This window comes from Massilia sp. W12, from assembly GCF_037300705.1.
Classification (GTDB): Bacteria; Pseudomonadota; Gammaproteobacteria; order Burkholderiales; family Burkholderiaceae_D; genus JACPVY01.
On record NZ_CP147776.1, the window covers coordinates 2,764,449 to 2,822,119 of the forward strand.

Annotated in this window: 23 protein-coding genes and 1 tRNA gene (2 of these 24 cut by a window edge); 13 read left to right on the plus strand and 11 right to left on the minus strand. The window is 57.3% G+C overall.

Going from position 1 to position 57,671, the window contains the following annotated elements:
• Positions 1 to 1,955, minus strand: partial view of a chromosome segregation protein SMC gene (gene smc, locus V8J88_RS11220; RefSeq protein ID WP_338849614.1) — the 5' portion only. The gene continues 1,570 nt to the left of window position 1, outside the view; 1,955 of the gene's 3,525 nt are visible here — the first part of the coding sequence; the start codon lies at positions 1,953 to 1,955; its stop codon lies beyond the left edge, outside the window.
• A gap of 272 nt (positions 1,956 to 2,227) precedes the next feature.
• Between smc and dapD the strand changes: the two genes are divergently transcribed.
• The 8 genes from dapD (at position 2,228) to V8J88_RS11260 (ending at position 10,183) form a co-directional block, all read left to right on the plus strand.
• The gene (gene dapD, locus V8J88_RS11225) at positions 2,228 to 3,067 is read left to right on the plus strand and encodes a 2,3,4,5-tetrahydropyridine-2,6-dicarboxylate N-succinyltransferase (protein ID WP_338849616.1); all 840 of its coding nucleotides are present in this window, start codon (positions 2,228 to 2,230) and stop codon (positions 3,065 to 3,067) included.
• A gap of 80 nt (positions 3,068 to 3,147) precedes the next feature.
• Positions 3,148 to 4,290, plus strand: coding sequence for a PilT/PilU family type 4a pilus ATPase (locus tag V8J88_RS11230; RefSeq protein ID WP_338849618.1), 1,143 nt, complete (start codon positions 3,148 to 3,150; stop codon positions 4,288 to 4,290).
• Positions 4,291 to 4,295: 5 nt separating this feature from the next.
• Positions 4,296 to 4,658, plus strand: a complete 363-nt coding sequence (locus tag V8J88_RS11235) for an ArsC family reductase (RefSeq protein WP_338849620.1) — start codon at positions 4,296 to 4,298, stop codon at positions 4,656 to 4,658.
• Between the two features lie 32 nt (positions 4,659 to 4,690).
• On the plus strand, positions 4,691 to 5,818 hold the full coding sequence (gene dapE, locus V8J88_RS11240; protein WP_338849622.1) for a succinyl-diaminopimelate desuccinylase: 1,128 nt from the start codon (positions 4,691 to 4,693) through the stop codon (positions 5,816 to 5,818).
• Positions 5,819 to 5,842: 24 nt separating this feature from the next.
• Positions 5,843 to 6,751, plus strand: coding sequence for a 50S ribosomal protein L3 N(5)-glutamine methyltransferase (gene prmB / locus V8J88_RS11245; RefSeq protein ID WP_338849624.1), 909 nt, complete (start codon positions 5,843 to 5,845; stop codon positions 6,749 to 6,751).
• Positions 6,752 to 6,760: 9 nt separating this feature from the next.
• Entirely contained in the window at positions 6,761 to 8,698 is a 1,938-nt protein-coding gene (locus tag V8J88_RS11250; protein WP_338849626.1) for an ATP-binding cassette domain-containing protein, read from the plus strand.
• Positions 8,699 to 8,708: 10 nt separating this feature from the next.
• Entirely contained in the window at positions 8,709 to 9,089 is a 381-nt protein-coding gene (locus V8J88_RS11255; protein ID WP_338849627.1) for an MAPEG family protein, read from the plus strand.
• Positions 9,086 to 10,183 carry a CaiB/BaiF CoA-transferase family protein gene (locus tag V8J88_RS11260; protein ID WP_338849628.1) on the plus strand — a complete coding sequence of 366 codons (1,098 nt, stop codon included), beginning with the start codon at positions 9,086 to 9,088 and terminating at the stop codon, positions 10,181 to 10,183. Before V8J88_RS11255 ends, V8J88_RS11260 begins: the two co-directional genes overlap by 4 nt.
• Positions 10,184 to 10,288: 105 nt before the next feature.
• On the opposite strand, the gene V8J88_RS11265 is transcribed toward V8J88_RS11260, so the two are convergent.
• Positions 10,289 to 12,031, minus strand: a complete 1,743-nt coding sequence (locus tag V8J88_RS11265) for a FapA family protein (protein WP_338849629.1) — start codon at positions 12,029 to 12,031, stop codon at positions 10,289 to 10,291.
• Positions 12,032 to 12,349: 318 nt separating this feature from the next.
• Positions 12,350 to 12,580 (minus strand): hypothetical protein, encoded by a 231-nt coding sequence (locus V8J88_RS11270; protein ID WP_338849630.1) that lies wholly within the window; start codon positions 12,578 to 12,580, stop codon positions 12,350 to 12,352.
• 401 nt (positions 12,581 to 12,981) lie between these two features.
• Between V8J88_RS11270 and ompR the strand changes: the two genes are divergently transcribed.
• Genes ompR through V8J88_RS11290 form a run of 4 tightly spaced genes read left to right on the plus strand, consistent with a single transcriptional unit; the run spans position 12,982 to position 17,029 of the window.
• Complete coding sequence (gene ompR, locus V8J88_RS11275) at positions 12,982 to 13,734, plus strand: two-component system response regulator OmpR (RefSeq protein WP_338849631.1); 753 nt, start codon at positions 12,982 to 12,984, stop codon at positions 13,732 to 13,734.
• 12 nt (positions 13,735 to 13,746) lie between these two features.
• Complete coding sequence (locus V8J88_RS11280; RefSeq protein ID WP_338849632.1) at positions 13,747 to 15,204, plus strand: ATP-binding protein; 1,458 nt, start codon at positions 13,747 to 13,749, stop codon at positions 15,202 to 15,204.
• A complete protein-coding gene (locus V8J88_RS11285) occupies positions 15,201 to 15,827 on the plus strand; it encodes a DUF2799 domain-containing protein (protein ID WP_338849633.1) in 627 nt (208 codons plus the stop codon). Before V8J88_RS11280 ends, V8J88_RS11285 begins: the two co-directional genes overlap by 4 nt.
• Positions 15,828 to 15,862: 35 nt before the next feature.
• On the plus strand, positions 15,863 to 17,029 hold the full coding sequence (locus V8J88_RS11290) for an iron-containing alcohol dehydrogenase (protein ID WP_338849634.1): 1,167 nt from the start codon (positions 15,863 to 15,865) through the stop codon (positions 17,027 to 17,029).
• Positions 17,030 to 17,047: 18 nt separating this feature from the next.
• Here V8J88_RS11290 and ispF read toward each other — a convergent pair whose 3' ends face one another.
• Positions 17,048 to 18,250, minus strand: coding sequence for a 2-C-methyl-D-erythritol 2,4-cyclodiphosphate synthase (gene ispF / locus V8J88_RS11295; RefSeq protein ID WP_338849635.1), 1,203 nt, complete (start codon positions 18,248 to 18,250; stop codon positions 17,048 to 17,050).
• Positions 18,251 to 18,279: 29 nt separating this feature from the next.
• Here ispF and V8J88_RS11300 point away from each other — a divergent pair, with 29 nt between their 5' ends.
• A complete protein-coding gene (locus V8J88_RS11300; protein ID WP_338849636.1) occupies positions 18,280 to 18,999 on the plus strand; it encodes a response regulator in 720 nt (239 codons plus the stop codon).
• Between the two features lie 295 nt (positions 19,000 to 19,294).
• Here V8J88_RS11300 and V8J88_RS11305 read toward each other — a convergent pair whose 3' ends face one another.
• The 7 genes from V8J88_RS11305 to V8J88_RS11335 all read right to left on the minus strand — a co-directional run.
• Positions 19,295 to 19,672 (minus strand): Hpt domain-containing protein, encoded by a 378-nt coding sequence (locus tag V8J88_RS11305; RefSeq protein ID WP_338849637.1) that lies wholly within the window; start codon positions 19,670 to 19,672, stop codon positions 19,295 to 19,297.
• 28 nt (positions 19,673 to 19,700) lie between these two features.
• The gene (locus tag V8J88_RS11310) at positions 19,701 to 23,264 is read right to left on the minus strand and encodes a PAS domain S-box protein (RefSeq protein ID WP_338849638.1); all 3,564 of its coding nucleotides are present in this window, start codon (positions 23,262 to 23,264) and stop codon (positions 19,701 to 19,703) included.
• A 4-nt stretch (positions 23,265 to 23,268) separates the two neighbouring features.
• Positions 23,269 to 24,417, minus strand: coding sequence for an FIST N-terminal domain-containing protein (locus V8J88_RS11315; RefSeq protein ID WP_338849639.1), 1,149 nt, complete (start codon positions 24,415 to 24,417; stop codon positions 23,269 to 23,271).
• A gap of 383 nt (positions 24,418 to 24,800) precedes the next feature.
• A tRNA-Ser gene (locus V8J88_RS11320) sits at positions 24,801 to 24,891 on the minus strand.
• Positions 24,892 to 24,998: 107 nt separating this feature from the next.
• Positions 24,999 to 25,376 carry a VOC family protein gene (locus V8J88_RS11325; protein ID WP_338849640.1) on the minus strand — a complete coding sequence of 126 codons (378 nt, stop codon included), beginning with the start codon at positions 25,374 to 25,376 and terminating at the stop codon, positions 24,999 to 25,001.
• Between the two features lie 75 nt (positions 25,377 to 25,451).
• A complete protein-coding gene (gene serS / locus V8J88_RS11330; RefSeq protein WP_338849641.1) occupies positions 25,452 to 26,741 on the minus strand; it encodes a serine--tRNA ligase in 1,290 nt (429 codons plus the stop codon).
• A gap of 219 nt (positions 26,742 to 26,960) precedes the next feature.
• On the minus strand, positions 26,961 to 57,671 hold the 3' portion of the coding sequence (locus V8J88_RS11335; RefSeq protein ID WP_338849642.1) for an Ig-like domain-containing protein. 13,884 nt of this gene lie beyond the right edge of the window; the window shows 30,711 of its 44,595 coding nt (coding positions 13,885-44,595); its start codon lies off the right edge, out of view — the gene reads right to left on this strand; the stop codon is at positions 26,961 to 26,963.

Sequence of the window (57,671 nt, forward strand, 5' to 3'; positions counted from 1 at the left end):
GCGGCATGAAAGCGCACGCTGTGACGTCCGACCAAATGCCCGGATTGGCAGATGAAAGCGCCGCCGGGCGGCAATTCATGACGCCGGGCGAAGGCGTCTTCCACATGCTGGGCCACATAAATCCCGGCCAGCCAGTCTTCCAGCAGGGAGCGCAGCGCCGGATCATTGAGTTTCAGCAAGGCGGCAAACGGCTGCACCGCCAGCTGCGGCGCGGCGTCCGGCCCTGGCGTTGGCGGGCTGTAGAGCGCCAGCCGGGCCGGCGGCGCATCGCGCCAAAAACCCTTGACCCAATCCAGGTTCGAGACTTCCAAGGCCCCGGCGCGCTCGCGCAGCACGGCTTCCAGCGCGGTTTCCCAGCCGGCTTCGATATGCAACTGCTGCCACAGGCGCGGCAAGTGGTCCAGCCCATGTTTTTGCAACCAGGGTTGCACCTTGCCCGTGCTTTGCACTTTTTCCTGCAACTGGCGCAGGGCGGCAAGGCGCGCTTCGAGCTGCGCCAGGGTGGCTTGTTCCTGCTGCGCCAGCTGCTGCGCAGCCTTGCGCTCGTCTTCGGCTTGCGGCTGCTGGATCTGGCCTTCTTCGAGTTGCTGGCTGATTTCTTCCAGCACCATCTCGCGCTCGGCCTGTTGTTCGCGCAAAAACTGTAAATGCCCGGCGTCCGGCGCTTGCAAGCCGCCTTTTTCCTGCTGCAAACGTTCACGCCGCGCCGTCAGGCTTGAGAGAATTGCGGCCGCATTGCGCTGATGCGCCGCTTGCAATTCCAGCTGCTGTTGCACTTGCATGATTTTGCCGCGCGACTCTGTACTCTTGAGCTGCGCCTGGCGCCAGTCAAATTCAATATTCGGCAAGCGGTCGTTATGCTGTTGCGCGCTTTCTTGCGCAATCTGCGCCTTCATACCCAATTCTTCCAGCGCGATTCTGGCTTCTTCGAGTTCGCTTTGCTGGTGCTGTAATTGCTGCTGCCATTGCTCGCGCTGGGCTTTGACGCTGTTGATCTGGTTTTGCAGGCGCTGACGCGATTCGAGCACAAACTTGATTTGCGCTTCCAGGCTGCCGATTTCGGCATTGGTCTGATACAAATGCCCTTGCGCCTGATGCAAGCGGTCGCCAATTGCATAATGCGCCTGGCGCATCTGCTCTAAATCCAGCTCGGTCGAACGCAGGCGCGCGGTTTGTTCTTCCAAACCGTTTTGCGCCAATTCGATTTCGCGGAAGACGCGCGCCTGCTCGGCGGCGGCTTCATTTTTACGCAACAGCCAGAGCAGTTTTTGCTTTTCCTCGCCTTCAGCCTGCAGGGAGCGGAATTTATTCGCCACCACCGCCTGCGCTTCGAGTTTTTCCAGATTGGCGTTGAGTTCGCGCAAGATGTCTTCCACCCGCACCAGGTTTTCGCGCGTATCGTGCAAGCGGTTTTCAGTTTCGCGCCGCCGCTCTTTGTATTTCGAGACGCCCGCCGCCTCTTCCAGAAACACGCGCAATTCTTCCGGGCGCGATTCGATAATGCGCGAAATCATGCCCTGGCCAATGATGGCGTAAGCGCGCGGGCCAAGCCCGGTGCCTAAGAAAATGTCTTGAATATCGCGCCGGCGCACCGGCTGGTTATTGATGTAGTAACTGGATGTGCCATCGCGCGTGAGGGTGCGTTTGACAGCGATTTCCGCATACTGGCCCCATTGCCCGGAAGCGCGCCCAAGGCTGTTGTCAAACACCAGCTCGACCGAGGCGCGGCCAGCCGGTTTGCGGTGCGTGCTGCCATTGAAAATCACGTCTTGCATCGACTCGCCGCGCAATTCTGAAGCCTTGGACTCCCCCAACACCCAGCGCACGGCATCGATGATATTGCTCTTGCCGCAGCCATTCGGGCCGACCACGCCCACCAATTGTCCAGGCACAGCGAAGGATGCCAGATCGACAAAAGATTTAAAGCCCGACAGTTTGATCGAAGTTAAGCGCACAGTGTTTTTGCTCTTGGGTTTGCCGCCAGCGGCAAGGTGAACAGTTTGTCAAAGGCTGGCAATGATAGCACTCACAGCCGGCGCGCGCGCTTGGCGTATGCGACAAAGCATGGAAATATTATAATTTGAAACACATTAATACTTAAAAACATTCCGGATTGCAATTAATGCAAGCCGATGACATCTGTATTCCTCGTCATTCGCGTGCTGCGCATATAATGTTGCCGCTGCTGATGCATTGCAGCATTGATCAACCATACCGGACAGATGTCATGACTGAACAATTGCAAAACCTGATCGAAGCCGCCTGGGAACAAAGAGCTGAATTTTCACCGGGCAATGCGCCTGCTGATGTTAAGCAGGCGGTGCAGCAAGCCTTGGCTGCGCTGGACGATGGCAGTATGCGCGTGGCGCAAAAAATCGATGGCCAGTGGCAGGTGAATCAGTGGCTGAAAAAAGCGGTTTTGCTGTCTTTCCGCCTGGAAGGCAATGCGCCCATGCCCTGCGGTCAGGGTGACGCCAGCGTGATGCAGTTTTATGACAAAGTGCCGACCAAATTCGCCAACTACACCGAGCAGGATTTTGTGCGCGGCGGTTTTCGCGTCGTGCCGCCGGCTGTCGCGCGGCGCGGCTCCTTTATCGGCAAAAACGTGGTCTTGATGCCCTCATATGTGAATATCGGCGCATATGTCGATGAAGGCACGATGGTCGATACCTGGGCCACCGTCGGCTCTTGCGCGCAAATCGGCAAAAACGTGCATCTGTCCGGCGGCGTCGGCATCGGCGGCGTGCTGGAGCCGATGCAAGCCAATCCCACCATTATCGAAGACAATTGCTTCATCGGCGCGCGCTCGGAAATCGTGGAAGGCGTGATTGTGGAAGAGAATTCGGTGATCTCGATGGGCGTGTATATCAGCCAATCGACCCGCATTTATGACCGCGAAACCGGTGAAATCAGCTATGGCCGCATTCCGGCAGGTTCGGTGGTGGTGTCCGGCTCGCTGCCGGCAGCCGATGGCAAACACAGCCTGTATTGCGCCGTGATTGTGAAAAAAGTCGATGCCAAAACCCGCGCCAAGACTGAAATCAATGCCCTTTTGCGCGCAGACTGAGCAATAATGCAAACAGTGCAGGCGCAAGCCACTTTGCGCCTGGTTTTATGCAGATATTTCAGCTCTGTCCGGGAGACTTTATGACAATGGATCGCCTGTTTACCTTGATGAAGGAAAAAGACGCATCTGACATGTTTTTTGCAGTCAATGCGCCTGTACACCTGAAAATCAATGGCAACCTGATTCCCATCAACCAGCAAAGACTGGATCACGACAATATCGCCTCCCTGTTGAGTGAGGTGCTCAGTAAAGAGCAGATGGATGAATTGCTGCGTGATAACGAATTGAACATGGGCATACCGGTGGCCAATATTGGCCGCTTCCGCCTGTCTGCTTTCCGCCAGCGCGGCAGCATATCCGCCGTATTCCGCTTTGTGCCGGGCACGATTCCGCGTCTGGGCGATCTCGGTCTGCCGCCGGTGTTAGCCGATTTGATCATGGAAAAGCGCGGTTTGATTTTGCTGGTCGGGGCCACCGGCTCCGGCAAATCGACCACCATCGCTTCGATGCTGGACCACCGCAATGAATTGCGCTCCGGCCACATCCTGACCCTGGAAGATCCGATCGAATACCTGTTCCGCAATAAAAAATCGATCGTCAACCAGCGTGAAATCGGCACCGACACCGTGAATTTATACACCGCGCTGCGCAATTCCATGCGTCAGGCCCCGGATTGTATTTTGATCGGCGAAATCCGCGACAAGGAAACCATGGCGGCCGCCATGGCCTATGCGCAATCCGGCCATCTGGTATTGGCCACGCTGCACGCCAACAACAGCTATAACGCCTTAAACCGCATCATCAGCTTCTATCCGATTGAAAACCGGCCTGCGCTGCTGCAGGATTTATCGACCACGATCAAAGCCATCGTTTCCCAGCGCCTGGTGCGCTCGATCAATGGCGGGCCGCGCACGCCGGCGGTCGAAATCATGGTCAACACGCGCCATATTTCCGAGCTGATCGAAAAAGGCGAAATCGGCCAGATCAAAGAAGCGATGGACAAGAGCCTCTCGCCCGGTTCGCAATCGTTTGAAATGGCGCTCTTGCAATTGGTGCGCGATAACAAAGTCAGCCAGGATGAAGCGCTGGCGAATGCTGACTCGGCCACCAATTTGCTGTGGATGTTGAATAACACCTCGGAAAACAAACCGGGCCAGGTGGAAGTCAAAGCGCCGGAAGAACCTGCGGCCACTTCTTACACTGAATTCACTTTAAATCTGTAATCTGTATGAGCAAGCTGTTTTTATATGGCATTCCGAATTGCGACACGGTGAAAAAAGCCCGCGTCTGGCTGCAAGAACAGGGCCGCGAATTCACCTTTGTCGATTTCAAAAAAATCCCGCCCGACGCCGCCCTGCTGCACAGCTGGCTGGCGCAAGCCGCACATGAGCAACTGATCAATCGCAAAGGCACGACCTGGCGCGGCTTGTCGGACGATGAAAAAAACGCGGTGTGCGACGCCGCCAGCGCCGCCAGTCTGATGCAGCACAAACCGTCTGTGATCAAGCGCCCGGTGTTGATCGATGACGGCAAATTATTAGCGCTGGGCTTTTCCGCGCAACAGTATGCAGAGCTGTTCTCTGCAAAATAACCATCCACTCAGAAAGAAAGCAAGACAAGCCAATGAGCGCTACCCTGGCCCTGACCGAAGAATTGATCCGCCTGCCATCCGTCACGCCGCACGATAAAGGTTGTCAGCAACGCATTGCCGAATTACTCACCGAACTTGGCTTTGCCTGTGAAAACATGCCCTCTGCGGATGTGGAAAACCTGTGGGCGCGGCGCGGCGCCAGCGGTCCGCTGTTGGTGTTTGCCGGCCACACCGATGTGGTGCCGACCGGCCCCGTCAAACAGTGGCATTCCGATCCTTTTACGCCGGAAATCCGGGATGGCAAGTTGTATGGGCGCGGCGCGGCGGATATGAAAGCCTCACTGGCGGCGATGGTGGTGGCGGTGCGCGAATTTATCAGCGCCCATCCGGATCATCGCGGCTCCATCGCGTTTTTACTCACCAGCGATGAGGAAGGGCCGGCGGTTGACGGCACGGTGGTGGTGTGCCGCAAGCTCAAAGAACGCGGCGAGCAATTGGATTATTGCATCGTCGGCGAACCGACTTCAGCGAAAGAGCTGGGCGATATGATCAAAAACGGGCGGCGCGGCTCGCTCTCCGGCCACTTGATCATCAAAGGCGTGCAAGGCCATATCGCCTACCCGCAATTGGCGAAAAACCCGATCCACCTGGCCGCCCCGGCGCTGGCTGAGCTGGCCGCCACCGTATGGGATGAGGGCAATGAGTATTATCTGCCGACCTCATGGCAGATTTCCAACATCCATTCCGGCACTGGCGCCACGAATGTGATTCCGGGTGAATTGACGCTGGATTTCAATTTCCGCTATTCCACCGCCAGCACCGCGCAAAGCCTGCGCGAGCGCCTCGAAGCGGTGTTGCACAAACACGATTTGCAATTCCATATTGACTGGGTGCAAAGCGGCCTGCCCTTCTTGACCCCGCGCGGCACGCTGTCAGATGCGCTGTCGGATGCGATTGAAGCGGAAACCGGCTTGCGGCCTGAGCTCTCGACCACCGGCGGCACCTCGGATGGGCGCTTTATTGCGCAAATCTGTCCGCAGGTGATCGAATGCGGCCCGCCTAACGCCAGCATCCATAAAATTGACGAACATGTCGAAGTGCGCCATTTGGACGCCTTGAAAAATATTTATCGCCGCACGATGGAAAATCTGTTGCTGTGAACTCTTATGACACCGGAAAAGAATATGAATCCTGATTTGAATCTTTTACAAACCGTACGCGATCTGCTGCGCTACGGCGTGACCCGTTTTAACCATGCCAAGCTGTTTTTCGGGCATGGCAGCAGCAATGCCTTCGATGAGGCAGCGTATCTGATTTTGCACACCTTGCAATTGCCGCTGGACCGCCTCGAACCTTTTCTGGACGCCCGCCTGTTGCCGGAAGAAGTGACGCAGGTGCTGCAAGTAATCGAGCGGCGCGCCACCGACCGGGTGCCGGCGGCCTACATCACCAATGAAGGCTGGCTGGGCAATTACCGCTTTTATGTGGATGAGCGGGTGATTGTGCCGCGCTCCTTCATCGCCGAATTGATCCCGGATCTGTTTTCGCCCTGGGTGGAGGCGGAAAATGTGACGCGCGCGCTGGATGTCTGCACCGGCTCCGGCTGCCTGGCGATTATGCTGGCCGACGCCTTCCCGCAAGCGCAGGTGGATGCGCTGGACTTATCGCATGCCGCTTTGCAAGTGGCTTCGCGCAATGTCGAAGAATACGAGCTGGCCGAGCGCGTCAAACTGTATGAATCGGATCTGTACGCCGGCCTGCCCGCCGGCCTGCGCTATGACTTGATTATTTCCAATCCGCCGTATGTCAACAGCCAGTCGATGCAAAAGCTGCCCAAGGAATACATGGCCGAACCGGAAATGGCCTTGGCCGGCGGCGAAGACGGCATGGATCTGGTGCGCCGCATTATCAGCGGCGCGGCGCAATTGCTGGAAGACGATGGCGTGCTGGTGGTGGAAATCGGCAATGAACGGGAAAACGCCGAGCGCGCCTTCCCGCGCGCCGAATTCACCTGGCTGTCCACCAGCGCCGGCGACGATATGGTGTTTTTGCTGACCGCAGACCAAGTGCGCGAACTGCATCAATCGCTGTAAGGACGCCGGATGATACGCATTTCCCGGCTGCACTTGATGCGCGGCAGCAAACCGTTGTTTGAAAGCGCAGACCTGACCATTCATCCGGGCGAGCGGGTCGGTTTGATCGGCGCCAATGGCGCCGGCAAATCCACCCTGTTCGCCATGCTCAAACGTGAATTGCATGCGGATGGCGGCGATTTCGATATGCCCGCCTCCTGGCGTATTGCGCATGTGGCGCAAAGCACGCCGGCGCTGCAAACCAGTGCGCTCGACTACGCCATGGATGGCGATGTGCATTTGCGCAGTCTGCAGCGGCGCTTGAATGCGCTGGAAACCTTAAGCCAGGCCGAGCAGCAAGCGCACGGCCTGGAACTGGCCAATTTGCACACGCAGCTGGCCGACGCCGACGCCTACACCGCACAATCACGCGCGGAACAGCTTTTGCTGGGCCTGGGCTTTTCCATGCAGCAAATGGGGCAGCCGGTGGCCAGCTTTTCCGGCGGCTGGCGGATGCGCCTGAATCTGGCGCAAGCCTTGATGTGCCCCTCTGATTTGCTGCTGCTGGACGAACCGACCAACCACTTGGATCTGGACGCGATTTTGTGGCTGGAAGACTGGCTCGGACGCTATCCCGGCACCTTGCTGGTGATCTCGCATGACCGCGATTTCCTCGACGGCGTAGCGCAAGTCACGGTGCATATTCACGAACGGAAATTGCGCCGCTACAGCGGCAATTACAGCGCCTTCGAGCGCCAGCGCGCCGCACAATTGGAGCTGGCCGCCGCGCAATATGAAAAGCAGCAACGCCAGCGCGCGCATTTACAGTCTTTCATCGACCGCTTCAAAGCCAAGGCCACCAAGGCCAAGCAGGCGCAAAGCCGGGTCAAAGCCTTGGCCCGCATGGAAGAGCTGGCGCCGCTGCATGCGGCGGCGGAATTTTCATTTGAATTCCGCGAACCCGACAACGCCCCCAACCCGCTTCTGCGCATGGAAACCGTGCAAGCCGGCTACCGCAGCGAAAGCGGCGATACGCCTATCGTCTCGCGCATTGATTTTGCGCTGCAGCTGGGCATGCGCATCGGTTTGCTGGGTGTCAACGGGGCGGGCAAATCGACCTTGATCAAAACCATTGCCGGCGAAATCGCACCGCTCTCGGGCCAGCTGACGCTGGGCAAGGGCTTGACGGTCGGCTATTTTGCGCAGCACCAATTGGAAATGCTGCGTGAAGATGACAGCCCTTTGCAGCATCTGGTGCGGATTGCGCCGCAGGCGCGCGAACAGGATTTGCGCAATTTCCTGGGCAGTTTTTTGTTCCAGGGTGAAATGGCGACCTCGCCTGTCAAACCGTTTTCCGGCGGCGAAAAAGCGCGCCTGGCGCTGGCCCTGATCGTCTGGCAAAAGCCGAATTTGCTCTTGCTTGACGAACCGACCAACCATTTGGATCTGGAAACCCGTGAAGCGCTGACGATGGCCTTGGCGCAGTTTGACGGCACCCTGATTCTGGTCTCGCATGACCGCCATTTGCTGCGCGCCTGTACTGATCAATTCATGATTGTGGCGGAACACCGTTTGCAGGAATTCGATGGCGATTTGGATGATTATCGCGACTGGCTGTTCAAAACCCGCCTGGCCAAAGCCGCCGCCCAGCAAGTCGAAAAAGAAGGAGGGGCCGACCGGCGCGAGCAAAAACGCCTGGAGGCTGAGCAGCGCCAGCGTTTATCAGTGCTGAAAAAACCGATTGAGAATAAGCTCAAGAAGATCGAAACCGCGATGACCCGCGCGCAAGAACAAAAAGCGCCGCTGGATGCGGAATTGGCCGGCAGTGAAATTTATGATCCGGCGCGCAAAGAGCGTTTGAAGCAGATTCTGGCGCAACAGGCGCAGCTGGCGCGCGAATTGGAAACGCTGGAAATGGAGTGGCTGGAGCAGCAACAAGCACTGGAAGACCTGTTACAACAACCTTGAGGGGAAGAGTATGCCGTTTGCCTGCTGGGCGATTCTGATCGCCGGATTGCTGCCGGTCTGCACTGTGGCCTTGGCCAAAGCGCAGCGCTGCTATGACAACCATGACCCGCGCACTTGGCTGGAGCGCCAGCAAGGCTGGCGGCGGCGCGCGGATTTCGCCCAGCGCAACCATTTTGAAGCCTTTCCCTTTTTTGCCGCTGCAGTCCTGGTGGCGCTGATGTATAAGCTCGATGGCGCGCGCATTGACCAGCTTGCCGCCGTCTTTCTGGCCGCCCGGATTGCCTACACCGTCTGTTATTTATTCGATTGGGCGCTGCTCCGTTCGCTGTTCTGGTTTGTCGGCTACGGCTGCATCATCGCCCTGTTTGTCATGACAGGAGGCGCCGCATGAGCGCCGAACAGCATCCTGCCGACTTGCCTTTGCAGGGCGTGCGGGTGTTGGATTTATCGCGCCTGTTGCCGGGGCCGTTCGCCGCCATGCGCTTAGCGCAGCTGGGCGCGGATGTTTTGAAAATCGAAGAGCCTGGAATTGGCGACTATGCGCGCGGCATCGGCCCGGTGCGGCAACAGGTGTCGCAATTTTTTGTCGGCGTGAATCATGGCAAGCGCTTTGCGCGTCTGGATTTCAAACGCGAAGAAGACAAGGCTGCTTTTTTGCGTATGGTGCGCGATGCGGATGTGGTGCTGGAGAGCTTCCGCCCGGGCGTCATGGAGCGTCTGCAACTGGGTTGGACGATGTTGCGCAGCATTAACCCCAAGCTGGTGATGTGTTCGCTTTCCGGCTATGGCAGCAGCGGCCCGCTGGCGCTGATGGCAGGACATGACTTGAATTACATCGCCATGTCCGGCATGTTGCAGCAAAACGTCAACGCCGATGGCGCGCCGGCCATTCCGAATTTGCAAATCGGCGACTTATTAGGCGGCGCACAGCAGGCGGTGCAAGGGATTCTGGCGGCATTGCTGGCGGTCAAAATGGGGCAAGCCGGGCGCCTGGTGGAAGTGGCGATGGCCGATGGCGTCTTGGCGCACAATGTGATGTCGCTGATTGCAGTGAATGCCGGCCTGGACGCGCCACCCGCCGGGGCTGATCTGCTGTCCGGCGGCGTGCCCTGCTACAACCTGTACCGCTGCAGTGACGGACGTTATATGGCGGTGGGGGCGCTGGAGTTGAAATTCTGGCAGATTTTATGCACCGTGCTGGAGCGCCCCGACCTGGGGGCCAAACATTGGATGTGCGGCCAGACCGTGGGCGGGGCTGAAAGCCGCCAAGTGCGTCAGGAACTGCAAACAATTTTCGCGCGCCACAGCATGGCGCATTGGCAAGCCCTGTTTGCGGATAAGGATTGCTGTGTCACGCCGGTGCTGACCATCAGCGAGGCATTACACCACCCGCAATTCGCGCAACGCCACGTGGTGACGCAGCAAGAGCATGAGAGCGAAGGCGTGTACTGGCAGACCGGCAGCGGCTTGCGCTTTCATTACTGAGCATCCGGGATAGTATTTCCGGTTTGCGCTTCATCGAATGGGGGCAGGCCCGGTTTTGCTTATTGCAAACCGCTTCCTTCGTGGATTCGCCGGCGGCGCATATCCTCAACCAAAGCGGGCCGGGCCGCGTTGCACTTTTTCCGGCTCTTTCTTTTCTTCTTTTTTCTTGGGCACGTAGCCGGTCACCAATTGCCCGTCCACTAAGCCCAGCGTGGCGCTGCCCATATCATCCTTGGCGACCCAAACCTGTTTGCCGATTCTGGCTTCCGCACCATAAAACACGGCCCGGTTGGCCTCGATATGGGCATCCTCATCCACTTGCAAGCCTTCATTGAGTTGCGCCAGTTCTTGATTCAGAACGGCCAGCTCTTCCTGCAATAACTGGCCGGTGGAAATAATCTTGGCCATTACCGCCGGATCCGCCTTCTTGGGATTGGCTTTATAAAATTTCAGCAGCTTGATCAATTTATCCAGCTCTTCATTCTTCTTATTGATCAGGGCCTGCTTTTGCACAATCGCCTTGCCGGCATAGGGATCGAGCCCGACCTGCAAGCGGGTTTTAACGCCGGATGGCGCACCCATCACATTTGCCTTGATCATATGTCTGGCCTGGCTGCTGCCGCCAATGATCTGGCTGTTTTTGGAGCCGGGATTGCCTACCACGATATCGTTTAAAGCAATCAATTCACATTGCCGCACACTGCGCTCGATATAAATCGAATCGCCCGCTTCGATATGCGCGCATTCAATAAACAGCGCTTGCAATGAACCTTTGCAAATCACGCGCGCAGTATCGGCCGGCAGACTGCTGGCGCCCGGGCTTAAATCCGCATGGCCGATGATGCCGCCGGACACCGCGACATTGCCGCCGGCTTCAATTTGCGCCGCCTCCAGCGTACCCTGGATAATGACATCGCCGCTCACCTTGATCTGCATGCCGGCAATCACATCGCCATGCACATGCAAAGTGCCGTCAAAATTGATATTGCCGACGGACAAATCGACTTGCGGCACATCAATCACCGGGTTGACCATCATGCCGTAGCCGGTTGGCACAGGCTGGCCCTCGATCTGGGCAATCAGTAAATCGGGATCTTCAGGATGCGGCGCGGCGCCGGGATAATCATGGCCGAAATGCAAGTCCGGCAACGCTTGCGGAAACGCCACGCCGCCTTTGATATCAATTCCGTTGACGCCCGGGATCGGCGGCACACGGCGCAATAGTTTGTCGCCCGGCTGGACAATCAATAAGTGGGATAAATCGCGGAATTTGACGACCGCATTTTCATCGATATGGGAGAGCTGCTCGCGTTTTTCATCCAGCAGATTGATGAACTGGGTAGGCACGCCCTCCTTGGCCACATCGCCTTCCGCCACCACCACGTCTTCACATTCGCCCAGCGCCACGGCGTCAGCAATCGCCTGGTGCTTGACGCCATATGTGACCCCCAATTGACGCAGCACCGCATCGACATCCTGGCTGGTCACCGCCACCCCGCCTTCGGGCGGAATAATGGTCAGATACGCTTGCATCAAATCTGCTGACAGACGCAGGCGGCACTCGCCATCGCGCCGCTTTGCAATCACCCAGATTAAAATCTGCTTGGTCTTTTGCGCATGCGCCAGAAAATCATTGACGGCGGAGTCAATCAGCTTAAAGCCATCCAGACCGGCATCCTGCAATGCATTGCGCAACATCACCTGAGTCAGACTTTGATTGGCGGCAGGGTCATAATGCGCCTGCAATTCGCCGCTTTCCTCATTGACCAGAAACCACAATGCAATCTGATGCGCATTCGCGTCAGATTCCTGGTCTGTCAGCGGCAAATCATTTTCCACCAAAGCCATACCTCCCCCGGCATCAATCAAGCCCGCGCACTGTGAGTCAGCACACGACACTCATTGCATCATATACGCAATTAACGGCAGCGCGGCAGTGCGCTGCATACGGATATGCCACAAAGCAACAAAAAAACGCCTGCGCGCCAATGCTGCAGCGTACTGACAGCAATCTTGTGCAATCGATAACAGGCGCTAAGCGCCCTGCTTCATCCGGCATGGCGCACGTTGCAAGCATGCAACAACGCAAGTAATCTTTGAAGGTCGGGGGGAAATCAGACGGCGTGAAAAATGCGGCGCAGGAAGCATTCCTGCGCCGCATTCAAATCAATCTTTGGGGGAAGGTTGCGGGCTGATGTTGTATAAATCCTGCCCGGCCTGGTTGATATGGCTGCGCAGCATTTTGCGCTCATCCGGGGTCAGTCTGGCCCCGGCGCGCTTGCCGGGATCTGTCACCGATTCGCGAATATTGGCCAGATATGCACGTCTGCGCTCTTCTTGCAAACGGGCTTCCGCCTCACGCAAATTCATCCGCTCCATGCGCTGATCCTGTCGCATGATGCGCTCGCCATCCTGGTTGGCATTAGCTGGCTGAGCAATGGCGGCGCTGCTCACGCCCCCCATCAAAAACAGTACCGCACAAAACGAGTCGAACAATGATGAATCTGTCTTTCTGCTCTCCAAGTTCATGATAATCTTCTCTCGAAACAACGTTTCCGGCTGATACGGAATCCAGTGGGAGCCGCATCCGGCTTGTGCAAGATGATAACGACGGTTTGCTGGAATTCCTGTTTTTATTATCTTACAACCGTCAGCTTTGCGGGCTTTACGCCTCACTGAGTTGAAGTGTAAAACCCTTGCCTGACTGCGGTAAGACCTATTGGGTAAAGTGTGTAACACATTGTAATGACTTCGTCCGATCCGTTTTCGATCGCCCGATTAAACGTTAACATAACACCATGAACACTTCCAATTCTACGACAACTCCCTCTACTCATCAGGCCAAAATTCTGGTCGTTGATGATGACGTCAGATTGCGCGATCTGTTGCGCCGATATCTGAGTGAACAAGGCTTCAATGTGGTCACCGCTGAGAATGCTGTGGCGATGAACAAGCTGTGGATCCGCGAACGTTACGACCTGCTCGTCCTTGATTTGATGCTGCCAGGCGAAGACGGCTTATCGATCTGCCGCCGGCTGCGCGGCGCAGGCGACCAAACCCCGATCATCATGCTCACCGCCAAAGGCGAAGATGTGGATCGCATCGTCGGCCTGGAAATGGGCGCCGATGACTATCTGCCCAAGCCCTTCAATCCGCGTGAGCTGGTGGCCCGCATCAGCGCTGTGTTGCGCCGCAAAGGGCCGGATGAAATTCCGGGCGCGCCTTCCGAAACGCCGCAAACCTTCACCTTTGGCGATTTCGTGCTCGATCTCTCCACCCGCACCTTAAAGAAAAACGGCGAGACAATCCCGCTCACCACCGGCGAATTCTCGGTGCTGAAAGTGTTTGCGCGCCATGCCCGCCAACCGCTGTCGCGCGAAAAATTGATGGAATTGGCGCGTGGCCGCGAATATGAAGTCTTTGACCGCAGCCTGGACGTGCAGATTTCACGTTTGCGCAAACTGATCGAGCCCGATCCATCCAACCCGCTCTATATTCAGACTGTGTGGGGCCTGGGCTATGTTTTCATCCCGGAAGGTCAGCCGCGCTAAGCCGCCACCGGTATGGATTTTGGCAAACTGGTCGAACCGGACAACGGTGGCGCACACCGCCGCCGTTCCCTCTCCCGCGTCGTCAGCCATCTGCACTGGCTGTTGCGCCAGCGCTTGAGCGCGCTTAAAAGCGGGCTGTTCTGGCGCACTTTTTTCCTGATCGCTTTTATCATCACCGTCAGCATGGCGGCATGGATCGCCAGCGTCCGCTTTTTTGACCGCGCGCCGCAAACGGAAGAACTGGCCGCGCGCATCACCTCGATTGTCGAAATCACCCGCGCCGCGCTGATGCATTCGGCGCCGGCGATGCGCACCGAATTGCTGTTTGACCTCTCCAGTAAAGAAGGCATCCGCATTTACCCGCTGGAAAAAAATGACAAAGCCGAGCCGCTGCTTGATGGCGCAGGCCTGGCCGAAACTTTATTGCTGGTGCAAACCCAGTTGGGGCCGGAAACCCGGTTTGCCGGCAAGGTCAACGGCGTGGGCGGCTTTTGGGTCAGCTTTAAAATTGAAGATGATGATGAATACTGGCTGATGTTAGAGCGCACCCGCCTGGTGCGCGGGGTCGGCTGGCAATGGCTGGGATGGGCTGGTATCGTCATGCTGCTCTCACTCTTGGGGGGCGTGATCATCACGCGCCGCATCAATTTGCCGCTGGCGCGTTTAACCAATTCGATCCGCGCCATGGCGCGTGGCGAGGCGCCCGACCCGCTGCCGGAAAACGGTGCGCGTGAAATCGCCACCGCCAACCGCGCCTTTAATCAAATGGTGACGGATTTAAAGCGGATTGAAACCGACCGCGCACTGATTTTAGCTGGCATATCGCACGATTTGCGCACCCCGCTCACGCGCATGCAATTGGAAGTGGAAATGGCCGATTTGTCGCAAGAAGCGCGCGAAGGCATGCAATCCGACATCTCGCAGATGGACGCCATCATCAGCCAATTCCTGGATTTTGCCAAACCGGCAGAAGCGACCAACTTCACCATGCTCAATCTGTCCGAATTGATGCAGGATCTGACTGCGCGCGCCAGCCGCCTGCCGGACATGAAAATCAACGCCCAGATTGATCCCAACATCCATGTGGTCGGCAATCCGGTGGATTTGAAACGGGTCTTGAATAATCTGGTGGAAAATGGCCGCCGTTATGGCCGCACGCCCGACTCTGATTTGCTGGAGCTGGATATCAAATGCAAAATTGAAAGCGGCGAAGGCGGCAAGCGCGCCGTGCTGGAAGTGGCCGACCATGGCGTGGGCGTGCCGGAAAGCGAAATCCAGCAACTGAAAAAACCCTTCACCCGGCTCGATGCCGCGCGCAGCCAAGCCAATGGGGCCGGTCTCGGGCTGGCGATTGTCGATCGGGTGGTGGCGCGCCACGGCGGGGAATTTATTCTCACCAACCGTGCCGGCGGCGGTTTTTTAGTCCGCATCATTCTGCCCGGCGCCAAAGTCAAGAAAGCTGATAAATGAAAACATCCGCCCGCCTCCTGGCTCTGCTCAGTCTGAGCATGCTTTGCTCTTGCGCCAGTTTAAGCCGGGATGAATGCCTGCGCGGCGATTGGTGGCAAATCGGTATGGCAGACGGCAGCCGGGGCGCCGGCATGCAACAGCTGGCGCAACACCAGAAAGCCTGCGCGGAACACGGCGTGATCCCGAATGCGCAAACCTGGCTGGCGGGCCGCAAGCAAGGGCTGCTCTCCTATTGCCAAGCCGAAAACGCATTTCAGCTGGGCCGCAAAAACAGCAGCCACATCGCCGGCGACTGTGAAGAATTTCAAAAGCCGCAGTTTCTTGCTGAATATGCGCGCGGCCAGGAAATCTGGCGGCTGGAGCATGAAGAAGATGAGAAAAAAAGCGATTTGGACAAACACAAAAAACGCTTAGGCAAAATTGATGAGCGCATCACATTTTTGCAAAAAGAAGCTGAGCGTAAAGACATCAACCAGGACGCACGCAAGCGTATCGATGACGAATGGCGTCAATTGCATGCGGAACGCAAAGATAATCTGCACCGGCAAAACCGCCTGCAGACAGAACTTGAGCATTTGCAGCGGCAAATCCGCCACCGTCTCAGAGAGTTTGGCCGCTATTGATGCCTGCCGTTTTGCCACCCGACACAGGAAGCGCTATGCAAAATTTCGACTTTTATAATCCGGTGCAGGTCTTGTTTGGCAAAGGCCAGATCGCCAACCTGGGGATGCTGCTGGCCCCCTACTCCCGCATCATGCTTTTATACGGCGGCGGCAGCATCATGCAAAACGGCGTATATGAGCAAATCAAAGCTGCGCTGGGTGAAAAATCCTGCATCGAATTTGGCGGCATTGAAGCCAATCCCACCTATGAGACCTTGATGCGGGCAGTTGAGATCGGGCGCAACGGGCAAATTGATTTCATCCTCGCCGCCGGCGGCGGTTCAGTGATTGACGGGGCCAAGTTTGTCGCTGCCGCGATTCCATTTCAAGATGGCGATCCCTGGCAGATTTTGGAAAAATGGGGCAGAAATGTGCATAGCGCGACACCGTTCGGCTGTGTGCTGACGCTGGCCGCAACCGGCTCGGAAACCAACTGCGCATCCGTGATCACACAAGCCGCCACCCGCTCCAAACGCAGCTTTTCCAATCGCGCCGTGTTTGCCCGCTTCGCGATTATGGACCCGCAAACCCAATACAGCCTGCCGCCGCGCCAGATCGGCAATGGCGTGGTGGACAGCTTTGTCCATGTGGTCGAACAATATCTGACGCAGGATTGCCAGGCTGCGGTGCAAGACCGGCTGGCTGAAGGGATTTTGCTGACCTTGATTGAACAAGGCCCGAAAGCCTTGCAAGAGCCACAAAACTACGCCGTGCGCGCCGATTTGATGTGGGCCGCCAGCATGGCTTTAAACGGTATGTGCGGAGTAGGCGTAATCCAGGATTGGTCCACCCACATGGTAGGCCATGAATTGACCGCCTTGTACGGGCTGGATCATGCGCAAACCCTGGCCGTGGTGCTGCCTGCCATGCTGCGTGAGCGGCGCGCACAAAAGCAAAACAAACTGCTGCAATTTGCGCGCCGCGTCTGGCAATTGGAGAGCCGCGAGGCAAGCCCGGAAGCAGTGTGTGAAATGGCGATTGCCAAAACCGAGCAATTCTTCCGCGAGATGGGCGTGAAAACCCGCTTATCCGAATACGGTTTGGACAGCCAGGCGATTGAAGCTGTGCAAAACGCCCTGCGCGCGCACCGCATGGTCAGCCTGGGTGAGCAGCGCGATATCACGCCGGAAGTGGTGGGGCGGGTGCTGCAGCGCTGCTTGTGACAGCCCCACACGCGCGACTCAAGCCGCGTACAGCAAGACCACGGCTTGCGCCGCGATGCCTTCTTCGCGCCCGAGAAAACCCATCTTTTCATTGGTTTTCGCCTTCACGCTCAATTGCGTCAGGCTGACTTGCAAATCCTGCGCCAAATGCTGCAGCATGTGTGGAATATGCGGCGCCATCTTGGGCGCCTGGGCGATGATGGTGGCGTCCAAATTTCCCAAACGCCACCCCAGTGCGCACACTTTTTCATACACAGCGCGCAATAAGCGGCGCGAATCAGCCCCGGCCCAAGCCGGATCGGTATCCGGAAAATGGCTGCCGATATCCCCCAAAGCAGCCGCGCCCAGCAATGCATCCGTAATCGCATGCAACAACACATCCGCATCTGAATGACCATGTAAGCCGGTGTGATGCGCAATCTCAACACCGCCGATAATCAATTTCCGCCCCGCCACTAAACGGTGCGAATCATAACCCTGCCCTATGCGCAACGGCGCTTGGGCATGTTGCTTTGCTTGCATTGTGTTTTCCTTTGTCTGTGCGGCAGCAGCCTGACTGCCGGCATATTGCCCCTGCAACCACGCCAGATCGGCGCTGCGGGTGACTTTTAAATTGCGCGGGCAGCCTTCAACCAGGCGCACCGGCAAACCGGCCAGCTGAATCGCGCTGGCCTCATCGGTGATAAGTTGCGGCGCGTCTTGCAGCCCCTGGCGCAAAGCGCGCAACAATAATGCCGCGCGAAACATTTGCGGCGTTTGCGCCAGCCACAAATCCTCCCGCGCCACGCTTTCCCGCACATAGTGCCTGCCGGCTTGCGTATAGGCGCGCTTAACGCTGTCAGCGACAGGCAAGGCCAGCATGCCGCCCACCGGATCATCCTGCAAATCGCTGATCAAGCCTTGCAAAGCTGCCGCGCTCAACCCGGGACGCGCCGCATCATGCACCAAAATCCAATCATCATCAGCCACGCTGCAACGCGCATGCAATACCTGCAAACCTTGCGTCACCGTCTCAGCTCTGGTGGCGCCGCCATTGCGTAAAATCATCAGGCGCGGGGCTGAATTTTCAGGGGGAAACAGCGCATCGATGTAAGGATCATCCGCACTGACCACCAGCGCCACAGCCGTCACCAGCGGATTTTGCAGCATCGTCTCCACCACATGTTGCAACAGGCTTTTCCCTTGCAATTCCAAATACTGTTTGGGACGGTCTGCTTGCATGCGGCTGCCAACCCCGGCAGCCGGTATCAATGCAAAAATCCTGGCCCCCGGCGCCGCCTGCAACCTGTCACCATTCATCTCGTGCGTTTCCACTTGCTGACTTATCCTGTCTTGATAAAAGCAGAATTTTACCTTGCGCCAAGCTGCAACAGAATGATGCAAAGCGCAGAGTTTGCGACAGTTCAAACCAACTGCAGCAAAAAAAGCGCTACAATGCAGACAAAGCCAAGGACAGAATATGGCATGCCAAGTTTTCTTCGTCGAGGTGGTATGGCTGCAATCGCTCGCACGCTGCGCCATGCCAGGAAATAACCGGAAATGAGGAGAAGAAAATTTTAAATACGCTCATTATCGATGACAACCAGATGATTCGCATGTTGTTGCGCACCATCATGAACGATGCGGGTTACAAGGTTGTAGGTGAGGCTAGCAATGGTGAAACCGGCATGGAACTGGTGACCAGACTCAAGCCCCACATTGTTTTTTTAGATGTGATGATGCCCGACAGTAATGGCGTCGAATTGCTCAAATGCATTCTCGAAAAAGCGCCAATGACCATCGTGCTGATGGTCACCGGCAAGCGGGATGCGGAAACTGTGCAAACCTCGATTCAAGGCGGCGCCAAAGGTTTTATCATCAAGCCCTTTAATGCCGGCACGGTATTGGATGCCGTCAAAGGCGCGGTCGCCCGCGCTGCTGCGGAACGGGAAGAGCGATTAAAAGCGAAGACTCAAGCCGCGCAATCTTAATTGCCCCTCCTGATATCTTAATCATGCGAAACGCGAACAAGCGTTTCGCATGATAGATTCCATGCTCGCGCATCTGTGCGGAAAAGAAAAACTGAGGCAAGGCTGCAACTGCCAGCCAAGCGCTTGAAGACTGCGCCATGACAATAATTCCTTGTCATTATGTGCGCAAAGCAAACCCGCTTCCTGCTGAAATAAGCGGCGACCCATCATGGTTTGATTCACGCGCGACAACAGTCTGCACAAGCGGCGCAATCGCATTGCAAGAAACCATAAGGGCCGCCCACGGCGATCCCGCTTAGCCCTCCGGAAACTCGCCGTGCTCCATGTAGTGCTGCATTTCTTTCCGCACTTCCATCAGCAAATCCTCGACTTCCTGTATGCGCTGCGGCGGACATTCACATTTGCCGGCATGTCCTTCCAACTCAATCGCATACAGTGTTTCATATAATTTTTGCGCCCCCGTGTTGCCAACCGAGCCTTTTAAAGCATGCGCCTCAAACTCCAACTGTTTGGCATCGCCTGCCAAAGCCGCCTGTTTGACTTGCTCAAACTGGCTCACACTCTCACTTAGAAACATGGTCACCCACTCTGTGAATATCTCACGATCAAAGCCCACGGTTTCCAATAATTGTGTAGGATCGCAATGCTGATAAGTAACTGTACTCACATCCACCTCCACTCTATTCAACTATCGCCAAACCTCAAATCAAGCGGTTGGCCCGTTTTGCCGCAGACTCCAGGTATGGCGCCAGCATCGCATAGCCGCCATCCAATGCATCCAACAAAGCCGGGATATCATCCAGCTCATTTGCTTTGACGCAATAATTGATTTCATCTGATATTTTTTGCAATGGCAATGCATTGAAATTGCCAAACAGCCCGGTCATGGAATGCGCATGTCTTTGCAAACTATCCAAATCTTTTCCCTTCCAGGCGCGCCGCATATACTCAATCTGCTCTGGCGCGTGCACCAGGAAATGTTCGGCAATCGCCAAGACAATTTCCTGATCCGCCGTGGCGATTCCAGATGCATAATCATACTGCTTGGCGTTTTGTTGCAAACTCTGCAAGGGGCCAAGCACTGCCGGAATATCAGGGCTGCAGACCACTTCCGCATTGACTTGCGGCGCCGGAGTGGCGGATGGGCCATAGCGTTTCAATATCGCCTGAAATGCATCTGACTTGAAGGGTTTGGACAAATAATCATCCATGCCGCCAGCGATGCATTTCTCGCGGTCGCCTTCCAGCGCATTCGCCGTCATCGCGATCACAGGCGTATGCGGCGCACCGGCAGCTTCTCTTTCACGTATCTTGCCGGTTGCTTCAAAACCACCCATCACCGGCATTTGCAAATCCATCAGAATAATGTCGTATTTCTTCTGTTCATGCCGATCCAAGGCCTCTTGGCCATTATTCGCCACATCCACTTTATGGCCCCATTTTTTGAGCAAAGCAGTGGCCAATTTTTGATTCGACAAATTATCTTCCACCAGCATAATCTCAAGCGACTGCTCAGGATCGCGGTTGGCCAGGCGCGCTGCGCTGGCTTGCGCCTGTTGCTGACTGCGTCCGCCGCCGATCAACGATAAGGCCGCTTGCAATATCTCATCCGGCGTGGTGGGCTTGAGCAGATAAGATTGAATGCCGAATTTACGCGATTGTGTGGCATCCCCCGGCATCCCGGTTGAAGACAGCATAATAATCGGCGTCTTCGCATATTTTTCATGAGTGGAAATCGCCGCAGCAGTCTCAAAACCGTTCATGCCCGGCATAGCGAAATCCATCACAATACAGTCAGGCGCTTCTGCTGCGCTTTGGCAATATTGCAAAGCTGCCTCGCCACTGAACTGGCAAATCGTCTCCACCGACCAGCGCGCAAAGATCGCGCGCAAAATCGTCATATTGGTTTGATTATCATCGACCAGCATAAAACGCATGCCGCGCAAACTGCGCCAATCCCCCAGCGGCTGGGCCGGCTTGGCCTCATGATCAATACCCAGCACCAGAGTGACCGCAAAAGTGCTGCCGACCCCAACCGTGCTCTCCACTGTCACCTCGCCGCCCATCATGCCAACCAGCAAGCGGGTAATCGACAAACCCAGTCCAGTGCCGCCAAAACGTCTGGTGGTAGAACCATCTTCTTGCGCAAAAGCCTCAAAAATCATTTGCTGCTTGTCTTTGGGAATGCCGATGCCGGAGTCCGTCACACTGATCTTGAGCATTAATTTCTGCTCCAGCCGTTTGACTGCGGCGCGCACCACCACCTCGCCACGTTCAGTGAACTTGATCGCATTCCCGACCAGATTGGTTAAGACCTGGCGGATCCGGCCCGGGTCGCCTATCAAGAATGCAGGAATTTCCGGATCCAATTCCAACGCCAACTCCAAGCCTTTTTCCTGCGCCCGCAAGCTCAAAACGCGCAAAGTTTCCAGCATGGTCTTATTGAAATCGAAGGTGATTGCTTCGATTGTCATCTTGCCGGCTTCGATTTTGGAGAAGTCCAAAATGTCATTGATGATTTGCAGCAAGGCGTCGGCAGAAGAACGCACAATTTCCAGGTATTCGCGTTGATGCCGGTCAAGCTCGGTTTCCAGCGTCAAGTCGGTCATGCCGATAATGCCATTCATCGGCGTGCGGATTTCATGGCTCATATTCGCCAGGAATTCGCTCTTGGAACGGCTGGCCGATTCCGCCGCTTCCTTGGCTTGTAACAAAGCGCGCTCTGCCGCTTTTTGATTGGACATATCAACAATCGTGCCCACCAATCCACGCGGACTGCCATCGGGGCGCAGCAAACAGGCTTTGCTATACATGGTATAGACTTGGCGGCCATGGATATTAAGCATGACCTCATAATTTTGCGTGCCGCGCTCCTGATACAATTTCAAATCGCGTTCATGATGGAATTCAGCCAGATCGGGCGGCAGTAAGTCAAATACTGTTTTGCCAACCATCTGCGCTTCCGTCACGCCAAACAATTCACAGGCGGCGCGATTCATCCGCATATAGCGCCCGTCCACATCCTTGAGGTAAATTGCCTGCGGAATGGTCTCAATCAGGGCGTCGATAAAACTCAGGTTTTCTTTTAACTGCTCAGTCGCATTGCGCTGCTCAGTGATATCACTCAAACTGCCGGTCAAGCCCAGCAGTCTGTCATTTTCATCACACTCACGCTGTGCGTATAAGTCGATCCAGCGGAATTCACCCTGGGTGGTATTGAAGCGCAATTGCAATTTGATCGATTGCACGCGATCTTCCAGCAAATCTGCAAATGAGCAGGCGACTTCCTCACGATCCTGTGGATAGACGAAATGCAGCGCATTTTTCCCCAATGATTCTTCAATCGCATAACCCGTCACATTGCTCCAGGCCGGATTCAAGAACGTCCAGGCGCCGGTTTGATCGACCCGGAAAACAATTTCCTTCAGACTATTTACGACAGTCCGGTATTCCCGTTCACTGTTGGCGATTTTTTCCGCCATCCGCTTACTTTCAGTAATTTCTGTGCGGATTGCAATATATTGATAAGGCTGACCATCGCCATCCAGGAATGGCACAATCGTGGCATCCACCCAGTATTGCTCACCGGCTTTTGAACGGTTGCATATTTGCCCATGCCACACGCGCCCGGAGGTGATGGTTTGCCACAAATTGCTGAAGAAATCCAAGGGGTGATAATGCGAATTAATCAAGCGGTGATTATTGCCGATCAATTCTTCGCGCGAAAAGCCGCTGATCAGACAAAATTTATCATTGACATACAGAATATTGCCAGAGGTATCCGTTATGCTCACAATCGCATGTTGATCCATGGCAAAACGCTGGTTAAACAACTCAAGCCGGCTGGCTTCCTGTTGCTTGACCAAACTCGGCAATAAGGCCGACAGTCCTTCCAGATCCTCTTCCGCCGGCAATTGCAAACCGGTTTCATTATGTTCGAGCAAGGCCGCTGCCGCTTCGCGCAATGAGGCCAGGACACGATTGCGGCTGACAATATCGGCGCGCATTTTTTCATTCACAGAAGAGAGTTCAGATGAACTCATCTCCAAACTGCGCGAGCGCAAATCCAAGTCCCTGTCATACTGCTCATAGGTACTGTCAACGCGGTCAATAAAGCCCTGCAACCCTTCCAGGAAGGATTGCAATTCTGCAGGCAAGCCGGACTGTGAGCTGAGCTTTTGCGCCGCCTCAAGCAGCGCTTGCAACTCTTCGTCCGACTCAATGCCGCATTCGCGGCGCAGTTGCCGGTTCAGCGTGCGATGCATAATCTCAGGTTTCTGAAATCCAGCTGATGGTCATGGTTTGATTGTGCAAATGGCAAGCCCCGAGGAAAGTCGAGCCTGCAATTTCACCATTTGAATAAAAGCCCGTCACCGCTGTATTCTTGCCCAGCACATCGGCCACGGCTTCAATTTCCTCATCCACCCGATCCCCCATCACCAATTTGCGGCCGATACAAGAAACCAGAATCGCCAGGGCGTCGCCGTTAATCGATTTATTCCCGCGCTCATAGGCGGATTTGGCGGCGGTTTCCGCGCCTTCGATTAATTTATCGGTGGAGGAATGCATGAGTTTTAAATAGCCTTTGGGATCGATATCGCCAGCCAGCGTCAACGAACCTTGCGCTTCGTCTATGCCTAAAATCGTGCGGAAGATACCGCTCTTTTCCTGCTGCTCACCCAGCATCTCAAACGGGAACAGCAAGCCGGAGCCTGGCAGGTCTTTGGCGTAATCGCCCAGATAACGCTTATAGATATCGAGTGCGCTCTCGCCGTCCAACTCATAGAGCACGTTTTGATCGCAACGGGTGACTTTACGCGCCGGCCCGAATGGCTCCCAGCCGGCAAAAGTGCCATAGCTGAGCTGAACCGCTTCGCCATAAAAGCCAACGGCGACGATTTGATTATCCGCACTCTTTTCGGCGGAAATGGTCCAGGTTTGCCGGAATGCGCCGCCATCCGCCGCAAGTCCGCCGGAAATCGCCACTTCCTGCGGCAACACCGCCTCCATACCGGCAACCAGCGCGCTGCCATTGATGGCGACGCCTGTGCCAAACACCAGCACAGCACGCAAGCCTTCTTTGGGCAAGCCGGCGGCCACCCTGCTGCCTGCATCCTGCGAATCCTGCATCCCCATAATTTCCGTAGTGCTGCTGCGCACTTGCGCTGCGCCGAATTTAACCGCCGTCACTACGCAGGAGTTGTCATAGACGCGGTCAACTGCGATTTCCCCGGCAGTTGAGCAACCCGCGATCACAGTTTGCGGGAACTGTTTTTTGATCGCGTCAAATAATTTGGGGGATTCAAAGAAAGTAACGCCGCCAAACACCAATAACAAATCAGCGCCTGCAGCCGCCAATGGCGTCAAAGCGGCATCGAAATCGGCATTGGCCTTAATCTTGATCTGGGTGGTCTTCACATCAGTCTCCTTTGAAGATACTGCAAGCAAGTGATGTCAAGCCTGCGCTTCAAGCCGAAGAGACTCTTCCCGCGCACACCTGCAACTCTCACAGCAACAAACCGATATCATGTGCTGCATTCCAGGCGCAGGGATGTGGCGCCAGTGCGCTCCGGCCATCAGGCATGTCGGAGCATACTCCATGCAAGTTGTACTCTATATGAAATTAGGCGCAATGGGAGGGCTGCAGGCGTTTTTTTGAAAAAAAACCACTGCCGTTGCGCAACCCGCCATTTTTTTTGCCGCAAGCGGGACAGCCTGCCTGCAGCTGGGCGGATGTGCGCCTGCCTGACAGGGCAAAAAAAAAACCGCTCAGTTGAGCGGTTTTTTTGACATACATGTTTTGGCGGAAAGGGAGGGATTCGAACCCTCGATACGGGAGAACCGTATACTGGATTTCGAGTCCAGCGCATTCGACCACTCTGCCACCTTTCCTTCGGGTCGAAACGTAATCTGTTGATTACGTCGGAAAGCCAAAACTATAGCAGCCTGACTTCTGTTTGTCCAGAGAATCCAGCGATTTTCATCACTTTCTTTGGAACTCAGCCTTGCACAATGCAAAAGGCATTCAATTTGTTGCCATCCAGATCACGAAAGTAAGCCGCATAGAAGCTTTCGCCGCCACGGAAGCCGGGGCCGCCTTCGTCCGTCCCGCCCAGCTCCAGCGCCTTGTTATAAACTGCATCCACCTTTTCCTTGCTGTCAAACGCCAGCGCCACCATGACGCCATTGCCAACGCTGGCAGGCTTTTGATCGAAAGGTTTCAGGATGCCCAGGCTGGGGCTGCCCATGGAGTAACCCCATACATAGCCGCTTGGAAATTCCATCAAACGCTTGGCGCCATATAAGCCCAGCAATTCATCATAGAATTTTGCCGCGCGTTCCAGATCATTTGTACCTAAAGTGACATAACCGATCATTTCATAACTCCTGGTGGATGGTGGGGAGGGATGGGACAGGCCTGCCATTGCGCAGGCCTGGATTGCACTGCAATATCAGGGACGGATAACTGCGACTCCGCCCATGTATGGCTGTAAAACCTGGGGGATGCGCACGCTGCCGTCAGCTTGCTGGAAATTTTCCAGAATCGCCACCAAAGTCCGGCCAACAGCCAGGCCCGAACCGTTCAAGGTATGCAGCAATTCCGGCTTGCCTTGCGCATTGCGGAAGCGCGCCTGCATGCGGCGCGCCTGGAATGCTTCGCAATTGCTGACCGAGGAAATTTCGCGGTAGGTCTGCTGCGCCGGCAGCCACACTTCCAGATCATAGGTTTTGCTCGCCGAAAAGCCCATGTCGCCGGTGCACAGCGCCACCACACGGTAAGGCAATTCCAGTTTTTGCAAAATCTTTTCCGCATGGCCGCGCATTTCTTCTAACGCCGCATAAGATTGTTCCGGATGCACGATTTGCACCATTTCGACTTTATCGAACTGATGTTGGCGGATCATGCCGCGCGTATCGCGCCCGGCGCTGCCGGCTTCCGAGCGGAAGCAAGGCGTATGCGCGGTGAGTTTGAGCGGCAATTGTTCTGCCGCCAGAATCTCATCGCGCACCATATTGGTTAAGGAGACCTCTGAGGTTGGGATCAGGTACAGATTTTCGCCCTGCCCGTCCTGACCGCCTTTTTTCACCGCGAACAGATCTTCTTCAAATTTCGGCAGCTGGCTGGTGCCGCGCAGGCTGTCGCCATTCACGATATACGGCGTATAACATTCGGTGTAGCCATGCTCCGTGGTGTGGGTGTCGAGCATGAATTGGGCCAAGGCGCGATGCAAACGGGCGATCTGGCCGCGCATGACGGAAAAGCGCGAGCCTGTGAGCTTGGTGGCCGTCTCAAAATCCAAGCCCATCGCGCTGCCGATATCCACGTGGTCGCGCACGGTGAAGTCAAACACCGGCGGCGCGCCGACGCGCGCCACTTCCACATTTGCGCTTTCATCAACCCCTTCCGCCACCGATTCATGCGGCAGATTGGGCAAATGCATCATGAAATCATGCATGCGCGCCTGCAGCGCTGCTAATTTGACTTCATTTTCTTTCAAGGAATCGCCCAGACCGGCCACTTCAGCCATCAATTCGGCGGTGTCTTCACCCTTGCCTTTTTTGATGCCGATTTGCTTGGACAAAGTATTACGCTTGCCTTGCAATTCTTCAGTATGGGTCTGCAAGCCTTTACGCTCGCCTTCCATAGCGGAAAACGCAGCCACATCAAGCACGAATTTGCGGGCGGCCAAGCGTTTTTCCACGCTGGCGATGTCTTTGCGGAGCTGTTGTATGTCAATCATGGGAAAGCCGGAGTTGGATATTCAAAGCAAGGATTGTATCAAGGCTTGATGGCATGACGCGCTTTTATGCTGCAGCTTTTATCTGCAAACCCCGCACGCGCGCGCCGCCGCCCTTAAAAAGCACGGGGCCTGATTGTTGCAACCCCGCAAACAACAAGCCCGGCTGGCTGCCGGGCTTGTTGTTTTCTGAATGCGCCCGTTGACGGGGCGCCGCAACGCTTACTCCTTCTTAGGTTTCAAGTTGATTTTCAAGCCGCTTTGCATGAGCTGCTCTTTTTTCTTTTGCGCTTGCTGTTCGCTGCTGGAGACGCCCAGGAAATCGCTTAACCAGTCGCTGTTTGGCTTGGCCGCCGGAGCGCTTGCCGGGCTGGCGGCTGGCGCGCGCCAATCCATTTGCGGGGCCGCCACCGGCGCCGCCAGCGGCGTGCTGAGTTGCGGCGACAAGGTTTGCGCGCTGTCCAGAGCCGATTGCAAGGTGATGGTGGCTAAACGCGCCTGCGCTGCGCCCGGTGCGCGCACCGTGATGCTGACCCGCGCCTGGGTGCTGCTCTGGCCATCGCTCACGGTGTAGCTGAAGCTGTCCTCTCCCACAAAGCGCGGATTCGGCGTGTAGCTGTAGCTGCCGTCGCCATTGCGCTGCAGGCGGCCATTCTTCGGCTGCGCTACGCTCAGACTCAGGCTGGCGTTATCGACATCGCTCACCAGACGCGCCAGATCAATCCGGGCGCTGACGTCGCGACTGGTGACCAGGACTGCGTTTTGTGCGCCAGGGGCATCATTCACCGCCGCCACCTTGATGCTGACCGTGACCGGGGCCGAGGCGCTGGAACCATCCAGGGCGCGGTAGGTGAAGCTGTCCACGCCATTGAAATCGGCTTGCGGTTGATAGATGAAGCTGCCATCCGCATTCAAGCTCAGCGTGCCGCGCGCCGGGCCTTTCACCAGTTCGGCGCGCAAGACGCCATCCTGGCTCACGTCGTTTTGCAGCACGTTGCCGGTTATGGCGCGGTCTTCCTGCCCGCTGACGCTTTCCGGCGCCACCGTCGGCGCCGGCGCCTGCACTTGCAGGGTGAAGCGCTGTTCTGTCACGCCGCCCTGGCCATCCTCAACCGCAATCACAAATGCATGACTGCCGGCTTGCGGATCATCCCAGCGCAGGGCGCCGCTGTTGGCGTCGATTTGCGCACCCTTCGGCCCTTGCAACAGGCGGTAGCTGAGCGCATCGCCATCGCTGTCGGTGGCTTGCGCCTGATAGCTGAAGCTTTGCGCCAGCGGCATGCTGAGCGCTTTCACACCGATCACCACGTCGTCATAGTCGCGGTCGCCGCCGCCGGTCTGGTCTTCCCACGCCAGGCGGTAGCCGGCTGCGCTGTAACTCATGCGCAGATGGTCAAAGCCGTCCGGGTTGGCTTGCGCCAGCGAGAAGAACAACAAGGGGCTGCGATTGCCCAGATTATCCGGGTTGTCGCGTTTGGCTTGCGCCAGCGTGCTGTTTTGCACCATGTAGAAAGCGACATATTGCCCCGCGTCCAGCGTCAATTGCTTGACGGCGCCGGCCCCCTGGCCACTGCTGAACATGGTTTGCGCGCGCGCCATGGCGGCGCGCGCATAGCCGGCCTGGCCCGGCAGCAAGCTGCCGATGCGGCCTTGCGCATCATCCACCTGGTACAGGCCAAACTCGTTGTTATAGCCGGCGTTGCGTTCCAGCCAGCTGAAGTCGAGCACGGTCTTGCCGCCGGCCTGTCCCGCCACCTGGAACACGGTGTCCACATTGCGCACCAGGGTCAGGCTGTCCGGCGCGCTGCTGGTGAAGACAGGCGCATGGTTGACCGGGGTCACATTCACATTCACGCGCGCCACGCCGGAATCCAGGCTGCCGTCGTTGAGCTGATAGCTGAAGCTGTCCAGCCCGCGCCAGCTGGCGTCCGGGGTGTAGCTGAAGCTGCCGTCTGGATTCAAGGTCAGGCGGCCATGCGCCGGCTGGCTGATGATGCGTGTGCTCAGGCTGCTGCTGTCCACATCGCGGTCATTCGCCCGCACGTCGATGCGGATCGCGGCGCCTTGCGGCGTGCTGACTGCATCGTCTTGCGCCACCGGCGCATCATTCACCGGCAACACCGTCACAGCCAAACTCTGACGCGTGCTGGCGCTGGCGCCATTGCTGTTTTCTGTGGCGCGCGCTTCGACTTCCAGCTGCAGATTGCCGAAGTAGTCTTGCGGCGGGGTGAAGCTCAGGGCACGCCAATTCCAGCCGCTGATATCCACACTGCCCTGCCCTGCGCTGGCGCTAAAGCTGCGCACGCCATCGCTCACGCGGCTGCCCGCTGGCAGTTGATGCAGCCACAGCGAGAGGGTTTCGGAACCATCCTGATCAGCCAGCGCGGCGCTGATGGCGGACAGGCTGATCGGCGTGTCTTCCAGGCCGGTATTCACGGCCAGGGTTTCCGTCAGCGCGATATTGTCTATCATCGCGCCGCGTCCGTTGGAGTCGCGCAAGCGCGCTTCGGTGACGAATTTGAGCACTTGTGCGCCGCCTTTGCCGGTGAAGCTCAGGCTCTTGTTTTGCCAATTCAACGCACTCTGGCCGCTGGTCGGCTCGTAGGTGGCCAGTTTCTGCCCATCCAGATACACCGCGATGCGGGTGTAATCAGCCGGGAAGCCGAGGCGGCCGGCCAGATCGAAGGACAGGGTGTAATTCGCCCCGGCCTGGGTATTGATGCTGCGCTGGATGCCCAGGGTTTGGTGTCCCTGTCCCATGGCGTCATTCAATTCGAGCCAGTTCTTGCCGCCATTGGCGCCTGCGCGCACGATCACCATTTGCTTTTGCTGGTTTTGCATCTGATCGCCATCGCTCCAGATTTCAAAACCATTCCATCCGCCCTGGGACGGATCGCCGCCGCTGACCACGCTCCAGCCTTCCAGTGTGCTGCTTTGCACCAGAGTCGAGGTCGGGCTGTTGTTCGGCGCGCTTTCCCAGCCGGTGCTAAACACGCTGCGTTGCTGCGGGCCGGCAATCACCAGACTGGGCGCATCGGCTGCCGCCTGTAGCGTCAAACTGACGCTGGCCACGCCGGAATCAAGTTGGCCGTCATTGAGCTTGTAAGTGAAGCTGTCCGTCCCGGCCCAGTTGGCTTTGGGCTGATAGCTGTATGTGCCATCGGCGTTTTTGCTCAACTTGCCGTGTTGCGGCTGGCTCAGGATGATGACGGAGAGCGTGCTGCTGTCCACATCGCTGTCATTGGCCAGCAGATTGATGCTCAGGCTTTGATCTTCCACGCCTGTGGCCTGGTCGTTTTGCGCAAGCGGGGCGTCATTCACCGCACTCACGTCCAGCGTGATGGTGGCGCTGTTGGAATCGCCCTTGCCGTCATTCACTTTGTACGTGAAGCTGTCGGCCCCGAAGTAGTCCGGGTTCGGCACATACATCAGGCTGCCATCGGCATTGCGTGTGATGCGGCCATGCGCCGGGTCGCTCAACACGATCGCGCTCAGGGCGTCGCCGTCGGCGTCGCTGGCGTCCACCACGATGCGCAAGCTGCCGTCTTCCGCCAGGCTCAGGCGCATGTCTTTGGCTTGCGGCAGGCGGTTGCCGGAACTGATGTTCAGGCGCACCGTGGCCGGGCTGGAATCGAGCTGGCCGTCGTTCATCACGTAGCGGAAGCTGTCTTCGCCTATCCAATCCGCATCGGCGGTGTAGAGGAAGCTGCCATCAGCTTGCAGGCTCACTTTGCCATGCGCCGGCTGACTGAGGATGACGGCGCGCAAGGCGTCGCCATCGATGTCGCTGCCTTGCGGCTGCAGCTGCACGCTCTTGCCTTGCTGCAGGCTGGCTTGCAAATCGCTGGCGCTGGGCGCGTCATTGCGCGGAGTCACAACCACGTTCACCAAAGCAAGATTGGAATCGGCTCTGCCATCATTCACTTTATAGGTGAAGACTTCGGCGCCAAACCAGTTGGGGTTCGGGGTGTAGTGGTAGGAGCCATCGGCGTTCATGCTCAGCTTGCCGTATTGCGGCTGATTCACGATGATGATGCTCAGCGGGTCGCCATCGACGTCGCTGGCGTCAGCGCGGATGATGACGCTGCTGTCTTCCTCCAGGAACGCCACGATATCACGCGCCACAGGCGCATCATTCACCGGGTTAATCGTCAGGCTGACGGTGGCGGTATTGGAATCCAGGCTGCCATCGTTGACTTTGTAGGTAAAGCTATCCGCGCCAAAGTAGTTCGCATCCGGCGTGTAGCTGAATGTGCCGTCGGCGTTTTTCACCAGCTTGCCGTGTTGCGGCTGGCTGATAATCAGCATTGTCAAGGCATCGCCTTCGATGTCTGTCGCATCGGCGCGGATGATGACGCTATTGTCTTCATCCAGACGCGCCGTCACATCGGCAGCGCTCGGCGCATCATTCACCGGGTTCACCGTCAAGTTCACCGTGGCGATGTTGGAATCCGCGCTGCCGTCGTTCACTTTGTACGTGAAGCTGTCGGCGCCGAACCAATTCGCATCCGGCGTGTAGATCCAGGCCCCATCAGCGTTGATGCTCAGCTTGCCGTGCTGCGGCTGGCTGACGATGATGAGGCTCAGTGCGTCGCCATCCACGTCAGTCGCATCGCTGCGGATTTCGATGGAAGTATCTTCATCCAAGCGCGCCATGACATCCCGCGCGAGCGGGGCGTCATTCACCGGGTTGACTGTCAGGCTGACGGTGGCGGCGTTGGAATCCAGGCTGCCATCGTTGACTTTGTAGGTAAAGCTGTCAGCGCCGAAGTAATTCGCGTTTGGCGTGTACGTCCAGGAGCCATCGGCATTCATGCTCAGCTTGCCGTGTTGCGGCTGGCTGATAATCAGCATTGTCAAGGCATCGCCTTCGATGTCTGTCGCATCGGCGCGGATGATGACGCTATTGTCTTCATCCAGACGCGCCGTCACATCGGCAGCGCTCGGCGCATCATTCACCGGGTTCACCGTCAAGTTCACCGTGGCGATGTTGGAATCCGCGCTGCCGTCGTTCACTTTGTACGTGAAGCTGTCGGCGCCGAACCAATTCGCATCCGGCGTGTAGATCCAGGCGCCATCAGCGTTGATGCTCAGCTTGCCGTGTTGCGGCTGGCTCACGATGATGAGGCTCAGTGCGTCGCCATCCACGTCAGTCGCATCGCTGCGGATTTCGATGGAAGTATCTTCATCCAACCGCGCCATGACATCCCGCGCGAGCGGGGCGTCATTCACCGGGTTGACTGTCAGGCTGACGGTGGCGGCGTTGGAATCCAGGCTGCCATCGTTGACTTTGTAGGTGAAGCTGTCAGCGCCGAAGTAATTCGCGTTTGGCGTGTACGTCCAGGAGCCATCGGCATTCATGCTCAGCTTGCCGTGTTGCGGCTGGCTGATAATGAGCATACTCAGCGCATCGCCTTCGATGTCTGTCGCATCGGCGCGGATGATGACGCTATTGTCTTCATCCAGACGCGCCGTCACATCGGCAGCGCTCGGCGCATCATTCACCGGGTTCACAGTCAGGCTCACCGTGGCGATGTTGGAATCCGTGCTGCCGTCGTTCACTTTGTACGTGAAGCTGTCGGCCCCGAACCAATTCGCATTTGGCGTGTAGATCCAGGCCCCATCGGCGTTGATGCTCAGCTTGCCGTGTTGCGGCTGGCTCACGATGATGAGGCTCAGTGCGTCGCCATCCACGTCAGTCGCATCGCTGCGGATTTCGATGGAAGTATCTTCATCCAAACGCGCCATGACATCCCGCGCGAGCGGGGCGTCATTCACCGGGTTGACTGTCAGGCTGACGGTGGCGGCGTTGGAATCCAGGCTGCCATCGTTGACTTTGTAGGTGAAGCTGTCAGCGCCGAAGTAATTCGCGTCCGGTGTGTACGTCCAGGAGCCGTCAGCATTCACGCTCAGTTTGCCGTGTTGCGGTTGGCTGATGATGATCTGGCTCAAGGCATCGCCTTCGATGTCTGTCGCATCGGCACGGATGATGATGCTGTTTTCTTCATCCAGGCGCGCCGTCACATCGCGCGCGCTCGGCGCATCATTCACCGGGTTCACAGTCAAGTTCACCGTGGCGAAATTGGAATCCGCGCTGCCGTCGTTCACTTTGTAAGTGAAGCTGTCGGCGCCAAACCAATTCGCATTTGGCGTGTAGATCCAGGCGCCATCGGCGTTGATGCTCAGCTTGCCGTGTTGCGGCTGGCTGACGATGATTTGACTCAGCGCATCGCCTTCGATGTCTGTCGCATCGGCGCGGATGATGACGCTATTGTCTTCATCCAGACGCGCCGCCACATCGCGTGCAAGCGGCGCATCATTCACCGGATTCACCGTCAAGTTCACAGTGGCCACGTTGGAATCCAGGCTGCCATCGTTGACTTTGTAGGTAAAGCTGTCAGCGCCGAAATAATTCGCGTCCGGTGTGTACGTCCAGGAGCCGTCAGCATTCACGCTCAGCTTGCCGTGTTGCGGTTGGCTGATGATGATCTGGCTCAGGGCATCGCCTTCGATGTCTGCAGCATCGGCGCGCAGGATGACGCTATGGTCTTCATCCAGACGGGCGGACAGATCGCGCGCAATCGGCGCGTCATTCACGGCAAGAACGGTGAGGCTGATTTGCGCGGCCTGCGAATCGCTCTGGCCATCCGAGGCGACCCAGGTAAAGCTGTCGGCGCCGAAGTAATTCGCTTCCGGCGTATAGCGCCAGCCGCCCTTATCATCCAGCTCCACCTTGCCATGCGCCGGTTGGCTGACGATGCGATACGTCAGGCTGTCGCCCTCCTCGTCCTGCGCTTTCAGCACGCCGGAGGCGCTGCTGTCTTCATCCAGGCTGGCGGCGTCAGAATGCGCTTGCGGCGCATCATTCACCGCCTGCACCGTCAGATACACGGTGGCATTGCCTGAATCGAGTTGGCCGTCGTTGACCATATACGTAAAGCTGTCGCTGCCGCTCCAGCCGGCGTCCGGCGTGTACAGCCAGCTGCCGTCCGCCGCCTGGCTCAATTTGCCATGCGCCGGTTGCGTCACAATCCGTGAAGTGAGGACATCGCCATCAACATCGCTGCCGGCCAGGGTGAGCGCGAGCGGGCTGTCTTCGTCCAGCTTGAGCTTCATATCCTGCGCCAGCGGGGCGTCGTTGACCGGGGTCACGTCCAGACGCACATAGGCGGTTTGCGAGTCCAGTTCGCCATCGTTGACTTGATAGGTGAAGCTGTCGCCGCCAAACCAATTTGCGTCCGGGGTGTAGGCGTATGTGCCATCCGCATTCAGGGTCAGTTTGCCGTGTTGCGGCTGGCTGACGATGGTGGTGAGCAACTGCGTGCTGTCGATATCGCTGACCGGCAGGCTGATGCTGACGCTGCCGTCTTCGGCCAGGCTGTAGGCGTCATTCTTGGCCACTGGCGCATCATTCACATTCGCCACATCAATGGTGATGCTGGCGCTGGATTGCAATTTGCCGTCTGTCACCACGTAGGTGAAGCTGTCCGCGCCGAACCAATTGTTTTCCGGGGTATAGCGCAGCTTGCCGTTTTCCAGCGTGACAAAGCCGTGCGCCGGCTGGCTGAAGCTGACAATGCTCAAGGCGTCGCCGTCCGCGTCGCTGTCATTAGCCAGCACGTCCAGCGTGAGCGGGCTGTCTTCCTGTGCGGCGTAGCGGTCGTCTTTGGCTTGCGGCGCGCGGTTCAATTCGCTCAGTAATTTGACATCCGAGACAGTCAGGGAGCTGTCCAGATCGCCAAAGCCCAGCAAGTCAAAGGAGAGCAGCACGTCGCGTCCGCTGAACTCGGCGACATCCAGCACATAAGTGCGGCTGCCATCCAGATTGTTGAAGACTTGCATGCTGCCGCTGCCCTGATCCGGGCCGGATGCCTGCATATTCAAGAAAGCATCGCCCATCGTCATACCATCGATGTTGCGCAGCGCTGCTCCGCTGGCGGCATCGAGCAAAGCGACTTCAAATGCATCCGAAGGCCCTGCAATACTGCCGCTCTTGCCTGCTGCGGCTTGATACAGTTCACGGTTTTTCAAGGTGAAGCTGAGATAACGCTCGCCAGTATTGAGCTTGAAGGCTTGCTGCAAGGAGCTTTGCCGCACGCTGTCTTCGCGCAAGGTGGCGCCACTGGCGTCAAACGTGACCGCCCCTTTGCTCAGCCAATAACTGCCGGAGAGCAATTCGCCATTCGACAAGCGCGGTGAGATTTCACCCGGTTTGACCCAGATTGCAGCGCCAAGCGGTGAATTGCCGATATTCGCCGACGGCATGAGGCCGACCTGCAACCGATTAAACTTGACATCAGGCGCAGTCAGCGCACGCCAGGCGTCGCGTTCCTGCAAGCCGGGCAAACGACGCACGCCAGGCAGCAAGACGCCATTCATTAAACGCGCATGCTGGGTGCTGTCATCGAGGCCCAGCACATGGCCATATTCATGCGCTAACACTGTCAGCAGATCATAGCGGTTGACATTGCCTTCACCCAAACTCCAGTCGCTGCCCGGCAATTGGAAGAATTCCAGACTGTCTTGCGGCGTGGTGTCGGCAAACCACTGATAACCGGCAGCATCACGATCGAGTTTTATCACGATCACGCCATCGCGCGTCTGTTCGGTATACCCAAGGTCGTTGACAGGCAAATCAGCCCATTCCACGCGCACTTTATCCAAGCGCGCGGCAGCTTCTTCGCCCAGCAGGTCGCGCCAGGTCTGACGTGCGGCTTGCGCCAACATCTCCAATTGCTGCTGCGGCGTCAGTCTGCCAGGCGTTGCTGTCGCCAACACCGGCGTCTGCACGCTCGCGCCGGCCACCGGGGTTTGCAGTTGCACCTCAGCCAGCAGGCTCTTGACTTCGACGCCATCGCTGCGGTACTGCTTGAGAATGCGCGCCTGACCTTCTTTAACTTCCACTTCCGCGCGCAAAATATCACGCCCGCCGTCGTCGTCAATCACCCAGACATTCAAGTCGTACTTGCCGTCTTTCTTCAATTCCAGCAAGAGTTGCGGATTGCTGGTGGCGCCGCCAGGCGCAGCAGCGCCATCCAGCTCCCATTCATATCTGAAAGTGTCAGTCAAGGATGGATCCACTTGCTCAATTGAGAACAAATACTGATCTGCTGACTGCCTGATGACATGCATGCGCTGCGCTGCCGGAGCCACATTTTGCACCTGCAATGAACGTGTCACCGTATCTGTCACCTCGTCCGCGCCGCCGTTCAAACCTGGCCGCACCAGCATCACGCGCAAGAACATATCATCGACCGGGGTGCCGCTTGGATCATCGTCAGGCACGCTCACTTCAAAATCAAAATTCCCGTGCAAACTGCCAGCGTCAACCTGCAGTTCATAACGTTGCGCAGGGCGATCGCCCCACTGCACCATGACCCAATGGGTGTCCAGATTGACGCCCCAGGCGCTGCCGCGCAAGTGCACAGTCTGACCTTCCAGGAAGGCGTTCGCAGCCAGATCCAGCTGCAAGCGATCCAGCACCGGCAGCGGCGTCGGGGTCGGCGTCGGGGTCGGCGTCGGCCCCGGTGTCGGCGTCGGGCCGGGTGATGGAGTCGGGCTTGGGCTTGGGTCTGGCAGCACATCGGCATACACCGTGCGCACGGTTTCGCCCAGATCATCGTCTTTGACGGTCAGTTCAGCGCGATACACGCCCGACATGCTCAAGGTCAACGCGTCAACCGTCTTGGCGTCCGAACTGCCGATTAACTGTCCCATCGGGTTATACACCTTCCAGGAATAGGTCAAAATTTCCTGATCCACCGCACTGGGATCCCGCACTTCAGCCGCCGGCGCAAAGATATCGCCAACGCGGAACACGCCGCTGCCCAAAGGCGTAACTTCCGGCGCGACATTCTTCACCACAATCGAGGTCGATTTGCTGTCTTTGCCGGTGTCGTCATCTTCATCTTCAACCTTGATCACATACGTATCCCGATGCGTGCCGGGGGTATCGTCATCTTTATATCGATGGCGCAAAGTGAGTGTCTTGATGTCGTAATAATTCAAATCAAGGGTGGTAATTTCACCATCGCCCCAATCGACCTTCAATTTGTGGCTGTCTTCCTTGCCCCAATCAAAAATCCGCACATTCAGCACAGCTTCCTGATTTTCCAGAATTGTGCTGGAAGCCAGTTCGACACGCAGACGCGGCGCAGAATTTTCCACTGTCGCCTCACCTTGCTTGCGATCATGGCCGCCTTCGACGTTGTAGGCCAACACTTTGACTTTGTACTTATCGATAGGCGTGGCGGTCGGATTGTCATCCATATAGTCATGCGCGGCGACAAAATAGCCCTGTCCCGGAGGCACGGTAATGACTTCCGGATCTGCACCGGTTCCCCAATCCACTTCGACTTTAACCGGAGCATTCGGGTCACCCTCATTGGTGAGGGTGGCGCCAACGGTAATGCGTCCCCCTTCCAATACCTTGTCACTGAGCATATCCAGATTGCCCATTGTCAGCTTGGGCGGGGTGCTTAAGCGGACATTATCGACATAGGCTTTGCCGACTCCCATGTATTCAAAGCGGAAACGCCCGGACTTGCCCCACAATTGACTCGGGATCGGGATATTCACTGCCAAGGTTTCACCGTTATGGCCACCCTGAGTGTCACTGATCAGGATCGGCGCGCCAACCTGCGCGCCGCCCTTTCCATCCTGCTCTTCAAAGTACAGCCACAAAGTACCCAGATCGCTGGCCTTGTTGCTGACACCAAAGCTGAAGGACAGATTGTCCTTGCCTTCAGGGAAGTACATCCAATTGTGTTGCAGCGTCTCCTTATGCTTCAGGGTATAGCTGTAGTTGATGAAGCGCTCTTGAATAAAGAGCAGCGTTTCGCCGATCTCACTGGGCGAGAAGTCGCGCTTTTTAATCTTGTCGCCGACGCGCTTGAGGTACTCCCTCAAGTCATTGAGTTGTTGCACAAAGACCCCTTTGGCGTCTTTAAGCTTCTCAATCACTTCGTTGACTTTATTGTATGACTCCAAAATGCCCGAGATATCAATCTCGCCATTGCCCAGGTTTCGCACCACTTCCTGAATCTGTTCAGAGGCTTCAATCGCAGTCTTGATCACGGCTTCAAAGGCGTCACGCGTAGGCTTGGTCAACTCCAAACCTTTCTCCACCGCCCACTCGCCGACCTTGCCCCAATCAATCGACATGGACAGATTGCCGCCTTGATTGACCTGGGTTTCTGCTTTCACCCCGCCCTGGAAAGCCCAGCCCGGCAACTCCAGCCATGTCGGCTTATAAATCGGGAAGCGCCCCAGGAAGGGGTTCTTGCTGGCCTGGAAATCGCCATTGAAGACAGTCGGCACCACCTCATCATATTTACCGAATTCAGTGTTGTCCTCCGTCACCGGAACAGTTTTGATGGCCTCGCCCGGCGGCTGCGCATTCTTACCGCCGCCTTGCAATGAGAAGGCCCAGCCTTCGCGTATGCCTTCCCACGACACATTGCGATCGGTGTCATAGGCAAACTTATCTTTCTGCGAACCTTCATTGGAACGGTACCAGGCGCCGCCAGGAGTGCTTTCTTTCCATTCGACCATCCCTTCAGGCGCTGGCGTGGCGCCAATCTTGAAGTTGTACTGTTGCTGCGCGGCATAATCAATGATGCTGCGCCAGATACGGTCATTACCGGAAGCGAACGGATCGCGTTCATGCACGCTGTCGTCGAGCGCCAGATCAACTGTCCCCATATACCAGGTCTGCACCCGGCTGTGAGGCAAGGCAATGCCGATTTTGCCCACTTTCTTACCCAGATCAAACACCTGATCTTTTTGGAAAAAGGCGCGGCCATCCAGTTTCAGATTGATATTCGCCCCCGCGATCTTGCGTCCATTCGGCGTGAATGTCGTCCCCTTACCCGGGTTGGCTGAGGCTTCTTTCTCTTCCCCTTCGAGGTCGGATTGATAGCCTTCACCGCCATCCAAGCCCAGGGTTTGATAATAGTTATCCGCAAACGCGACGTTTTCCCACACGCGCACATTCGGGTCTTTGAAATCGCTGTAATTGATTTTTTCGTAACCAATCGCGGTCAAGCCCTTGGCGGCGTATTTCAGTACTTTGGCGCCAAGTTTGAAAGCAACTTTCAGCGGTCTGAACAATCTGGGCAGCACTGCCGCTTTTTGCAGCATCAGGCTGGAGGATTCAATAATCTGCTCCACCAGTACGTCCAGAGAAGGCTGGGCGTAATCATGCGGGTCCAGCGTGGTCATCTGGATATCCTTCTTGGCCGGGAAATACTTGCCAAGACGTTGAATGATTTCGCTGTTGACGCCGGTGCCACGGCTGTGGCCGATGAACTGCATCGGCGAAGCCAGCACTTTGCCGCTGCTTAAGCGATCAATTTGCAGAATATTCGCAAATGAGGCGTCGGCCGCCGCTTCGGCAAAGCCGGAATCGCTGATGCCCGAATCCAAAATCCAATCCGTAATCAACACCAATGGGCGTCCCTGATACTTCGCAATATCCGGCCCGACCGGTTTGCCTTCCGGCGTCAGCCATTGGCCGGTTTGCGGATTGATATGCAGCACCAAGCCGCCGCCGGCCTTGGCGATCTCGCGTCCGATGGCCGCCATTGCGGTCACGGTCGGATCCGGATCCGGTTCCAGCTCCGAGGCGCCTTTTTCGGGCGAAGAACTGGTGTAAGGCGGTTGGAAGCCATGTGTCAACACAGTCACCGAAGAGAAGTTGCCGGTGTCCGTTTTAACCGGCTGCGTGTAAAAACGATGCACTTCGCGCCGTTTTTCACCCGTTGCGCCAATCGTCTCCACCGCCCAGTAATAGGTCTGGCCGGAGGTCAGGCGATGCTCTTTGTCGAGTTTGAATTCAAACTTCGTCTTGCCTTTCGGCACTTCAATTTCCTTGGTCAAAATCCGGTTCGGATTGACATCCCCTTTGAATTTATCCTTGATGATGTCACGCACGCTCTTTTGAATCGCTTCATCCTCAATGCGTAATAACTGATCATCATCGTCCGGGAATAAGCCCTGGCCAGGACCATAGGTGCTGACGTACAGCGTCATCTTGGTGACAGGTTCTTTCTCGTCGATCTTCCATTTGAAGGTCGGCTCCAGATTGCTGTCCTCATCGCCGGACTCAAGCGCCAGATAGTCATCCGACAAGGCGGCGCCATAAATCCAGGCGAAGTATGTGCCGTTCTCACCGGTAGGATTGTTGTAGCGCTGCGGCTGAATCTCCGGCTTGGGAGCATAGCCGCCCCGTGAAAGCTGGGTCTGATCGATCGGCACGCGTAATGAAATACCGGTGGCGCGCGCGTTCAATGCTTCACGGATCACCGCTGCCGGATTCCACACAAACAATGCGTTGTATGAACGCGAAATGATGTTGGAATTCGGATCGTTCACCGCTTCGTCATACACAAACGCGGTGGCGAACATGGCATTCCCATTCGCCGACAAAGCCAGCTTATCCAAGGCCACACCCGGCATCGGCGTAGTGACGCCAAGGAAAGTCGGATTTTTGAATGGATCTTTAATGATGCCCAATTTACCGCCGATTTGGGTCGTCATAAATTGATCATCAAAGCGCAGAACAGATTCAAAGTCAAAATTATAATCGGCCACCAGCGCATACTGTTCACCCTGGTAGGTGTAGTACACCACGCCGTTGGCGCGCTGAATATCGGACAGGAACTTGTGATAGAACCAGTTCTGCTCCGCCGGTTTCATGACAGTGTGCTTGAGTTCCGGATTCCCCTGCAAATTGCCGGTCTTCTCATCCCGGGTAAAGCGGATCGAGGCCAGGCCGGAACGCACATCGCGCGAATTGGTCAGCAGGAACGTGCCGGGGTCATCTGCGGATACGATGTAATTCGGCCCTTTACCGCGATTGCTGCCCAAAGAGGTCAGATCAATCTTTTGCAATGCGCCCTCTTCCAACTGGCCCGGGCTGTCCGGATCATTGCTGATGCGTTTGGTGTCGATCACAAACACATCGCCCGGATCATAGTCGCCATACTGTCCCAGCGTCGTGCCCATGCGCGGCGCGGTAATAGCCAGATAGCGATCGCTGTTGATCGCCAGATCCAGATAGGCGTTTTTAGCTTCAGGCAAGCCTTTGATCTGCTGCTGTTGTTGCAGGAATTGCGGATCACGCGGATCAATATTGATGCGCATCAGACGGCTTGGCGTATCGCCCATTTTGTAGCGGCCGCCTTCGAGCACATACAACCAGCCCCGGGTTTCATCGGAGGCAAGCGCAGAAATATTGGCTTTCGAGCCTTCAATCTGGATCGTGCGCAAGACCACATTGCGCAAGGTATCCATCATATACACCTTGCCATTGCGCCCGGCAATATACGCCACCATTTGATTATTGGCGTAAATCACGGAATCGGCTTTCGATCCCCACAATTCCAGCGGGCGCCCAGCTTCGTCTTCGGTGATGCGCCTGAGCAGCCCAAGATGTGAACTGTTGCCAGCATCGCCCAATTCCTGACGATAGACATTGATCGCATTCGCTTCAACCACAAGCCCGGTTTGCACCTTCATACCTGGATCAATTGCATTGCTGGTGACGCCGCTTTCAGCCCAGCCCATCACGCCATCTTTGAATTCACGCGGCAGCATTTCAACCTGGATATAGTGCTCGCCCAGCAGCAATTCCTTGGGCAAATCAACATCCGCAGTGAAATTTCCGCCCGGATTGAGCTTGGTTTGCACCACTTTCCACAAAATCCCGCGCTCCGGCCCATCGAAACCATGCATAGGCTCAGACAGCATGCCCTGATTCTTAGGCAACACCCAGATTCTGTATTGCGCATTCTGACTGACCTCCGCCGGTACATTGGTGGAGACTTCCAGATGCATCTTATTACTATCGATATCAAAGCTGAATTTATTGATCAAGGGCGACTTGGCCACATCCAGCTCCGGCAGCGGCACATCAACCTTAATCGTGCGGCTTACCGGATCTTCAATCAGGGTCACCTGTTTACGCTGGTATTGGCCGTACTTGGTGTAATTCAACGCCGAGACATTGGAATGCAGCGAGTAGAGCAGACGGCAGCTGTCAGCTAACACCCCCATCGGGGTCATCGCGATCTGGTAAATATCATTCCACAGCGCTTGCCAATTCAGCAAGACAGCGCGGCCCTGGACTTCGCCGGTGTCATCATTGCGTTCTTCCTTGGCGCTGCAGACAATCACCGCGCCGCCATTACGGAAGCCCGGATAAGGCGGACTGGCGGTGCGGGCAATCCCATCGGCCCCGATATAACCATCATCCAATACCCACCAGGTTTCATGCGCCACGCCATTCTCATCAAAGATTTGGCCTTTTTGCATGAAATACACTTTGCTGCCAGGCTTATATTGCTTGGGCTGGCCGGTGGCCGGATCTATCGGCGCCTGAATCGGGATCGCCAGCTGCAACACCCCATCCAAAGACTTGCCGCCCAGATCAATGTTCATGCCGCCCAATGTATCGAGCACATGCGGCGCAGGCAGGGCCAGGGGCGGATGCGCCAAATCCATCGGCGTGACAGTCACGGTGGTGTCGGACGGCAACATGCCGGCCCCGATCATGACGGTATTGCCTTGCGCATCACGCACCGCGCCGCCATCTTTGGCGCTGAGCACAGTCGGGCCGTTTGAGGGAACCTCGACCCGTAATTCAATATTGCGCTGCTGGCCTTCATTGATGATCGAAACCACAGCGACGCCGGAGCGTTTGGCGTACACAATGCCATCGGCAGAAACTTCCGCCACACTGGCGTCACTGATGAAATATTGGGTGCCTTTGCTTGCCGCGCTCAAGGCCACGCCTTTGAATGAAGTCACTTTCAAGCTGCGACTGCCATTCTCAACCGGCAAAATCACCGCCTTTGGATACACATCAAGTTCATAGCCTTCGCTATTGGTTTGCACCATACTCCATTCGTCGCTGACGCTGATCACATTCACCGCGCTTTGGCCGCGCGCGCTGACTTGGACAATCGCCCGCCCTTCACTGCGCGCGAGCATGGAGCCATCCGGCTTAACTTGCAGCACGCTATTGTTACTGCTGCTGATTTGCAAATAAGCAGCCGGCAAAGTGACATCTGCCTCATCGGCAAAATCGCCTTTAACTTCCAACAAGGCAGAAGAGCCGGTCGCCAGATTCGGCAAGCGCGCCAGATTGATCCGCTGCAGCCGTGCATCGCTGACTTTGATTTTCAGCGCAATCACCGCGCCGGCGGCAAAACCGTCATCCGCTTGCAAGCGGATTTCAGCGTCGCCGGCATAGCCGGCTTGCGGTTCAAACAAGAGCGATGCGCCATCCGCACTGAGCTTGGCCACGCCATGCGTGGCGCCCAGGATATTCCAATACAGCTTATCGCCTTCAAAATCCTGCGCCACGGTTTGCAAACCGAATTGCCGCGCCAGATCAACGTGGGTCATCAATTGCGGCAACTGCGGATTGACTTGCGGCGCCAGATTGGTCTGGAAGCCCAGGTTGGCGAACAGTAATTGACGGTCGCTGTCATTCAGATTGCCGTCGCCGTTGAGATCGGCCAACAGATCCGCCGCGCGCCGCGCATCTTCCCACGCCACGCTGTCCAAGCCATTAATCTTGCCGTCGCGGTTCATATCGCCTGCCAGCCGCACGCGCAAGCTGGCTGCGCCAGCCCCTTGCAAGCGCACCAATTTCAAGCCGGCCTGGGTAATACGCACCAGGGTGGTCAACTTACCGTCATGGACGCTCTGCCCCAATACTGTGCCGCCCAGCACTTCCGGGGTGGCCCCTGTGGTTTCCAGGGCCACAATCAATGCGCCGGCGGCGCCGGGATGGCGGATGGTCGAAGCCAACTCACTGTCACGGATGGCAAAGCTGATGTAATCCCCCGCTGCGCCCACCACACCTTGCCATAAATTGGCGTCCGGGCTGGCGATCCAATCCACCGCCGCGCCCAAACTGGCGCGCAGCGCTTGATTGAACATGCGCCCGTCATCCAAATAAGCATGCAAACGGCCTTGCTCATTCGCCCCCATGCTGCGCGCCAGCAACAGGCGACCGTTGGCGTCATATTGGTACAGCCAGGTTTGCGTCACGCCGCCGCTGATGGCGGTGACGCGTTCAATCCGGCCTTTCGCATCGCGCACAAAATTGATGCTCTCGCCGGTATTGGTCGCCACCACGCTGCTGTCAGAAACCAGCCAGCGCACGCCATCGGCAAATTGGATCTGCTGCAACTTGCCATCAGCGTCCAAGCGATATTCCGCGCCATCCGGAGCCCGCAAAACAAATACATCCGGAATCCAGGGTAAGCCGCTTCCTGCCTGATACAACTTCCGTCCCTGGATCTGAATCTGGTCAGGTTGCGCCAAGCTGCCCTCAAACGGCGCCCCCATATGCGCCACCAGACTCCAGCCTTGATCGTTTTCAAACACCGCCCGGTACACATCCGGCGCGCCAGGCTCGGAAGATAAGGGCGCATGCGTGGTGGCCAGTTTGAAACTCAGGTTTTTCGGCAAACCGCTATCGCCAGCCGCCAATGCCTGCAACCAGACGCGCGCGCCCTCTTGCCACGGCGCAGCTGCGCCTTGCGCAGTCTTGGCAGGTTGATCATGTGAAAGGTTGAAATTCAGGCCCGGCAAACGCCAATTGCCAAAATCAGCGCGCAGATTGCTGTGGTCAAGCTGCAGTAAGCGATTGAGCGCGAATTCATGTCCGCCCAGCATCACGCGGGTATCCTGCGCCAGTTGTTGCGAATAGGCTTTTTGCGCGCTGTCGATCACGATCATGGATTGGACTTCGCTATTGCGTCCTGCCAGATCCCAGACTTGCAAGCGCAATTTGTACACGCCGTTTGTCAATTGCGCCGGATCAATTGCGGCAAAGTCCTGCACGCTATTGACGTTTTCAGCATTTTTCTCGCCCGCGCCTAAGACGCGCCAGAAATTTCCATTGCCGCTGGCAATTTCCAGACGCCAACCCAGCCACTGCATTTCCTGCAGACTGGCGCTGAGCTGGAATGCATCGCGCACAGTAACCGGGGTGCTTGTTGCGCTGGAACCTTGCAACAGACCGGCCCAGGCCAGTTGCGGGGCGGCGCTATCCTGTGGATTTTTGACCAGCACACGTTTGACGAGGGTGCTGCTAAACCCATCCACATCTGTGGCGCGCACCTCAATTTCCACAATCCCGGGCGCGCTTGGCGCCAGGCTTAAACGCCCCAAGGCGTCCAGACTGGCGGCGCGCCAATCGGCGCTGCCAATCGCACTGCCGCGCACGCGCACGCTGATAGCATCTATCTCGCCATAGCTGTCAGCGCGCACCGTGGTCAACACAGTCTGTCCAGGCAGTACCGGCGTTTCCGGCGTGGTTGCAATCAAGATGTCGGGCGCGCCGGCGTCTGCCTCTGCCACCACACGCAAGCTCATATTCCCGCTCTGGCTGTTATGGCCATCGCTGACGGTGACGCCGATCACATAATCGCCCACCTGCCCCGGGCCTGGAGTCCAGCGTAAACGTTTTTGTGCTGCGTCGTACACTGCGCCTTGCGGCAGATTGCTGAACTGCACTGTCAAAGCCGCGCTATGGGCGGCGCCATCCGGATCGCTCAGATTCAGCGCGCCCTTCTGCGCTGCGCCAAACGTGACCGGCAGACTCATCTCCTGTCCAACTTGCACGGCGTGGCGGCTGACCTCAATGCGCGGGATGCGATTCACATCAAATACCCGCACCTGCACTGTACGGGTGCTGTCGAGCTTGCCATCCGAAACTTTAAAAGTGAAATTGAACGGACGATCATTCTGGCTCAGGTTATCCACGGTGGCGGCATCCGGCGTCCATTCAAAATAGCCGGTGGCGGGGTCAAACTGCACGCCGGCGGGGGTATCCGCAGTGCGCACCAGCGAGTATTGGAGGCGATCCGCATCCGCGTCATCAGCACGCACTGTGAAATTCAGGGTCTGCCCTTCATCCACCAATTGCAGCGGCAGCGGCAACAGCACCGGCGCCTGGTTGGTGTTGGCGACATTGATCTCAAACTCTTGCTGGAAGCCGGTTTGCCCGTCGCCTGCGCTGATGCTGAAGCGGTATTGGCCCGGTTGCATGGTCGGGCCGGTATGGCTTTGCGCCGCCAGCAAAGTCGGGATCCAACGCAATCGGAGATGGGTTTCGCCATCGCGATTGATCACTTCCTCGACCTGCATACCTGGCGGCAAGCTGCTGCTGCGCCAACTCAATCCATCAAAATCTGCATCCAGCATGCGCAAATCCAGGCTCAACGGCACGCCTTCCTGTGCGTCCAGACGCTGCAATGCGGCAGCCGGCAATTCACGTCCGTTATATTGCAGCATGGCTAATTGCGGGGCCTGATTGGCGCTGCGCACGACAATACGCAAATTGTGCGAAGCCTGGTTGGGTGTCGGCGTCTGCCCCGGATTCGGCGGCAGACCGGCGTCTTGCGGCCCCAGTCCGCTGTCGCGGACTTGTAAAGTGATGTCGTAGCCGCCCAGGTCTGCCTCTCCCGGCGTCCAACTCAACAAAGCCTGGCCATACTGCGGCAATGGGGTCAGGGTAGCCCCGACTGGCAAGCCCTGTGCAGCGAATTGCAAAGCGTCCTGATCCATATCGGAGACGGATATCGCAACTTGCAATGCCTGGCCCGGAATCGCGACAACTTTGCGCGGCGCCGTGATGACCGGCGCTTCGCTATCGCTGCGCACAGTCAGCACAAACCGGTGAACCTGCGTCAGAATCTGATTCTGATCGCCATTCCCGTTATCACGCGCAGTCACGGTAATGGTGTAATCACCCCGGTCATTCGCGCCTGGAGTGAAGCGCAGCAGGCCGGAAGCGCGGCCCGGCTGTCCCTGATCTGCCGCCTGATATGTGGCAAAGCGCGGCACGCCGTCCACCGTCAATTGCACCGCATCGCCATCCACATCCAGCGCGGACAAAGGAATTTCCAGCGTTGCGCCCTTGTTCATGGTGACATTGCTGATATTGCCGAATTGCGGCGCGCGGTTGGCGTTTTGCACCACGATTGGCAAAACCAGCTGGCTGCTCTTGGCTTCTCCAGTCCCATCGCCGCTATCAGTGGCGGTGACAATCACCTGATATGAACCTGCCTGGTCATAGCCCGGCGTCCACAAAATCTCCATACTCTCGCGGTCAAAGCGCGCGCCTGCCGGCAAACCGCTGACGTCATATGTCACGCTGGCGCTTGTGGTCGGCATTGCGCCGCTGACCTCGCCAGGACGGGTGATGCGGGTTTGCGGCTCGAACTCTGGATTGTCCGGGTCAAATGCAAACACCGAAACGCGCAATGGCTGGCCTTCCAGCAAATGCCATGTCTGGGCCGGATCAAATACCGGCGCGGCGTTGGCGTTGATGACTTCAATCTCCACATCGCGCGTCACCGACGTCATCAGCGGGCCATTATCCGACGGATGCAAAGCGGTCAGGGTCAGCGGCACTTTAAATACGCCATGCTGGTTATAACCCGGGGTCCATTCAAGCCAGCCGGTTTCAGCATTCAAACGGGCGCCCGCAGGCAACCATGCCGCGCTGTAACGCAAACTGATCAGCGAACCATCCAGCATTTGCAAACCGCCCGGCATCGCGCCGGCCAGCTGCAAGCCCATTTTTTCGCCCTCGCGCACGGTCTGGCGCGCCGGTTGCGTCAACACCGGTTTAGCGTAAGCCTGGGCGACAAAGACGTTAAACCGCTTCTCCACATTCAAGCGGCCATCGCTGGCGACAATCGTGACATCACGGTATACGCCTGCCTGGTCATAGCTCGGGGTCCATTGCAACATGCCGCTGGCGGCGTCATATGTCGCGCCAGGCGGCAGATTGCGCACAGTGACGCTGACCGCCTCGCCGTTCGGGTCCGAGCTGAGAATTGGCAAACTCAGCGTCGCCCCTTCTTTCACATACAAATCTTCGATGCCGCTCAGTTGCGGCCCGATATTGCCGCCTTCGACCCCGATCATAAAGCGGCGGGTGCTGACTCCGCCCCGGCTGTCTTGCACGCGCACCACGATTTCTGTGTCAATCCGGGCATTCGCGTCCGGCGTCCATCGCAAGGTGGCTCGATTGGTATAAACATTCCCCTCGCGCTTAACTTCATTTGAAGGGGTGATGCTCATGCCGGCAGGCGCTTGCACCAGTTGCCAGTAGAAGCGCGTGCCGTCCACATCTTCCGCCCGCAAATCAAGGCTGAACGGGCTGCCCACCACAGCCTGACCGAGGAACATTTGCGGTTCAAACGGCCCTTGATCGGCATACTCTGTCGGCGCATACAACTGCGCCGGGGTATTTTGCAACGGCGCCGCATACACGCCGACGCCAAGGTTGAATTTAGGCAGGATAGGATTGCTGCCCATCACCTGCGCGCTGGTCACACTGACGCCCTGCGCTTGCATACTGGCGCCGCTGCTTAATTTACCGCCGGAAGCCTGCAAGGCTTGCGTCAAATTGATCAGCCACAGTCCGTTTTGCTCACCGCTGCCGCGCGTTGCATTGGCGATGCTGTCGCCGAAATAGCGCCCCGGATCCAGCAAAAGCATCAACGGCCCGTACAAATCATCGGTTCCGATATTGGTGATCGTCACGTCATACGTCACCGTGCCGCTCAAACGATCCGCACGAGTGTTGCTGTATTCGATACGCAACTGATTATTCATGTTCAGCAGCGCTGTAAAGGTGGAAATGAAGTTGTTTTCCATCTTCAGCCCGCTACGGCTGGTGAGATTTTTGGATACTTCAAGCTGATATTGACCAGCTTGCAGGTTTTCAAAAGTCAGGGTGGCGGTTTTGCTTTGCGCATCCCATTTGATTTCCTGCGGAGTAAGCGTCAGACCTGGCCCGCTTTGCCCATCCTGCATAATCAAGCGGTAATTCGCCACATTCCTCACACTGCCGGGATCACTGGCGGTGGAGTCGTTCATGAATTGATCAAAGCTGACAGTGATTTGCCGCAAAGGCAATGGCAGCAGCGCACCATCAGGCACACTGACAGCTTGCACCAGCGGCGCGCGCGCTGCGGTGATTTCATCCACGCGCGTGCTTTGCGCGAGCAAAATACGGCCATCCCCAGTAGTCAACAAGGCTTCGCCACGGGTGCCGCCACGCGCCACCTGCAAAATGTTTTTGCTGCGCAATTCCAGCATCCACAATGCCGAACCATGTTCCGGCGCATTCAATCCAGGCGACACCGGGCGCTGCAATGTATTAGCCGAGAGCAGCAACAAGCCTTCCAAATTGGAGCCTGCCTGACCAAAAGCCATACTATCGATCACACCATTAATCTTATATTCCAGCTCAGCGCGGCCACGATGCGCGCCGCTCATCGGGAAAGACAATATCTCGCTTTCTGCAATCGCCAAGGCCGACGCCACCACGCTGCCGCTCCAGCGCACCGCCCACAGGCGGCCATCCGGACCAAAGGCCAGATCGCCCACGCGCGCATTACTGAAATGACGCCATTGGCGCGCCACATCGCCTTCATTCGGGTTGAAAATCTCAATGCCGGCCCCGGAGCTGACATAAATCTCACCAGTCAAGGGATGCACCGCCAGGGCATGCGTGAGCGGAATCCGATTCGGTCCCTGCATGCGCCGCAGCACCGAACCGCTGCGCCAATCGACTTGCATCAATTCATTGCCCGTCATCACCCATAACTGACCGCTGACGTCGAGCGCCATATCCAGCACCGGCTGATCAAGCGTAAATTGCGGGTTGCCCGCCCGGCCGCCATCTTTATTGACCAGATACACTTGATTGCGCTGCGCGCCGGCAGACACCAGGAAATGCTGATCCGGCAACTCAACCATCGCCAACGCGCCGATTCCTGCGCTGCTGCTGTTAAAACCGTCAAACAGCCCGCGCGCAGCAAAAGGCGCCAGCACCGTTTGCAAATCAGCATTGACCGCCACGCCAGGCAGACCTTTGCTTGCATCAGCAAACAATGGATTCGCCGGGTAGTTGCGATTTTCGGATGGGGCCGGGGTTTGCGCGGATTGCGTCACGCTGGCGTTACTGCCTAAGGCATCGAGCATCTGTTGCCGGCTGCCGTCGTCCGGCAGGACGGCGTTGACCACTTGCGCCGCTTCCGAGTTGCCGGCGTTGTCGGTGGCCACGGCCAGGAATTCATAGCTCATGCCGGCGCGTCCGGTAAAGACCGCCTGGCCGGCTGCGCCTGCGCTCTGGCGCTGCCAGATCTTGAAGTCGCCGCCGTTTTCCGCCACATACACGGTGACATGTTTGACGCCGCTGGCGTTGTCTGTCGCTTTCCATTTCACATCAAACACCGGATTGCCCTGGACATCATTGCCCAGCGGGGTGGCGGCCACTTGCGTGGCCGGCGACTGGACGTCGAGTTTGTAGGCGATGCTGTCGGCGTCGGCGGGCGGCGCATCGTCAATCAGAATGCGTGCGCCGGCTGTCACGCTGGCGTTGCTTTGCGCATATTCCGAGGTGCGGATGGTGTAGCTGGCGAAACCGCCGCGCGCGCCATCTTCGCCCAGCAAGCCGCGCAGGGCGTCGCGCAGCACTTCGCCCGAATCCGGGTCAATCGCTTGCAAGAGCCAGGTGGCGATGCGGGTTTGCGCATCCACCCCGGCGGATACGCGCAGAATAAAGCCTTTGCTGGCGGTAAAGTCAAAGTCGCCCTGGAAGTTGGCGCGATCCGCCGGCAGGTGGATGTTGATGTCGCCCACTTTGATGTCGCCCAGACGCAGACTGCGCGCATCGAAACCGGCGTCGAGCTGGCTCACCAGACGGACTTCGCCTGCCGCGCGCGTGCCCGGATTATTAAAGCTGATCGAGAAAGGCAAATCGACATTCGCCGGCAGATAGCCGCCGCCTTCGACATTGCCCGCCCCTTGCGGCCCGCGCACGGCGATTGTGGCCTTGGAGGCCGCCTGTTGCGCTGCGGCGCGCTGCAAATATTGGGTCAGGTTCAGCCCTTTTTCCGGCAAGGGTTTGAATTCCTGGTCCAGCAAGCCGATGTGGCGCAGGTATTCCAATTCGCTGCGGCCGCCGGCGAACACATTGAAGTTGATAAAGCGGGTTGGCGATTTGGCGCCTTGATTCAGCTTGGCCGGATCCAACATGCCCGGCACCGGCACTTCCACATACGTGCCTTGGTTGTCTTCGCGGGTTTCGACATATTCAATCGGCGCTTTTGCGCCAGCCGGGTCGCCCGAGAATTTCGCAGTGTCGCCATACCAGGTCTGCACCTTGGCGAAGAAATCCAGCAAACTGGCCTGGGTGGTGTAGCTGTCGCCGCCACGGCCCAGCAAGATGCCGGAAGCCAGGGTGGCGTGCAGGCTGATCACTTTTTGATCATTGCGCACCGGCGGGGCCTGCTCTTCGGCGCGCAATAAGCCGGCCTCTTCCAAGGCGGCTAACCAGCCTTTGACCCACTGCGCCTCATCGGCGGCCAGCACGGCCAGATTCGCCGGTGCGCTGGCGTCGGCCAGAATCGCCTGACGCAAGGCCTGCGCATGGCGGCTTTGCTCGGCCACGAATTCGGCGCGCGTCAGCGGCGTGGCAGCGCCGGCGATATTGAAGCGGAAGGGCATCGCCAGCGCTTCTTCTTTGCTGATGTGCTCTTCCGGTTCACGCGAGAGGAAGCGCTTGGCCAAGCCCGGCTGGATTTTGTTAAGGTCCTGTACTCCGCCATCGAGCAAGCCCTGTTCTTTCCATTGCGGATGGGTCAGGTAGAGCTTGGCGCGCAAGCCTTCAAAGTCGTAATTCAGCCACTCTTTCAAGCCCGGATAGGTTTGGATCAAAAAGCTCATGCCGGCATAACCGCCGCCGGCCAGATCAAGCGCATAGCCGGGGGCCAGTAAATAGCCGGTGTCCGGCCGCACATTCACGCCATCCAGCGAAGCCCATGGGATATCGCGCCGCGTTGTGCCATTGGTCGGCGTCGGGCCGAAACGCTGGGTGTTGCCGGATGCTTCAACAATCTTGCCATCCGGCAAACCGGCGACATTGCTGCCGAACAGCACAAAGGGCAGGTTCAAGCCTTCCAGCACATATTGGCTCAAGCCCATATTCGTCGCGCCAATGTCAAAGCGCACATACGGCAGATCGACGTTGGTGAGGTTTTGCAGGCCGACGCTGTAAATCCCGGCGTCGCCCGGCTCCAGGGTGCGCGGGCCGCCGATGCCGATGTTGACATCCGGCTCCACCATGCGCTCGACCAGGTAACGGTAGGCTTCGGTGACGCGCTGGCCATCCGGGTTGGCGACTACCACGTCATACAGGCCGAAGGGCACGCCGCGCAGATCAAATACGGCGCGGATGCGGGTCGCATCCAGCACTTGCCAGCGCGCCGGTTCAATTTCAAACACGCCGGGACGGGAGAGTTTGACCAGGGCGCCCGGTTTGAAGCGTGCGCCTTCGATGTCAAACGTGACCCAGCGGTGGTTGGCGTCGCCCACCCCGCCATGATCCGGCGTAACCTTGGTGATGGCCAGCGGCAGGAGGTCGGCGCGCAGCTGGTAAGTCGGGTTTTGCACCCCTTTGCGCGCTTTCACCAGAATGTAATAGTCGCCCGCCTTGGTCGAGCCGATCAGCGCTTGCTGGTTCGCCGCCACCGGATTGCTATACGCCGCGTCATAGGCGTAGCCGGTCGGCACATCGCCATAGCGCACATACACTTCATTGGCGCCGTTTTCATCGGCGGCGCTCAGGGCCACGCGCAGGGTTTCGCCCTCGGCTACGCTGACTTTGTAAATGCGCCCGATCGCGGTGTCAAAGCTGCCATCCACCGTCTGAGCGACCGTCAGGGTCGGCACCTCAATGCGCATGCTGGCGGCGGAGGCGACGCGGTTATTCGCTTCGCCCGGCGGCAGATTCAAGCCGTTTTCATCATAGATAATCGGCCCTTCATACACTTCGTTGTACAGGTCGGGGCGCACGATGACGCGCCATTGGCCGTCTTTGATGACCGGCATTTTGACTTTGAATTTGCCAACGTATGTCCCGTCTTTGCCGATGTCGCCGCTGTGGTCGAGTTTGCCGATCAGTTTGTCGCTCAAATCCCAGCTGTTGTCGGCGGACAAATAAATTGCATCGGTCCAGCGCCCGTAAGCGGTGTTGTCGGATGCGTTTTTGATCGTGAATTCGATTTCCACTTCATCGCCGGCTTTGGCGGCAGCCGGCAATTTGACGTCGATTACCTGCAAGTCCGCCGGCGGCGGCACGTCGATAATCATGGGTTGCTCAAGCGCTGTGGCGTTATTGAATTCTTTGCCGAATTCACGCACCTGGCCAAAGTCGCCGCCGCCCCAGGCGCGCACCGGATCGGTCACCACAAACACATAGTAGGGGCCGTCCAGGTCGCGCGGCACATTCACGTTCAAGACGCTGGTGTAGTCTTTGCCGGCGCCTAAGCCGCCAGTGTGTGAGACATAGCCCAGATAGCGGTCTTGCTTGACATCCAGGAAGCGGTCTTTTGACAGATACACCATGTCATACCAGTTTTGCTGGTCAGACGGGGTGGCCCCGCCCTGGTTGATGACGGTGTATTCAATCCGCATACTCTGTCCCGCCACCACATGGCCGGCCGGGGTTTCGACGGAAATCGCTTGCGCTTTGACGCTGGCCACTTGCAAGTCCGGCGGTGTGGCCAGGGTGATCGGCAGCGCGATATCTTTGATGTTATTGCCTTCATCGCGGAATTCTTCGACCAGATTCGGGCCTTCGGTGCTCAACACCGGCAAGTCTTCGCGCACGGTGCTGATTACGCCATCCGGATACAGGTCGCGAATCACATTGGTGTCGGCTTTGACGATCAGCTTGAAGTCGCCCTGGATCGATTCCGGCAAACGGAAGGTGGCGCTATTGGTGTAGGACTCGCCCGGTTGCAGATTGCGCGGCCGCCCTTGTTCGTCGCGCAAGTCCAAGGCGGTGATGCGGGTGCGTGTCAAACGTTCAATTTCCTCGCCGCGATCCACCAGCGGATAATCGCCCTCATCCAGCGTCGCATCGCGTGACAGGTAGATGCCATCCAGCCAGCCATTGGTGCGGGTGGCGCGTTCGCCGCGATTGGTGACTTTCCAGCTCACCGTAATCACCTCGCCGGAAACCGGATTCGGATTGGACAGGGTGATTTCATCAACCTGCAAATCCGCTTCGCGATAGGTGATGTTCAAGCTGCCATGGCCGATATTATTGGCGCGCTTGGCAAGCTCTTCAAACACGCTGGTCTGATACAGCTCCAAAGCCGTGCTATTGGTTTCTTTTTCGCTGGCTTCCTGTTGCACACGCTCGCCAACTTCAGCGGACAGGGTTTTGACATAGTGCTCACTGTCTGTAATCACATGGATGTAATACTTGCCATTGGCGCCGGTCGGCAACTTGCCTTTGAGCGAGACGGTGTAGCTTTCGCCGCTATTCAAGCCGGTGTTATTGGTGTGCACCACGGCGCCGAAGCGGCTGGCGCGGTTGGCGATAAATTCCGGATCACGGCTGATCCATACCGAATCGACCCAGCCGCGCGTGCCGGCCCACACCGGCGCGCCTTGATTGGTGACAGTGAAGGTGATTTCACTTTCCTCACCAGAGAAATTTTCCGGTTTGCCGCTGACCGCCGTCACCACCAGATCAGAGTAGGCGCGCGTGACATTCGTATCCGCAGTGCGCTGATTATTATTGCGGTCGGTGTCGCGCACGGTGCGCGCAAAATCGCTTTGCACCACCAGATAACGCCCGTGCACCGAGGGGGCCAGGGTGACGCTTTGCGCCACCACATATTTTTCATAGGTGGCGAGGGTGCGTTTTTGCAAGAATGAACCCACTTCCCAGGTAGTGGTGGCTTTGCTCAGATCCGGATTGTCGGTGATGTACACCTTGTCGGTCCATTCGCCCTCAAATCCATCCCCCATGTTTTGCACGGTGTAGCTGAAGCTGAAGGCTTCGCCGGCGCGCGCCTGCGCCAGGCCTTCCACTTTGACCACTGAGAGATCCGGCGGCGTGATGCCCAGCACCGACACCGGGCGCGCTTTGTAGTTGTTGTTGTCGATCTGGTTCGGATCATCCGGGTTGATCCAGGCGGAGCCGGTGTCTTCCAGCACGCCGTCGTATGCATCGCTCCACACTGTGAAGAAATATTGGCCCGACAACACATTGTCCGGTATCGCCACCTTGACGGTGTTGCGATAGTCTTCACCCACCGCCAAAGCGCCGCTGCGCTGCACGCTGCTTAACAGGATATCGCCTTTATGCGCACCCGGCCGGGTGCGGTCGCGCGCTAACCAGATGGTGTCGGTCCAGCCCAGCGGCCCGCTCTGGTCGCTGCGGGTGATCGCGCTGCCGCGATTGGTCACGGTGTAGCTGATGTCCACCGTATTGCCATGCGTGACCTGATCCGGGGCCACCAGATTGGAGGTCACCAGATCGGCAAACGGCACCGGCTCAACATAGAATTTGGCGGCGCGGATATTGTTTTGCTCGTTCGGGTATTCGTCTATCGTGTTATTGCTGTCGGTTTGCACGATCAGATAGGCATCGCCACGGAAGCGGATCGGGATGTTCAGATTCACGCTTTCATTGGTGTAGCCCGGCGCGCCCGGCTCCAGCGCGCCGGCGCTGTCAAATTCGCCCACCAGGATATCGTCCCCGCTCAAGCTTCCATCGAGGGACAGATAGACGCGTTCTTTCCAGCGCCCGCTGGTGGCCACCGGCCCCATATTCTTGACCGTGTATTTGACGGTGGCGGAGCCGCCGGCGATCACGCGTTCCGGTGGAATCACGCTCGATACTTGCAAGTCCGGACGCGGCAGCAGGCTGATCTCGCTCAGATTGTCTGCCTGCCGCGCATTATTATTGCGCCCTGCCCCGCTTTCATACACCTGGCTTGGGTCTTGCGTGCCCAGATTGGCATTGGTGATCACGCGCAAACGGTAAGCGCCCTGCAGGCGCGCCGGCAGTTTGAATTGCTCGGTGCGGGTGTAGGTCTTGCCGGCGTCCAGGCCACGGTCATACACAAAATTGCCGATCAAAATCGCTTGCCCGCCGTTTACCGGCTCTAACAGCAAGCGGTCAGTCCAGCTGCCTGCGGCGCGCACATCGCCCTGGTTTTTCACGCTCCAGCTGAGCGACACCAGATCGCCCTCTTTCGCCGTGAGCGGCGCGGTGATCGAGTCCACCACCAGATCCGGCGCATCGGACAAGGTGATGGTCAGCGGCACGCTATTGATATTGCTGCCGTCTTCATCGTACACAAATTCATACGGCCCGCTGGTTCGCACCACCAGATAAAATTCGCCGGTCAAGCCTTCCGGCAAGACCAGACTCACGCTGCGGGTGTAGGCATCGCCCGGCGCCACATGACCAAAATGCATGAAGCCGCCAAAATATGTCTCGCGATTGCGTCCCATTGGATCGCGCGCCAGCCACACCTGGTCATACCAGCCCGGCACATCGGTAATCCCGATGCCCTGGTTCTTCACGGTCCAGTTCAAAGTCACCGCCTTGCCGGATTTGGCATCGCCCTGCACCGATACCGATTCGACTTTCAAGTCAGCATACTGGCGTTTGATGATGTCCAGCGCGCTATGCTTCGTATTATTCGCTTCGGCCTGGTTTTCCCATACCTCATTGCGGCTGTCGGCGCGCACAAAGATCTTGCCGCGCGCGCTGAATTCCGGCGGCATCAGTTTTTCCAGGCTGACGTGGTAAAACTCACCGGCAGCCAAGGCGCCTTCGCGCCGGATCTGGCCTAACACCACGTCATCGCTATTGCCGACAATATCGTCTTTGGAGAACAGCACCAGATCAGTCCAGGCGCTGACGCGGCCCGGGCCGCTGCCGACATTGCGCACATCAAACTCAATCCGCACCAAAGCCGGATCATCGATAATCTGGGCTGGAACCTGCAGGTTTTGCACTTCCAGATCAGCATACGCATCTTGCGCCACATTGATTTCGCGCACGCTTTGGTTATTCGCTTCGCCTGCCGGCCCTTCGATCAGCACGCGGTTCAAGTCTGTCACCACCACCAGGCTATACACGCCCTGGGCATCCGCCGGCAGCATGATTTGCACTTGCGCGGCGGACTCCTGACCGCCGGCAATCGCACTGTGGGTGTATTCCGCCAGTTTCAGCGCGCTGGCGTCCAGCACGCCGTTTCGGGCCAGATAAATCGCTTCCTTGACCTCGCTGGCGCCATCTTCGCCCAGGTTTTTGGTAAGCCAGCGCACGCTGACGCTTTCGCCGCCTTGCAACACGCCTTCAACTTGCAATTCGCCCACCATCACGTCCGGATGGATCAAGCGCACGCTCTTGTTTGCGCTGTTATCGCCCTCGTCCAGTTCACGCACGGCGTTATGGATATCGCTTTGCACTTGCAAGCGCCAGCCGGCCACATCGGTCAGCGGCGCATTGATGCGCAATACGCCTTCATAACTGGCGCCAGGCGCGACATTGCGCAGCGCGCTGACATCGCCCAAATGGATGCTTTGCTGCGGATTGTCCGGGTTGACCAACAGCAAGCGGTCGGTGACATTCGCCGCCAGCGGGTCATTGCCGCTGTTTTTCACGCTGTAACGCAACTCCAGCGGGCTGCCTAAGCGCCACACGTCCGGCGCGTCCACCTGCTCCACTTGCAAATTGGCCTTGGGTTCGGCGCTGATTTGGGTGGCGTTGGCGGCGGCGGCGACGTTGTTGCGCAACGCATCCGGTTCGTACAACACGCCTTGCGCATCGGTTTTGACGATGATCCAGAAGGTTCCGGTTTTATCGCGCGGCAGCATCACATCCAATGCGGCCAGGTATTGGCCGTCTTTTTCCAGCGCGCCGATATGGGTCAGCGAGCCTAACAACACGGCGTCATTGCCCAAGGTCTGGCTATTGCTCAACCAGACTTGATCAACCCAGATATTCGCATCGGCAGCCACGGTTCCCTTGTTTTCCACGCGCCATTCAATCCGGGTCGGACGGCCTGCCGGGGCCGT

What these genes read in the sequence shown, in the direction of transcription:
- V8J88_RS11250 (WP_338849626.1), top strand. Translation starts at nt 6,761, where the DNA reads ATGATACGCATTTCCCGGCTGCACTTGATGCGCGGCAGCAAACCGTTG.
- dapE (WP_338849622.1), top strand. Translation starts at nt 4,691, where the DNA reads ATGAGCGCTACCCTGGCCCTGACCGAAGAATTGATCCGCCTGCCATCC.
- V8J88_RS11300 (WP_338849636.1), top strand. Translation starts at nt 18,280, where the DNA reads ATGCAAAAATCCTGGCCCCCGGCGCCGCCTGCAACCTGTCACCATTCA.
- V8J88_RS11230 (WP_338849618.1), top strand. Translation starts at nt 3,148, where the DNA reads ATGACAATGGATCGCCTGTTTACCTTGATGAAGGAAAAAGACGCATCT.
- dapD (WP_338849616.1), top strand. Translation starts at nt 2,228, where the DNA reads ATGACTGAACAATTGCAAAACCTGATCGAAGCCGCCTGGGAACAAAGA.
- V8J88_RS11290 (WP_338849634.1), top strand. Translation starts at nt 15,863, where the DNA reads ATGCAAAATTTCGACTTTTATAATCCGGTGCAGGTCTTGTTTGGCAAA.
- V8J88_RS11325 (WP_338849640.1), bottom strand. Translation starts at nt 25,376, where the DNA reads ATGATCGGTTATGTCACTTTAGGTACAAATGATCTGGAACGCGCGGCA.
- ispF (WP_338849635.1), bottom strand. Translation starts at nt 18,250, where the DNA reads ATGCAAGCAGACCGTCCCAAACAGTATTTGGAATTGCAAGGGAAAAGC.
- V8J88_RS11255 (WP_338849627.1), top strand. Translation starts at nt 8,709, where the DNA reads ATGCCGTTTGCCTGCTGGGCGATTCTGATCGCCGGATTGCTGCCGGTC.
- V8J88_RS11285 (WP_338849633.1), top strand. Translation starts at nt 15,201, where the DNA reads ATGAAAACATCCGCCCGCCTCCTGGCTCTGCTCAGTCTGAGCATGCTT.
- ompR (WP_338849631.1), top strand. Translation starts at nt 12,982, where the DNA reads ATGAACACTTCCAATTCTACGACAACTCCCTCTACTCATCAGGCCAAA.
- V8J88_RS11270 (WP_338849630.1), bottom strand. Translation starts at nt 12,580, where the DNA reads ATGCGACAGGATCAGCGCATGGAGCGGATGAATTTGCGTGAGGCGGAA.
- V8J88_RS11235 (WP_338849620.1), top strand. Translation starts at nt 4,296, where the DNA reads ATGAGCAAGCTGTTTTTATATGGCATTCCGAATTGCGACACGGTGAAA.
- prmB (WP_338849624.1), top strand. Translation starts at nt 5,843, where the DNA reads ATGAATCCTGATTTGAATCTTTTACAAACCGTACGCGATCTGCTGCGC.
- V8J88_RS11260 (WP_338849628.1), top strand. Translation starts at nt 9,086, where the DNA reads ATGAGCGCCGAACAGCATCCTGCCGACTTGCCTTTGCAGGGCGTGCGG.
- V8J88_RS11310 (WP_338849638.1), bottom strand. Translation starts at nt 23,264, where the DNA reads ATGCATCGCACGCTGAACCGGCAACTGCGCCGCGAATGCGGCATTGAG.
- serS (WP_338849641.1), bottom strand. Translation starts at nt 26,741, where the DNA reads ATGATTGACATACAACAGCTCCGCAAAGACATCGCCAGCGTGGAAAAA.
- V8J88_RS11265 (WP_338849629.1), bottom strand. Translation starts at nt 12,031, where the DNA reads ATGGCTTTGGTGGAAAATGATTTGCCGCTGACAGACCAGGAATCTGAC.
- V8J88_RS11280 (WP_338849632.1), top strand. Translation starts at nt 13,747, where the DNA reads ATGGATTTTGGCAAACTGGTCGAACCGGACAACGGTGGCGCACACCGC.